Consider the following 55,684-nt stretch of genomic DNA (forward strand, 5'->3'; position numbering starts at 1 on the left):
CGGCGGTCACAGCCCAGGGGAGACGCCCGGTCCCATTCCGAACCCGGAAGCTAAGACCTGGCACGGCGATGGTACTGCACCCGACAGGGTGTGGGAGAGTAGCACGCCGCCGCACCCACACTTCACAAGAAGAGCCCACCACCACGGCGGGCTCTTCTGCTATCCAACCCAACTGAAGGCTATCACCTTCACGCTCAACCACCAATCACGGAACCAACGGCATACCGGGCCATTTGCCTTGACCGCCCAGTACCAAACGGATACCGGTCAGTTCCACAGACTCCACATGCATAGTCCGGCGGCGAACCATGGTATACCATATGAGGTCGGGTGCTCCCCGCAAGCGTGGTGTATGGATCTCTCGATTCTGAATCGGACAGTGAAGGATATCCGCGGACTGCTCGACTGCGACGGTCTGCAGCTGATCAAACATCCTAATGAGTCTGATGAGCAGGAGTCTCTCGAGACATTTGCCGGCAAACCGCGACGCGGTTGGAGCAATGCTGCGAAATACCGACGTGCGCGACGATATGGGAAGAGACCGGGAGAATGATAATGATATGGTGGAGGAGGAGATGTGAAGCGCGCCGTGAAAAGTGAATGAAAAATGCTTCTCGCTGATCAATGATATGTTGGAAACACAGGGATTTCTTAGCGTGCTCCCCGCAAGCGCGGGGATGATCCGGCGTCGGCCACACGTACGTGAAATTCTTCTGGTGCTCCCCGCAAGCGCGGGGATGATCCCCGGGCGCCGACCCCATCGACTGGTCGAGCCGAGTGCTCCCCGCAAGCGCGGGGATGATCCTCGACCGGTCCCAGATGCGTGCGCAGCATCATGGTGCTCCCCGCAAGCGCGGGGATGATCCCAGCTCGATGAACTTATGTGCCGTCGTTAAACGAATCGGCGCACCGTCATCGATCTGCACAACCACGGCACAGTTAACCGTAGTCACTGAGAGCGCGTGCTCGTTGACTTGTAAGCGTCCTTCAACCTTGATATGCTTAGCTATTGAAATACCTTTCAGGTAGGGCCTGAAAAGCAATACCCCCAAGGTGACACTTGGGGGTATTTTCATACCCTTCAGGCGGTTGGTGCATTACAGGCGCCGCGCGTGTCCACGCGACTTAACCACAAGCGGCAGAGCCGCCCATGATTCGCGCGCCAGTCCGGTTACGAGCCGGTAGAGCTAAACCCACTGGCGCTCGGACGATTGCTAATCGTCCAACAGTTTGCGCAAGTCCTTGACTTTGAGAGCGTCCGCGAGCTTGAGCGCCTTGCCAAGCGTCATGTTGGTGATTGGCCTATCGCCGCGCTCGTAATCCGCGTAGTAACCCTGAGACATGCCCGCTTGCGAGGCGAGCTCTGTCTGAGTTAGGTGCCTTGCTGTACGTAGCTCACGTAATCCCATCTCAGTTCCTTTCGGTCGTCTCTATGGTATATCGCGTGGCTGCGGGGGTGCTCGCGTTTTTCGCTACGGTATCGCGTCCGTCTGTGCTCCCCGCAAGCGCGGGGATGATCCCGGTTCGAGGGACGCGGCGTGCGCCTCGATTTCCTCCAGACTCGTGCCGCGCAGCACATCGGCCGGCACCCTAGTCTTCTTCGCAACCTGCGCACGCCATTGCTCTTGCTGTCGGGCGGCCTTGTATCCGGCGTTCTCCTGCTCGAGCTCGGCAATACGCTTGGGCGGTCTTCTCCGCGTCGCTCATCTGCGCCTCCTTGAGCTTCTTGAGCTCCTCGGAATCAGCGAAGCTGGCCTTGGCGCGGTCCTCCCATTTGCGTGACTGGGCGACCGCCTCCCTGTATTTCGCCTCCCAGTCCGTGGATGCGTCCTGTGTGCCCTGCGGCTCGTCGACGTTCTCGTTCTGGGTACCTGTCCATGTCGGCTCCTGTTCACTCGGGCCCATGCGGGCATGAAAAAGCCCGCCATGCGACGGGCTCCAGTGGACTGCACCGGAATCGAACCGATGGGGCAGCCCTTTCAGTCCTGGTATGCAAAAGGCCTCCAAGAGTGGAGGCCTTGCGTTGATTCACTGATTCGCGAGTGGATACTCTTCCTTTGATCTACCGTAGAAGATGCACCAGCAGAGCCATCGGTACAGCTCTTCATCAGAGACATCGATAGAGGTGTCCTCGATATTGAGAAACGGTTCATGAAACTTGCTGTGGTATACTATTGACGCGTTTCCGGTGGCATTTTGCAACGTATTCCAGTCAAGGCCATCGGCGAGAAACCGTTCAAAACTATCAGTGCGAGCAGCGTCAAGTCCAGAGTTTTTCATGCCAGCACCTCCTTCACCATGGTATTGAATATTGTAACCGATTGTGGGAAATACTGCTCTATCAGCTCATACGCCTTTGGGTTCGCGAGCTGGGCGTCCATGATTTCCGCCCATGGCTCGGCGCAGGCATGCGCGAAATCGGAAAAATACCCGTTGCCATGCCCAACAGATCGTGGATAGTCATCGCCTAGAGCGGCCTGCGGATATGTTTCGCGATGTTCCTCATGACTTCGTCGTCGTTGATTGACCTTACAACGCATATTCGTCATTACGCAAATCAGATTACGGAATACTGCACAAAAACAACACAGTGGTAGGGTATCGTTCCCTATATAAGGAAAATGGAAACAGAAGGGGACCATCATGTTCTTCATATGGCTTGGCTGCATCATATTCAGCATCTGCGCGCTCGTCGGCGAATACCTGCTGATACGGATCGCAGTCCGAGACGGCATCGACACATCCTCAACCGCCGACTGGCGAGAGATGTACGTTTTGGAACAAGATCGAGCCAAGGAGTCGATGCCATCTTTGGACAGCATGCTCAAGGACGCCGCCGAATCATCTCTCGTCAAGTCATTGCCTGTCGATCAACGTAACGCAGAGATCGAGCGCATCGTCTCCCGCCGGGCCCGCAAGGTCGTACACGAGGCAAGGAACAAGCGGTCCACGCTCACCATTGTCGGCATCGTCGCCGGTGCGGCAGTATCCGCCCTCATGGTGTTCGGTGGCCTGTCCGCCCAAGCGCATAGCAAGAAGTCCGAATACAATTACACCCCATATCCCTCGCACTCGTCCACATACGATCCGACGGACAGCACATACGAGGACTATCTCGATGCGTTGAGCCGTTCCAACTAGTGCTTAGTGCTATGCTATTCTGTGATAAAACTGGGCATGGTCCAGTTCAGTGAAGGCCACTCCCCTTGTATGGGTGGGTGGCCTTCACCGCATGTAGATTAGCCCTCCGGTTTGTGCGTGCCGAAACGGTAGTGGCCTAGAGAGCTATATATTTGCCATCGTAGTGTGCCATATAGAGGCGGTGTGGCTCCAACAGGCATTAATCATAGCATATGGTATAATCCCGCCAGCACATCGACCTCGACCGGCATGTGCTGGTGTTCCCCGCAAGCGCGAGGATGATCCCAAGGGAACATTCTTCAGTGTCCCCATCGCTCGTACTGGCTGCGCGCGCTCAAGCTGCCCGCGTCGGACGGCTCACAGGCGGTGGACGAATCAGATGGTCTATATCATGAAGGCCTCGGACATATCCTGTCCGAGGCCTTCATGATATAGACCGCACGCCGGTTGTACGCGTCAGCCCTGGGGGAGGACGGCGGCGTCGCAGGAGATGTAGCGGCGCTGCCATTCAAGGCACTGGTAGGTTTGCGTCGCATCCGAAAGCGCGCGGTGCTCTTCGACGTCGGCGATGCCGTAACGCTGGATCAGATCGACGAGACGATGCCGTTCCGAGGGGAACAGATGCTTGTCGATCGTCATCGTGTCCAATGTCGGACGCATGAAATGGTTTGTGAAACCCAATACGCGGTGCTCGGCCTCGGCGAGGAAGCCCATGTCGAAGCGGATGTTATGGCCGATGACGACGTCGTCATCGAGGAAATCGATGAACGGGCCGAGCACGGCCTCGAGCGACGGCATACCCTCGACCATCTCGTTGGTGATGCCGGTCAGTCGTGTGATGTTGGGTGTGATGAGCGTGCCTGGATCGACGAGCTGCTCGAAGGTGTCGACAATCCTGCCGTTGCGGATCTTCACCGCACCGATCTCGGTGATGCGATCACGCTGCGCGCTCAGACCGGTCGTCTCCAGATCGAGCGCCGTGTAATCCTTCGGTATGCGTTCGGCTGGCCGGATGACTACGGACATCGTGATTCCTCTCTGATATCCAACGCATCGGCGACCCTCCGTCGGCTGCCTTGTACGGGTATCGGCCGTGCGCTGCTCCCATGTTGTTTCCAGTGCCGAGTCTAATGTACAACCGCCGGGAACGCGGCGTGAGTTCCAGTTTATGCGCAAGGTGTTCGCAAATCGCAGACGGCAGGGACTCAGCCGTCCCGTTTCCCTGTCCGGTATCCGGCCGCCCGGTCGGCAACGGTTATCTGAGCACCGGGAACTGCGCCGTGATGGTGTGTCCGTGGTCCATGTACGACGTCGTCTCCTCCATCGCCTTGCGGATGTTGCTCGCCGTGATGTCATAGGCCTCGTCGATCTCGTCGCCGTCGGCCTGCCGGCCAAGCCGCAGCCGCATCTGGTACCATATCGCGTTGCCGTGCGTCGAGGCGCTCGGGCCTTCGTCTACGAAACCGAAGCCCTGATAGAAGCCGATGAGCCGCTCCTTGCAGGCAAGCACGATGCCGGCGCGGTGGGCGATCGCCGAATCGAGGATGACGCGGCGCATCAGATAGGCCGCGCAGCCACGATGCTGGTAGACCGGCGCCGTGTCGACGCCGAGGATCATCTGCCAGGAACCGTCCTCGTCATGCAGGTCGGCCTGCTCGTACATCGCGTCGGTCAGATCGGCGACGTTGGTCGTCATGCCGTTGATGAAGCTGACGAGCATGCCGTCGGCGAGACGCGCCGGGAAACAGGCGTCCGATGCGTCGGCGTCCGGGTTGACGAGCAGCCAGAAATGCTCCGGATACGTCTCGATGCGATTCGCGAGCCTTTCGATGTCCGCGGCCTCCTTGGGAGGGAAACACGCTGATTCAATACTGGAAAGAGCATCGAGGTCGTCCAAAGTTGCATGACGCACAAACATAGGCATCATCGTCTCTCAAGGCATAGTCAAAAGCGCAGGGCGGACCGCCTGTGTGCCGCATGGACGAACACGGCGCCGGGTAGCGCGATATGGACGCCGGCGTTTTCGACGCTGTGAGGAAAACCCCGGCGTGAGGGGAACCGGCGCCGGGCCGGTGAGCTATATTACACGTAGAACGGTCAGGCCCCGCCACGGGAGGACCGACACGCCATACGCATCCGCCGCGCATGGCGCACGTCGTCGTCGCGGCGCGCGGGCATGACGCCGCAAGCGTGGGAACGCCACCAATATGTATGAAGGAGCGAGGAATCATGTCCGGGAACGTACAAGGCACAGGGCAATCCGCCGTCAGGACGGGGACGACGGGCAAGATCGACGGCTCCCAGGCGACCGCGACGAAATCGGTCGTCAAACGAACGCTGACGACGAAGGACCTCATCGTCTTCGGCATGATCTTCATGGTGCCGATCGCGCCGTTCTCGATCATCGCATCGGTCGCCTCCGTATCCCACGGCATGCCGGCGGTCGCCTATCTCATCGCGATGGTCGCGATGCTGTTCACGGCATTGTCCTTCGGCATGATGGTGCCGTTGTTCCCTTCGAGCGGCAGCATCTACATCTACGCGTCGCATGAGATGAACGGATCGGTCGGCTTCGTCGTCGGATGGCTGATGATCCTGCAGTATCTGATCACGCCGGCGATCATGCTGCTCATGGCGGCGAACGCGCTGCACGAGTATCTGCCGCATATCCCGGTATGGGTGTGGTGCGTAGGCTTCCTCGTCGTCATCACGGCGATCGCGATGCGCGGCATGGGCGCCACCGTCCTCGTCGACAAGCTCGCGCTCGCGGCCGAGCTCATCGTGCTGGCGCTGTTCTTCGTATTCGGCGTCATCTACGTCTGCAAGCATCCGCAGACCGCGCACTTCTCCGGCACCGCGTTCTTCAACCCCGGCAAGTTCGACATGGGCGCGATGATGAGCGCCGTCTCGCTGTGCGCGCTGTCCTATGTGGGATTCGGCTCGATCGTGACGCTCGACGACCAATGCGTGCGTCCGAAGAAGGCGCCGGGCAAGGCGATGATCATCATCGTCCTCATCCTCGGCTTCCTGTACATGTCGATGAGCTTCCTGACGATGTGCATGGATCCCTCCGGCAACATCCTGCAGGCGAACCAGAACAGCGGCTTCTACGAGGTGGCCGGACTCGCCGGCAAGTGGCTCGGCGTCGTCTGCGCCGTCGCAAACGCGCTCGCGCTTGGCCTGTTCACGTCGCTGTCCGGCATGACGGCGATCTCGAGCCTCATGTACACGATGGCCGTCGACGGCGGCCTGCCGAAGTTCCTCGCCAAGTACGACAAGAAGACGAACGTGCCGGTCGGCGCCACGCTGTTCACGGCGGCCGTGAACCTCGTGCTCATCTTCGTGTTCATCCTCCTGGGCCAGAACACGGCGGCGAAGGTGAGCAACTTCGGCGCGCTGTCCACCTATTGCATGCTCAACATCGTCGTCATCTGGGGCTTGGGGGTCAAGGCGCGCGGCTACCGCGGCCGTTCGTTCTGGCGTACGATCCTGTGCCCGCTCATCGGCGCGGTCGTGACCTTCGTCATCTTCATCTCCCTGGGCTGGACCGTGTGGATCATCGGGCTGATCTGGACGGCGCTCGGCATCATCTATTACCTTGTGTGGACGAAGGGCATGCATCGCACGATGGACCTCGAACGCAAGGTCGCCTGACCATATCCCTCCATATTCGGCAAGTGCCGCCACGATATTTCCGTCGTGGCGGCACTTGTTTTTCTGGTTGATTGGCGCGTTCGCACGCATGTTGAGCATCGTATCGATTTTTGCTATAGCGCCGCCGCCGTTTCGGCTTGTGAAGTGCCGTACAGTGTGTCACGCAGGCACGGCAGAGGGTCTGCGCACGACGGACAATACGTTCGGATAAGCGACATATGCAAGGAGGAACGGCACATGAAATACGCGATCCTCGGGGCCGGCGGCATGGGCATCCAGTACGGTGTGCTGTTGCAGGAGCATGCGCACGCCGACGTCGACTTCATCGACGCGTGGACGCCGAACGTCGAACGGATACGCGCACAGGGAGGCGCGTATGTGTCGCAGGACGGCGAAGGTCGCCGCCTTGTGCCGATTGACGTGTACTACCCGGAGGAGTACGACGGCGACCCCGACGTGTGGATCGTCTTCGTCAAGCAGCATCAGCTCCCGGAGCTCCTCGAGCGCGTCGGCGGACGCATCCGCCCGCGCCACCATGTGTTCTCGGCGATGAACGGCTACGGCCACTTCGAACATCTCGCGGAATACTTCGCGAAGGACCATATCTATGGCGGCACGGCGCTCATCGGCGCGTACGTCTACGGTCCCGGCGATTTCAACTTCACCGGGGGCGCCCATGCGAAGGCGATGCACATGTGCGCGTACGACGGCCACGATGCCGCCGACGACCCCGTCGAACTCGCGTTGTACCGCGATTTCCAGGCGGCGACGCTCAATCCGACGATCGTGTCGCATTTCCTCGGCATGTGCTTCGCGAAGATCGTGTTCAACTCGGTGCTCAACACGTTGTGCACGATGTACGAGATCCGCTTCGGCGAATTCGCCGAACACCCAAGCGCCCCGGTCCTGACGCGCCGGCTCGTCGACGAGGCGTACACGGCGGCGGAACGCGCCGGCATCACGCTTCTCGGCACGAGGGAAAGCGAGGTGGAGACGATAATGCATACGGCCGCGGTCGCGCACCCCTTGCATTATCCGTCGATGTACCAGGACCTCACGAGGTGCCGTCCGACCGAAGTCGACTACATCAACGGCTACATCGCACGCCTCGGGCGCGAACACGGCGCGCCGTGCCCGCTCCATGAGTTCGTGACGCACGAAGTGCATCTCGCCGAGCATGCGTTCGCGATCCACCATCCCGACATCGCCGCGCAGCAGGAGGCGGACGGGCGCTGAGAGGCGGCGGGGTCCGAAAACCGGCGACGGACGGCCGCTGCGTGGCCCACGGCACGCGGCGGCTTGGGCGAACACACCCGAAACCAAACGTGAAACATAACGTGGAACAAAACGACGCATACAGGAACACCACCATCCGAGCAAGCATCAAGGAGACGACAACCATCATGACGACGAAGCAGCGCATCCACACGCTCATCCGCACGGCGGCCGCCGTGCTCGCCGGCGCGGTCATCATCGCGAACAGCGCATGCGGCGGCGCGAGCAGCGCATCGGCCGAGCAGATCCCGACGCCGAAGGACGGCGAGACGACGGCGATCACGGTCGGCGTATGCCCCGGGCCGTACGGGGAGATGATCGACGAGGTCATCGCGCCGCTCCTCAAGGACGACGGCTACGTGCTGACGACGAAGACCTTCAACGACTACGTGCAGCCGGACAAGGCGCTCGCAAGCGGCAAAATCGACGCGAACCTCATGCAGCACGGCAACTACCTGAAGAAGTTCAGCGCCGACAACGACCTCGACCTCGTCTCGCTCGGACAGACGCCGACGCTCGGCCTCGGCGTCTACTCGAAGAAGTTCACGTCAATCGACGACATCGCCGACGGCGCGAGCATCGCGGTCGCGAACGACGGATCGAACCTCGCGCGCAGCCTCGGCGTCCTCGAGCAGAACAAGCTCGTGACGCTCAAGGACGGCGTCGACGCGACGAAGGCGTCGGTCAACGACATCGCCAACAACCCCAAGCACCTCGACATCAAACCGATCGACGCGGCACAGCTCGCGCGGTCGCTCGATACCGTCGACGTCGCGCTCGTGCCCGGCAACTACTCGTGGGCGGCGGGGCTCGACCCGAAGGACGCGCTCGCGCTCGAACGGCAGGACGACGGCGTCATCGAGGTGTTCGCGGTCGCGGGGACGAACAAGGACACGCATTTCGCGAAGACCGTCAGCGAACTGCTCGGCAGCGACGAATTCAAGAGCGCGATCGCTGCGAGCCGCTTCAAGGACTTCGGCAAGCCGGCGAGCTGGAACGAGTAGGGGGAGACGATGGCGGACATCATCACCTTGGACGACGTCTCGGTCGTCTTCGAAAGCGACGGACTCCCCGTCGAGGCGGTCAGCCACGCGAGCGTGCACGTCGAGGAAGGCGAGATCTTCGGGATCGTCGGCTTCTCGGGCGCCGGCAAATCGACGCTCGTGCGCACGATCAACCTCCTCGAACGTCCGACGTCGGGCCGTGTCCTCATCGACGGGCGCGACGTGACGGCGTTGCGCGGGGCGGCGCTGCGTGAACTGCGCAGCCGCATCGGCTTCGTCTTCCAGAGCTTCAACCTCATCGACAACGTGACCGTCGCGCAGAACATCGCGTTCGCGCTCAAGGCGGCGCATGTGCCGAAGGCGCGGCGCCGGCCGCGCATCGAGGAGCTGCTCAGGCTCGTCGGGCTTGAGGAGAAGATCGACAGCTACCCGTCGCAGCTTTCCGGAGGGCAGAAGCAGCGCGTGTCGATCGCGCGCGCCCTCGCGAACCATCCGCGCATCCTGCTGTGCGACGAGGCGACGAGCGCGCTCGACCTGGAGACGACCGAGGAGATCCTCGCGCTGCTCAAGCGCATCAACGCCGATCTCGGAGTCACGATCGTCTTCATCACGCACCAGTTCGACGTCGCGAAGGCGATCTTCGACCACGTCGCCGTCATGGAACACGGCGTCATCGTCGAACAAGGCACGACCTTCGACGTGTTCGGCTCACCGCGCCACGAGACGACGCGCGCGCTCGTCGAACGCTACCTCGGCGTCGCGATCCCGAAGCGGCTCGTGCCGCAGCTGCCGTCGGGGCGCCTCATCGAACTGCGGTACAAGGACGAAGGCGCCTTCGAACCGCTCATCAGCGACGTCTCGCGGCGTTTCGAGGTGTCGATCAACGTCCTGCACGGCAATGTCGGTTACTTCGGCACACAGGCGATCGGCACGCTCATCGTGCTAGTGAGCGCACGGCAGGAAGGGCAGCGGGGCGCGTTCATCGTGCAGGCGGCGATCGACGAGCTCACATCGCGCGTCGCCGATGCGCGCGAACTGAGCGTCGCGCTCAACGACGACATCGGCGCGAGCGTCGACGAGATCTTCGCGGACGATGCATACGGCACGGAGCCGTCGGCGCATGCCGCTGACGCGTACGACGGCGACGCGCATAAGGAGGTGCTCGCATGAACGACACGATTGAGATCCTCAGGGAGAACCTGGGACAGGCGCTGTGGGACACGTTCACGATGGTCGGCATCGCGACTCTCGTCGGCGTCGTGTTCGGCACGGCGCTCGCGATCCTGCTGTTCCTCACGCAACACCGGCTGTTCACGCCGAACAGGATCGTCAACGAAGCCGTCGGATTCATCGTCAACGCGATCCGTTCGATGCCGTTCCTCATCCTGCTCGTCGTGCTGATCCCGCTCATCCAGCTGATCATCGGCGACCCGTACACGCCGGCGGGAGGCGCGATCGCACTGTCGATCGCGGCGATTCCGTTCTTCGCGCGCGTCGCCGAAAGCGCGTTCCAGGAAGTGGACGACGGCCTGCTCGAAGCGGCGATCTCGACCGGTGCGCCGGTGCGGCAGATCATCTTCGGCGCCGTGTTCCCGCAGGCGCTGCCCGGCTTCATCCGCGGCATCGTGCTGACGATCATCTCGTTGCTCGGCTATTCAGCGATGGTCGGCACGATCGGCGCCGGAGGCATAGGCGACCTTGCGATCCAATACGGCTACAACCGCTATGAGACCGGCGTCCTCGTCGCCGTCGTGCTGCTGCTCGTCGCCGTCGTGCAGCTCATCCAATGGGTCGGCGACCGCATCGCGCTCAAGGTCACGCATTAAGCGGCGCGCGGGGCATATGCCCCGCGGACGGCGGTGGCGACGGACAAGCAAACGGACAACAGGAAAGGAGCGGCGTCATGGGCGTGCGGTTCTCGACGGTCACGGCGAACATGCCGGCGAACGTCTTCGAAAGGATGGACAGGAAGGTGGCGGCCGCGCGCGCCGCAGGCTCCGACGTCATCGACCTGTCGAAAGGCAATCCGGACGGATTCCCCGAAGCCTTCATCCGCGAGGCGGCGCGCGCGGGCGTCGACGAGCCGCTCAACGCGCGCTACACGCCGTTCGACGGCAAACGGCGGTTCCTCGACGCCGCCGCCGGATGGTACGCGCGTGAACACGGGGTGACGCTCGACGCGTCACATGAGCTGTTCGCCGTCGAAGGCGCCGTCGACGGGCTTGCGACGCTTTTCAGCGTCCTGCTTGACGCGGGGGACACGGTCGCGTTCGCCGATCCGTACTACCCGTCCTACCATTGCATGGCCGCGCTGCGTGGCGCGCACGAGCTGGCTCTGCCCGCGTGCGCCGAACTCGGCTGGCTGCCGGACCTCGACGCCGTGCCCGCGCACGAATGGGACGACGTGCGCGTCCTTGTGCTCAACTATCCGAACAATCCGACCGGCGCGCAGGCGCCCGCCTCGTTCTTCCGTCGCGCGGTCGAACTCGCGCACATCCACGATTTCGTCGTGCTGCACGACTTCGCGTACGCGGGACTCGGCGTCGACGCCCAACAGGTGAGCCTGCTCGCCGCGGTCGGCGTCGACGAACGCGCGGTCGAGGTGTGCTCGCTTTCGAAGATGTATGCGATGGCCGGGTGGCGTGCCGGGTTTATCGCCGGTAGTGAACGCATAGTTGACGTCGCGAAGGAATTCCATTATCAAATGGGTTCCATGATCACTTCATTCGTACAGGACGCCGGCGCGTCGGCTCTGGAAAGCGACCAGAGCTGCGTGGCGCGGCTCGCGGCGCGTTATGCGGCGCGCCGCGCCGTCGTCGCCGGCGGCCTGCGCGCATTGGGGTACGATCTGTTTGATTCCCCGGGCGGACTGTATGTATGGATGCATGCGCCGCAAGGGCTTGACGGCGACCGCTTCGCCGATATGCTCCTCGAACGCGCCGGCGTCGCCGTGCTGCCAGGATCGTGCTTCGGGCATGCGGGCGCCGATTATGCGCGACTGAGCCTGCTGCAGCCGGGCGAACGCCTCGAGGAGGCCGTGCGCCGCATCGGCCGGTGTTGTTGACGGACGTTCCGTCGGCGTGAAACCGTCCCTGGGGGGGATGCCCGAAGCCGGGCACATGCGTGGGGACGTCCATCATTGATAGCCACATAGTGGAATATCATGTCAAACAGCAATAATCATCGGTCACACTCTCGGGAGGTCCACGCGACCTGACCCGACGGCAGCGAAGGAGGTCTCGGCGGATGCTCGACTGGTCGTTCATCGGGCGTTATGCTTCGTTCTTCGTGAACGGCGCGTGGATGACGCTGTTCATCTCCGTGTTCGGCATCGCGCTCGCCATCGTCACCGGCGCCGCATGCGCGGCGATACAGACGGCGCACGTCCCGGTGCTGCGCCAGATCGTCGCCGTGTACATCGAGGTCAGCCGCAACACGCCGTTGCTCGTGCAGCTGTATTTCCTGTATTTCGGCCTGCCGAAGCTCGGCTTCGTCTGGTCGGCGGAGATGTGCGCGATCATCGGCCTGGGGTTCCTCGGCGGCTCGTACATGGCCGAATCGATGCGCGCGGGGCTGCAGGCGGTGCCGCAGATCCAACGCGAGAACGCGTACATGCTCGGCTTCAACCGCAGGCAGACGCTCATGCGCGTCGTCATCCCGCAGGCGATCAGCGTCTCGACGCCGGGTCTCGTCGCGAACGTCATCTTCCTGATCAAGGAATCGTCGGTCGTTTCGGCGATCGCGCTCGCCGACGTCATGTACATGGCGAAGGACCTGATGGGCATCACCTACGACACCTACGAGGCGCTGTTCATGCTCATCGTGACCTATCTGGTCATCCTGCTGCCGATCTCGATCCTCGGCACATGGCTCGAGAGGAGGTTCGACTATGCAAGGCGCTAACATCCTGCTCGAACCGGGCGTCTTCCCGCGTCTGCTGCAGGGCCTGTGGGTGACGATCTGGATCGCCGTCGTCTCGGTGGCGCTGAGCGTGCCGGTCGGGCTCGTCTGCGGATGGCTGATGACGCTGCGCAACCCGGCCATCCGGTTCGTCATGCGCGTCTACCTCGATTTCATCCGCATCATGCCGCAGCTCGCGCTGCTGTTCATCGCGTACTACGGCATCGCGCGCGCATGGAACTGGAACCTCGACGCGACCGGCGCCTGCGTGCTCGTCTTCATCCTGTGGGGTGGCGCCGAACTCGGCGATCTGACGCGCGGCGCGCTGCAGTCGATCCCCGAGGTGCAGCACGAGACCGCGTACATGCTGGGGCTGAGCAACTGGCAGGCCTTCATCCATGTGATCCTGCCGCAGGCCGTGCGCAGGCTGCTGCCGGGATCGGTCAACCTCGCGACGCGCATCGTCAAGACGACGTCATTGGCCGTGCTGCTCGGCGTCGTCGAGGTGATCAAGGTCGGCCAGCAGATCATCGACGCGAACCGCTTCCAATATCCGACGGGCACGCTGTGGGTCTACGGCGTGATCTTCCTGATGTACTTCATCGTGTGCTGGCCGCTGTCGCTCGTGGCGCATGCACTGGAGAAAAGGTGGGCGAATGACTGAAACGACTGAGCGTACCGGACGCGACGAAACGATCGCGCTCAAGGTGACCGATCTGAGGAAGCATTACGCGGACGCCGAGAGGAACGTGTTCGACGGCATCTCCTTCGAGGTGCCGAAAGGCAAGGTCCTCGTCATCGTCGGCCCCTCTGGCTCGGGAAAATCGACGCTGCTGCGCACGATCGCCGGCCTCGAGCCGATCCAGGGCGGCACGATCGCGCTCGACGGCGACGTCATCGAGACCGGCCGCCCCGGCAACGAGAAGAGCGGCCGCGTCAAGCGCAGCGAGGAACTGCGCACGAAGTTCGGCATGGTGTTCCAAAGCTACGACCTGTTCCCGAACAAGGACGTGCTCGGCAACATCACGATGGCGCCGCTGCTCGTGCAGAAACGCAAGAAGGACGAGGTGGAGCGCGAGGCGCTCGAGCTTCTCGAACGCGTCCATCTGGCCGACCGTGCGCATGCGAAACCGCATGAGCTATCGGGCGGCCAACGCCAGCGCGTCGCGATCTGCCGCGCGCTGATCCTGCATCCGGAGATCCTGCTGCTCGACGAGATCACGGCGGCGCTCGACCCCGAGATGGTCCACGAGGTGCTCGAAGTCGTCGTCGAACTCGCCGACGCCGGCCAGACGATGCTCATCGTCACGCACGAGATGAGCTTCGCGCGCGCGATCGCCGACCGCGTCATCCTGCTCGCGGACGGCAGGATCGAGGAACGCTCGACCGACGCCGAGGAGTTCTTCACGCACCCGAAGACCGAGCGGGCCAGGGAGTTCCTGCACTCCTTCGACTTCGTCCGTCACCGCAGCCAGAAGGCGGAGCGCGACCTGCAGGAGTTCGACGCCTCGTGAACGCGCGGCGGCGTCGCGATCAGGATTTGTGGCCACACGGAACACAGAACACGTAAAGAACACGGAGAAAGGAACTCAGATGAGCTCATCCACTTTCAAACAGCTGGGCAAGGCGATCGCGGCGGCCGGCGCCGCCGTCATGATGGTGACGGCGGTCGCGGCCTGCGGCCCGTCGGCGTCCACGCCGAGCGAAGCCGGCTCCTCCGACACGTCGAACACGACGACGGCGAAGGCGCGCACGCTCGACGAGATCAAGAAGTCGGGCGAACTGCGCGTCGCCGTCTTCTCGGACAAGGCCCCCTTCGGCTATGTGGACCAAGACGGCAAGTACGCCGGCTACGACATCGAATTCGCCGAGGCGCTAGCCGACGGGCTCGGCGTCAAGCCGGTCTACACGTCGGTCGACCCGGCGGCCCGCGTCGACGTGCTCGCGTCGAACAAGGTCGACGTGACGCTCGCGAACTTCACCGAGACGCCGGAGCGCGCCGAGAAGGTCGACTTCTCGAAGCCGTACATGAAGGTCTCGCTCGGCATCGTCTCGCCGGAGAGCAACGAGATCACTGACGTCAGCCAGCTCAAGGGCAAGACGCTCATCGTCGCGAAGGGCACGACCGCGGAGACCTACTTCGAGGAGAACCATCCGGAGATCAAGCTGCAGAAGTACGACCAGTACGCCGACGCCTACAACGCGCTGCTCGACGGACGCGGCGACGCGATGAGCACCGACAACACCGAGGTGCTCGCATGGGCGAAGGCCAACAAGGGCTTCAAGGTGGGCGTCACCGACATCGGCGACGTCGACGTCATCGCCGCCGCCGTGCAGAAGGGCAACACGCAGCTGCTCGACTACATCAACGACGAGATCGTCAAGCTCGGCAAGGAGAACTTCTTCCACAAGGACTTCGAGAAGACGCTCAAGCCGGTCTACGGCGACGAGGTCAACCCGGACGACATCGTCGTCGAAAGCGGCGAACTCGAGCAGTGACCCTGCGCCGCCGTGACGTCGGACCGTCGGCATGACGGCACTGCGGTTCGTGTGAACGGCCCCGCGCATCCGAACGACGGATGCGCGGGGCCGTTCACACGATATGGGCGGCCGTTTGCGCCGGACGGTTCCGGCTCCCGGAACCACCGGGCGCCGGCGGCCGCCGACACGGTACAGTGGAGGTGTTGTGCCCGCGCGGGCACAGGAAATGAGGTAACCACCATGAACCCAGGTACGATTGCCCTGATCGTCGTCGCCGTCCTGTTGCTCATCGTGCTGTTCTGCTCGTGCTACATCGTGCCGCAGCAGCAGGCGTACATCATCGAACGGTTCGGCAAGTTCAAGAAGGTGACCTTCGCCGGCATCCATGTGAAGATCCCCTTCGTCGACCAGATCGCGATGAAGACGAACATGCGCGTGAGCCAGCTCAACGTCAAGATCGAGACGAAGACGCTCGACAACGTGTTCGTCGAGATCGTCGCGAGCACGCAGTACCGCGTCAACGCCGCGGACGTGGCGAAGGCGTACTACGAGCTGCGCGACCCGGCCGGCCAGCTGCGCGCCTACATGGAGGACGCGCTCAGGAGCGCGATCCCGATGCTCACGCTCGACGACGCCTTCGCGAAGAAGGACTCGGTCGCCGCCGATGTGCAGCAGACCGTCGGCGCCGAGATGGCTCGCTTCGGCTTCACCGTCGTCAAGACGCTGATCACGTCGATCGACCCGAGTCCGGCCGTCAAGGCGGCGATGGACTCGATCAACGCCGCGCAGCGCGAGAAGGAGGCGACGCGTCAGCGCGCCGAGGCGCAGCGCATCCAGATCGAGACGCAGGCGGCGGCCGAGGCCGAGAAGGTCCGTCTGCAGGGCGAAGGCCAGGCGAACTACCGGCGCGAGATCGCGACGGGCATCGTCGACCAGATCAAGAGCCTGCAGGCCGTCGGCATGGACATCACCGAAGTGAACAACGTCGTGCTGTTCAACCAGTACCTCGACGTGCTGCGCTCGCTCTCCGACTCGCGCAACGGCAAGACCGTCGTGCTGCCGGCGTCGACGCCGGGCGGCTACCGCGACCTGTATGAGCAGATGACGAGCGCGATGCTTACCGCGCAGGAGGATGCGCCGGCGTCGCCATCGCCGGCTCCGCGCGTCTGACCGGCGTCTGCCGGACAAGCCGCGGGGTCCACGACCGAATCGATTGCGGACCCCGCACCGTTTTGCGTTTCGTCCGTTCGCACCCGTACCGGCGCGGATGCCTCAGGAGGCGAGGAACGCGGCGATCGGCCCGGCCGCCGCATAGCCGGCGCGGTACATGCGCTCCAGGCCTTCGTAGGTCTTCGACATCGTCGACAGCCCGTAGAGGTCCTCGGGGGCGAGGATCAGCACGCGCCCCTCCTCCTCGTAGCGTTTGGCGAGCGCGACCTCGTCGTTGTAGGTGCGGTAGCGGTTGAGCAGCGCCTCGGCTGCGGCCGGATAGGAGTGGGAGAGCAGCCTGGCCGGTGCGACGTCCTTGTGCTGTTCGCGCAGCACGTCCTTCAGGCGCGTCAGCACGACGACGATGCGGTCGTAGCCGGCGTCGACGGCGCGCTGCACGGGGATAGGGTCGGCGATGCCGCCGTCGAAGTACGGCACGCCGTCGATGACGACCGGCTTGCAGGCCACGGGCACCGCCGACGACGCCTTGAGGACCGTGTAGTCGTCGTAATGCATGTCGTGCTTCGTGAAATAGCGCGCCTCGCCGGTCAGGCCGTCCGCGGCGACGACGTCGAGGCCGGTCGGATTCGCGGCGAAGGCCTCGTAGTCGAGCGGATACTCGCCGTCATGGTTGCTCAATGTGCTGTAGACGTAGTCGAGGTCGCAGTAGTTGCCGGTGCGCACGTAGGCGTCCATGCTCGCGTATTCCTTGCGGAACGCGTATTCGGTGTAGAAACGGTGCGTGCGCGTGTTCTGCCCGGCGATGAACGACGTGAGGTTCGCGCTGCCGGCGGAGATGCCGTAGGCGTGGTCGAACGCGATGCCTTCATCGAGGCAGCGGTCGAGGACGCCGGCGCCGAAGATCGCGCGGAAACCGCCGCCGACGTCGATGATTGCTGTGCTGTTCGTCATTCGAGCATTGTACGTCACCGCTGCAGACCGGTTTCGCCGCCGGTGCGCAGCAGCTGTCCGGCGAGCGCGGCGACACGCGGCGACGGGTCGGAGTTCGCGAGCGCGACGCCGCCTTCGGCCGTTTCGGGGGCGAGCGCGCCGAGCGATTCGAGGATGACGTCGAGATGATGGACGGTGCCGGCGTTGCCGTCGACGATCGCGACGGTGTCGGGCAGCAGTTCGCGGAAGTAGTCGCGGTAGAAGATGAAGTGGGTGCAGCCGAGCACGACGGAGTCAATCGAGTCGAGGTCGTAGCGGTCGAAGTAGCCGTGGAGCGTGCGCATGACGAGGTCGTGGTCGGCGAGGCGGCCCTGTTCGACGATGCGGACGAGCTCGGGGCACGGCTGCGGGAGGATCGTGTGGTCGGATTCGAAACGGCGCATGAGCGCGGCGAACTTGCGTTCCCTCAACGTCAACGGCGTGGCGGCGACGATGACGCGCTGGCGGCGCCCATGGCCGCGCTCGCAGGCGACCTTGAGCGCGGGCTCCATGCCGATGATCGGCAGGTCGTAACGGTCGCGCAGCCCGGCGGCCGCGGCCGACGTGGCCGTGTTGCAGGCGATGACGATCGCCTTGGCGCCCTGCGCGACGAGCTCCTCGACGATATGCCCGGACAGTTCGCGCACCTGTTCGGGCGTCTTCGTGCCATAGGGCGCGTGCGCGGAGTCGCCGAAGAACACGATGCGCTCATGCGGCATCTCGCGGCGGATCTCGCGGACGACGGAGAGGCCGCCCAAGCCGGAATCGAACACGCCGATCGGAGCCGACGAAGCCATGGTGGTGCCTCCTGACAGAGCCGTTGCGCGCGTGAAGGGGGCGCGCCTGACATGCGTCATTATACGAAGCGCCGCGCATCGCCGCGAGCGGCGGTACGCGTATCGGTGAACCGACGGGAGGCTGTGCGGGTACAGTGGGGCGTATGAGCATTGCAACGACGGTATACAAGACGCAGGGCACCGGCAACGACTTCGTCATGTTCGAGGACATGGACGGCGACTACGATCCGCAGCCCAAGGAGATCGCGGCGATCTGCGACAGACGCTTCGGCATCGGCGCCGACGGGCTGATCCGCGTCACGAGGCCGCAGTACGTCAAGGACATCGGCGAGGAGGAGCTCAAGGCCTTGACGGACGGCGGCGTCGAATGGTTCATGGACTACCGCAACGCCGACGGTTCGATCGCGCAGATGTGCGGCAACGGTTCGCGCGCGACGGCGCTGTTCATCCGCACGATGCACGGCATCGACGGCGACGAGCCGCTCAGGCTCGGCACGCGCGCCGGCGTCAAGACGCTGATGCCGATGCCCGACGACGACGAACTGGGCGTGCATCTGTTCCGCGTCGACATGGGCGCGTGGAGGATCGGCGACGTCGACGCGCACGTCGTGACGGTGGAGGGCTCCGACGGCGCGGGCAAGGGCACCTTCGTCGACATGGGCAACCCGCACGTCGTGACCGTCGTCGAGGACGCGTTCAGCACGTTGCCGGTGCTCGAGGACATAGACCTGACGTCGGCGCCGGTCGTGACGCCGGCGATCGACGAGGGGCAGAACGTCGAGTTCGTGCGCATCGACGAGATCGACGCCGGCGCGGACCACGGCGAGGCGACGATGCGCGTGTTCGAACGCGGCTGCGGCGAGACGCTGTCCTGCGGCACCGGGCTGTGTGCGTCGGCCGTCGTGTTGCATGCGAAGACCGGCGTCAACCATTGGCGCATCACCGTGCGTGGCGGCAAGGTGGACGTCGACGTGACCGGCGATGACGTCATGCTCACCGGGCCGGCGGCGATCGTCGCGAAGGTCGAGATGCTGTGAGCGCGGCGCGCGGCGTCAAGACGGGGGACGGCCGCGCCCGCCATGCTTCGGCCTCGCGCGCGGGGAGGGCGCGGGCCGCTCACCCCGCGCGCAACTGCATGCTGTAGGGGACGAACATCAGGCCGAACCAGACGAAGTAGGCGATGACGGCGAGCGCGGCGAGCATGACGACGGTGCTGACGACGATGCCGGCGATCGCCAGGCTACGGCCGCGCAGCATCCGGTCGTCGGCGGTCCTGACGAGCGCGACGATCGAGCATGCGAGGCCGGCCGGCGCCAGCAGCCATGCGCAGACGAAGCCTATGACGGCGAAGACGCTCCAGCGTTCGGGCGCCCGCGTCGGCGCGGCGGATGCGGTGGCGGGCGCGGCGGCGCCGCGCGGCGGGGTCGGCGAGGACATCAGGCTCCTTTGGTCGAGGGGACGGGAAAACCGGGGTTCAGGTGAAGAGGTATGCGCCGTCCTTGACGAGGATGAGCGTGGCGAGCGCGACGATCCAGACGGCGTCGACCATCAGATCGAAGTTGAGCCGGTAGTAGGTGCGCAGGCCGTCCGCCCGCGCCGGCAGTCCCTGGACGGTGACGGTCGCGTGGCTGACGGCGATGAACTGGATCGTCGTGGCGAAGCACAGCGCGAGGCACCACGGGCACAGCGCGTTGATGACGAACAGCGACTGCGAGGTCAGCCAGTACGAGTAGGCGAGCGCGGCGAGGGAGCCGAACCATGTGCAGGCCGCGAACCAGCGCGACATGCGCATGCGCGCCAGGCCGATGACGGCGATCGTGCAGAACACCGATTCGGCGGCGATGCCGAAGAACGCGTTCGGATAGCTCAGGCCGGCGAACCTGACGATCTCCGACTGCCATGAGTCGGCGACGGCGGAGCATGAGAGCACGGCGTTGACGTCGCATGACAGCAGCCTGCCGGGTTCGCGCGCCATCTGCAGCGTCTCGGCGGACAGTACGAAGGAGACGACGAGGGCGAGCCCGGAGGCGGCGAGCATGACGAGATACAGCCATATGGGGCCGTGGCGCCAGCCGCGCGGCGTCGCGGGGGAGTCCGGCATGCCCTCGGCGCGCGACGGGGCCGAGGCGCCCCGTGCGTTCGCCCCGTGCGGTGGTTCGGATTGGTTGCGCTGCTGCCGGTTCCCGGGCATGATGGCCTCCTCGCTGCGTCGGACATGTCGTCGGCGCGGCCGATGGCCGCGCGCCGCTGTGGAACAGTGTACCGAACGCGGGATGCATGGGGCGAATCGGCGATTTCGACGAAAGCGCGCGTCCGGTGCGCGCCGAGCGTTTACGATGGGGGTATGGCGAAGGTAGCGATTGCGATGGCACCGCCGACGAGCGGATGGGATATGCATTGCCACACGGTGTTCTCCGACGGCACGGAGACGCCGTATGAGCTGGTGCGGCGCGCGAAGGGTGCCGGACTGCACGGCGTGGCGATCACCGACCATGACACGACGGCCGGCTGGCCGCAGGCGCAGGAGGCGTCGGGCGAACTGGGGCTGCCGCTCGTGCGCGGCACCGAGATCACGGCGCAGGACGGCGACGTCTCCGTGCATATGCTCGCCTACCAGTACGATCCTCGCAGCCGGCGCATCTGCGACCTGTTCCGCGCCACGCGCGCGGCGCGGCTCGCGCGGACGAAGAAGATGGTCGCGCTGCTGGCGAAGGATTTCCCGATCGGCTGGGATGACGTGCTCGCCCAGGTCAGGGAGGGCGACCGGACGACGATCGGACGCCCGCACATCGCCGACGCGCTCGTCGCGGCCGGCGTCTACCCGGACCGCTCCGCAGCCTTCGCCGACGCGGTCAGCTCCCGCAGCAAGTACTACATCCCGACGCCGTCGCCGAGCACGGACGAGGTCGTGCGGGCGGTGGCCGAGGCCGGCGGCGTCAGCGTCGTCGCGCACGCCGCCGATCCGAGCCGCAACAGGACGTTGCTGTCCGACGCGCAGATCGCGCATCTGGTCGACGAGGGGCTCGACGGGATCGAGGTGCGGCATCGCGGCAACCCTCCCGAACAGCGCGCGCGGCTGCTCGGGCTCGCCGAACGCTACGGGCTGCTCGTGACCGGCGGTTCGGACTGGCACGGCGCGGGCAAGCCGAACCGGCTCGGCGAATGCCTGACCGACGACGAGACGGTCGCCGAGATCGTGCGCCGCGGCGCGATCCCGCTGTGGCAATAGCCGCGGCGGCGCGGCATGCGCCCCGGCATGACGAAGGGCGGCGGATCGACGCGATCACCGCGTCGATCCGCCGCCCTTCATCGCTCCGAGGTCGCGGTCGGTCAGCCGAGCGCGCCGAAACCGACGGCGTGGCGCGTCTCGGAGCCGATGATCGCATAGCCGAGCGCGTCGGCCGGTACGATGAAGCGGCGGCTCTTGTTGTCCCTCAGTACGATCGGCGTATGCTGCTCGACCGCCTGCGCGATCGTATGCTCGATCTGCTCAGCCGGCTCGTCCGAGTTGAATGTGACCGGGCGCGTGACGTTCTGGACGCCGAGTTCGATTTCCATGTGAGACTCTCCTTAGGTCCTGATGGTCGCTGTCCTTGTGGTGTACAGCATTCTACGGCAGACGGCATGCGCCGCGCCATCGCGCTACGCGCACGGATGAGGCGCGGCGGTGGGGGAAAATCAGCCCTGCGTCCGGGCCGGTGAGGATCCGTCGCCGGTCGCAGGGCGCGTCTGGTCGAGGCCGGCCTGCGCGTCGCGCATCGCCTGCTCCTCGCGTTCGAGCAGCGGGATGAGCAGCGTCTGCGCCTCCGGTCCGTTCGACGGCCTTCCGGAGGGCGACGCGGCCCGTTGCGGGCGTGCGGCGACCGCATGCGCCTGTCCGGTCGGGTCCGAACGCTCCTCGACGCCGATGACGATCGTCTCGCTCGACGAGGCCGCGATCTGGCGGGACGCCGTGTCGTCGGCGTCGACGACGCCGATCGCGTCGATCGGATGGGAGTCGGTGCGGTCGTCGCCGGCCGTCTGCCGCACGGCCTGCGACGCGCCGCCGGTGATGTCGCGTTCGTCGGTCGCGTCGAGGATCGTCGAGGCCGAGGCCGCCTGCGTGCTCGACGGCGTCGTCGCGTGGCGTCGGCGCGCCTCGTCCTCGCGCAGCAGCGTGTTCACGGTGACGGTGCTCGGGTTCGCGCCGGGGGCCGCATCGTAGCCGCGCGTACGGTGCATCGTCGCGCCGAGCTGCTGGGCGAGATGGTCGACCTGCGCCTTGAACTGCATGATACGCCCGTTGTCGCCCTGGCTGAGCGCCTGGATGAAGTCGCCGACCTGCGCCATCTGCACCCACAGGTTCGCGCGCAGCATGATGAGGTCGTCGAGACGGTTGCCGAGGATGCGGCCGTAGGCGGAGATGACGGCGTTGCGGTGCGTTTCGTCGAGCTTCGAGAAGATCCAGGCGAGGTCGCGCGCCGGGTCGTTGATCTGCATCTCCTGCCAGTTCGTGATCGTCGTGATCGTCGATCCGGAGAAGATGAAGTCGCCGTCGGCGTAGCCTCCGTGCACCGGGCAGGTCATGAACGACCACAGCCCCTCGGTCTCGAGGATGCGCGTCCAGCTGTCGGTGATCTCGCCGGGCACATGGCCGGCCTGGCGCAGCCGCTTGATCCACGACGTCAGCTGCGCGCGGATCTGGCCGGTCGTGTACGAGGGATAGCCGGATTCGGTGAGGAAGGTCGGCCGCAGCCGGTGCACGGCGCCGATCGCCGTGCCCACCGACGCGCAGTCGTCGAGCGTGAGCAGTTCGAGCGAACGGGCGACGCCCTCGGGATGCGCGGTGACGAGCACCGACGCGCGCTGCGGGTCGTCGCCGCCCGCTTGGAACGCGACGACGCGGTCGGTGGAGAAGCCCAGACCGGCGAGCTCGCGCGCGCGTGCGACGACCTGCGCCGCGCGCACGCGGCCGGCGAGGCGGCGCCTGCCGCGCGCGTCGTCGGCCGCATAGACGTTGTAGAGATGGCCGCGCAGATCCTGCACGACGGCCTGGTCGATGCCGGCCCGCGCATCCGTGTCGTTCTCCTGTTCGCTGGCGCGCACGCCGACGACGGCCGCATCCGGCATCGCCGCCGAGGCCAGGGCCGCCAACATCAGATTGCTTCGTTCACTCACAGCGGCCATTTTTCCATGCGGAGCGTACAAGCCGCTGTGCAAACGCAAGCATTGCAACGTTCCGCGCATACCCGCCGGCGGGCCCGGGCGGGGTGGGCGGCGACCGCGTGGCACAATGGTCGGCATGCAGTCATCAGCGCAGGAGATTCTCGACGGACTCGACGACGCGCAGCGTCGCGCGGCGACGAGCGTGGAGGGGCCGGTGCGCATCATCGCATGCGCCGGCGCCGGCAAGACGCGCACGATCACGCGGCGCATCGCCTACGCATGCGCGAGCGGCGCATGGCGTCCCGGCGCGGCGCTCGCCGTGACCTTCTCGGTCAAGGCGGCGAACGAGATGCGCGAACGGCTCGCGGCGCTCGGCGTCGACGGCGTGCGCGTCGCGACCTTCCACTCGGCCGCCCTCGCGCAGCTGCGCGAGGTGTGGAACGAACTATGCGAGGGGCCGTTCCCGCAGGTCGCCGAGCGACGCGGCGACCTCGTCGCGCAGGCGTGCGTGCGCGCGCTCAACCATGAGCCGGAGCGCCGCGTCGCGCTCGACGTCGAGCGCGAGATCGACTGGTGCAAGGTCTCGCTGATCGCGCCGGACGATTACGAGCGCGTCTGCGCGGCGACGCGGCGCGAACCGCCCGCGCAGCTCGACGCGCGCCGCTTCGCCGACGTCTACCGCCAGTACGAGCTCGAGAAGACGGCGCGCCTGCAGATCGACTTCAACGACATCCTGCTCATGTGCGCTCATGTGCTCGACGCGTTCCCCGAGACGGCCGCGCACATCCGCGAGCGCATCGGATGGCTCACCGTCGACGAATACCAGGACGTCTCGCCGCTGCAGCACCGGCTGCTGCGCGGATGGCTCGGCGGCAACCGCGACATCTGCGTCGTCGGCGACCCGGCGCAGACGATCTACTCGTTCGCGGGGGCGACGAGCTACTATCTCGACGACTTCGCGCGCGAGTTCGCGCCGCTCGCCGCGAACATCGAGCTGAGCCGCGACTACCGCTCGACGCTGCCGGTCGTCGCGCTCGCGAACCGGGTGCTCTCGCGCTCGCCCGAGCGCGACGACTACCTGCGGCTGCGTGCGGTGCGTTCCGGCGGCCCGCGCGTGACGAGCGCGATCTACGGCACCGACGCCGAGGAGGCCCGCGCCGTGGCCGCGGCGATCCGTGGGATCGTCGACGGCGGCGGCCGCGCCGCCGACTGCGCGGTGCTCACGCGCATCAACGGGCAGCAGGGGCCGTTCGTGCGCGCGCTTCGCGAGGCCGGCGTGCCGTATCAGGTGCGCCGCGACGCCGGCTGGCAGCAGTCGGCGGTCGCGGACATGCCCCCGGCGGACGCGTCCGCGATCGACGACGCGGCCGGCGCGCGCAGCGGGCGGGCGACGGTCAGCACGATCCACGCATCGAAGGGCCTTGAATTCAAGCATGTGTTCCTCGTCGGGCTGTCCGACGGGCTGATGCCGTTCCACGCCTCCGATGATCCGACGACGCTCGAGGAGGAGCGGCGCGTGCTCTATGTGGGGGTGACTCGCGCCGAGGACGCGCTGCATCTGTCCTATGCGCGCCGCATGAACGAGGAAAGCGGCTTCGCCAGGGACGTAAGCCGCTTTCTTCGCTGATGCGCGCCGTCAGTTCGACCGCGCGTCGTCGTCCGGGTCGTTCGTGCCGTCGCCGCCGTTCGCATCGTCGTCGAGCAGACGGCTCAGCTCGGCGTCCCAGTCGATGCGTCCGCCCTTCGGTTCGGCCGCCTCGGTCCGGTCGGTCTCGTCGGGCAGGCTCGGCAGCAGGTCCGGGTGCCCCCACATCGCGTCGCGCGCCTCGACGCCCTGGTCGGCGGTGATGCGCTCCCACAGCTGCGCGGCCTCGCGTGTGCGCTTGGGGCGCAGCTGCAGGCCGAGCAGGTTCTCGAAGGTCAGCTCGGCGGGGCCGCCGACGGCGCGCTCGCGGCGCATCATCTCGCGCAGCTGCTCGAGATGCGGCAGGTGCGCCATGCCGGAACGCCACACGACGCAGTCGACCCAGCCCTCGACGAGCGCGAGCAGCGTCTCGATCGAATGCATCGTCTCCTTCTGCTCGTCGGTCGTCGTCAGTCCGACGTTCGACAGGTTGACGGCGCCGGACAGCGAGTCCGGGTCGAGCGACGAGGCACCGCGCAGCTGCTCCTCCATCGCGTCGAGGTCGATCGTGATGCCGCGCGCGTACTTGCCGATGAGCGCGGCGAAGCGCGGCATAAGCCACGGCACCGTCGCGTACAGGCGCGCATAGGCCTGTTCGCGCAGCGCGATGAACGCGGTGACCTCGGACGCGTCGATCTCGAGCTCGCCCGCGTATTCGTCGACGTTCTGCATGATGAGGCCGCCCGCCGGGTTCTTGAGCAGTTCGATGCCCTGGTCGTAGCTGCCGCGCACCTCCTTCGACATCGCGCCGGCCGCCTGGCCGAGCTGCATCGCGTAGGAGGTGTTGGCGAACAGCTTCATCAGCTGCCTGGGGTCCTTCATGCCTTCGGGGATCGGGATCGGCACCGGCCCGGCGAACATGCCGGTGATCTCGCCGTCGAAGGCGTCGCCGAGCCGTTCGGAGATGACGGCGCCGAGCGCGTCGTTCATCGACGCGGCGACCGGGGCGGCGAACTGGGCCCACTGCTCGATCGTGCCCTCGACCCAGGCGGCGCGCGTCAGCGCCTCGGCGTGGGACGGCGCCGGATCGAAGCCGGTCGTCGTGTCGAGCCACAGGTTGACCTCGCTCATCGCGCGCCGCATCGCGTTGCCCTCCTCGGCGGTGACGATCCGTCCGCCGTCGGCGTCGTTCGCCTGCTGCAGCGCGATCGATTTCGCGAGCTTGACGTTGATCGGACCTTCGGCGATCGTCTGCTGCATCTCGCCGAAGGAATTGAGTCCGCCTCCGGCGAATGCCTGCATCATGCCGCGGATCTGCGCCGGGTCGGGCAGGTCCTCGGGGCTCTGGCTCATCAGCTGCTCGCGGATCTGGTCGGGCAGCGACTCGAGCTGCCGCCACGCCATCTCGCCCTGCACGGCGCCGAAGCAGTCGATGAACCATTGGTGCAACGTGTTCTCATCCATCATGGGTTCCCTTCGCACTCGTATGTACGCTTCATTTTTTCCTACCTGTCTCAATACGCGACACGCCGAAATAATTCCGCCGCGGCCATAGTATGGGAGGCATGTCGCACACGCAGATACCCAACCCGGCGCAGGACGCCGCGCGTCCTGGTCCGCTCCGCCGTTTCGCCGCGCATTGGCGGGGCCGGCCCTTCGGCTTCGCGGTCGGCGCGCTCGCCGTGCTGCTCGGCGCCGTGATCCTGCTGATGCCGAGCGCCTACGTCGTCGAGACGCCCGGCCCGACGCAGGACGTGCTCGGCGACAGCGGCGGCAGGAAGGTCATCGACGTCTCCGGCGTGCGGACCTACAAGGACTCCGGCAGGCTGCTGCTCGTCACCGTCAACGCCGCCGGCGTGCCCGGATACCCGGTCTCGAACGCCGAGGCGCTGTGGGGCTGGGCCGATCCGCAGATGCTCGTCATGCCGCAGGAGGCCGTCTTCACTCCCGGCCAGACGAGCGAGGAGTACAAGCGCGAATCGCAGCAGGAGATGACCTCGTCGCAGGACGCGGCCGTCACCGCCGGCCTCGACTACGCCGCAAAGCTCGGCGTCGACGTCAAGGGGGCGAAGGTGACGATGCACGTCGACGACATCGGCGGCCCGTCGGCCGGCATGATGTACGCGCTCGGCCTCGTCGACATGCTGACGCCGGCCGAGGAGTCGGCGAAGACGACGGTGGCGGGCACCGGCACGATCGACGACAAGGGCGAGGTCGGCGCGATCGGCGGCATCGACTTGAAGATGCTCGGCGCGAAACGCGACGGCGCCACATGGTTCCTCGCGCCGTCCGCCAACTGCGACGAGGTCGTCGGCCATGTGCCCGAGGGCCTGCGCGACGTCAAGGTGTCCACGCTCGACGACGCGTACCGCGCGCTCGTCGCGATCGGCGAAGGGCGCGGGGACTCGCTGCCGAGCTGCACGGCCGGATGACGGGACCCTCGAACGGCTCCGCCGCGCCGATTGCGCGGGACGTGAGGCCCGCGGCCGCAGGCCGGGCGTGTTCGCCGGTGTTTGCTATATTGGCGAACGTGAATCAAACGGCATCTGAGAAAGCTGAGGAGTTCGGCTTCCGCACGGGGGACCTGGTCCAGGAATGGCTCTGGGACGACGATGTGGATGACACGATCCGCGAGAACATCGAGACGTTGACCGGTGAGGAGCTGGTGGACGAGGAATACGATTCCGCCGTGGACGGCGCGATCATCTGGTGGCGCGACGGCGATGACGAGGACGGCCTGTCGGACACGATCATGGACGCCTACGCCGTGCTCGGCCAGGACGGCCCGCTGTGGGTGCTCACGCCGAAACCGGGACGCGACGGGGCGCCGGGGGCGAACACCGTGCAGAACGCGTCGAAGACGGCCGGCATGAACGCGTCGACGCCGCTGACCGTCAGCGACGACTGGAACGGCATCCGCCTGCGGGCCTTCGGCAAGAGTTCGAACCGCTAGACGTCAGTCGCCGCCGGCGATCCCCCGCGAGAGGGGGCCGGCGGCGATGTCGTATCGGCGCCACGCTCACAGCAGACATGCGCACAGCTGCATCATGACGGCGCAGGCGAACACGACCGTCATCGCGAAGGTGCGGGGGAAACGTTCGCGCAGGATCGCAAAGGAGAGCGCGAACGCGAAAGCGAGCGCAACGAGACCGAAGGCCACCCAGCGGATGGCGGCATGCGCCGGGTCGATGACGCCGAACAGCGTGAGCATTACCGGGATGAGCATGCCGGCCGACAGCACGAGCATGACGAGCGCGACGATCATGTCGGCGCGCTTCGACGCGGGTTGGGGATGCGGCCGGCGCGCCCGTTCCTCCTCGAGCGCGCGCGTCAGCTCGGCGATGCGCCGGTCGTCGTCGACGGCGCGCCAATGCGCCTCATGTTCGAGCCGCCGCACTTCGAGGTCGAGCGCGTCGAGGCGCTCCTGGATCCCGGCCTCGCGCCGTGAGGGGCCGGGCAGCAGCGTCTGCAACGTCTTCAGCGGGTTCGACAATACGTCCAATGGGGTGTTCATGGCACACGATTATAAGGAGCGCGGCAGGGGAGGCGACGGCGTTCCCTCGCACAGCTGAGCGCGGGAACGGCTGATCGCAGGGGGCCGCCCGTGGACGACCCGCATGGCATCCAATGGATCGTGATGGACAACGAACTGACCGCCGACGTCAAGCGAGGCGGCCATCAGCTGCTACAAACACTCCTGCTCGTTCCTGACCATCGACTACGACCCGTATGACCCGAGCGGTGAGCGTATTCTCATCACTCCGCGCTCGGCCGACTCGTCGGCAGCCCTGTGGGACGCGCAACGCCGACGCATCGCCGCCGCCCTGACCATCACCGGCGCCGACCAGAACGGCGACATCACCGACTTCAACGTGTGGCTGCCCGGCCGCAACTACCAAGAATTATCAGGACAGTATCGAGAAGCTGACCGACGCGGCCGCCGACGAGATCGAGACCGCTCTCAGGCGCGGTGATATGGCGCTCAAGGAGATCATGCGTGAATACACCGACGCCGCCTCCCAACTGGCACGCGACTACTACCACACAGTGCGCCAGGCATGGGCCGAATACACCGGACAGGAATTCCCCGGATTCAACGACGGCGGCCTCATCGACACCGACCGCATCCTCTGGCAGATCCAACACGGCATGGCGAACACGGACTATCCAGGCCTGAAATACCGCGACGTGAAAACAGGATCCAACAAGGCCGGCCTGACCATGAACGACCTATGGCCCGACATGACCGACATCGACGACGCCCAACAGTTCATCGGCGACATGATCCGCACCGCGTTGCGCTCGCAGACACAACAATGCATGCGCCGCGACCCCACACAGCCACGCTGGGCACGCGTGCCACACGGCAAGACATGCGCGTTCTGCGTCATGCTCGCATCCCGCGGCTTCGCCTACCTGAGCGCCGAGACCGGCGGCAAGGGCGGCACCCGGTTCCACGACGACTGCGACTGCCGCGTCATCCCCAGCTGGGGCAGACAGACGCTCAAAGGCTACGATCCGGACGAATACCATAGGCTCTACCGGAACGCTCGAGACATAGCTTCCTCTACGGCGAAACGGACAGTGCTGAAAGCACTGAGGCGGATAGACCCGGAAAGCGTAACCGACGGCGTGTTCCCCGACGACAACAAGATGTCCAAGGACAACTCGCTCTCGTACCGAAAATGGCACGAACACGTTAATGGCGTGAAGGAGCGTAAAAGAAAGGACCGGACCCGTCTGTTTCAGCAGTATTCGGTATGCAAGATTCCTCCGCTCACTCCATTGGAACCGCCGGTCTGGGACGATGATACCCTGATTCGATTTACAGCAAAAACTTGGAACCATTCGCTGTTCGGGTACGACGCTGGAGGCGGGCATCTATTCGGCTATGGATGGATATACGGGAAACCGGAATTCCCCGAGGATTGAACGGCTGAAGACATCGCGAACGCGGCCAGAGTCATATTGGGCAGAACTCGCGAGAAATGGGATAGCGACGCGAAACTCGGACGTGTGAGCGGTATAATAGATGGACTGGAAATCTGCGTAACGTTCGGAACGAAAAAAGGCGTGAAGACAATCCGAAGCATATTCCCGAAAGAGGTGACGGATGTCCGACAGCGTGCAACTGATGCGTGACACAACGCTTCATCTCATCAATGAAATACGAGAATGCGGATTCCGCGAGTATGCGGATACGCTTCGCGATCTCCTTCAGTATGATGTGGGCGCCAGTTACGGCATGGCCGTCGATCTGATATGCGATGAGGGGGCCGTCACAATCACTCCGGAATCCATCGACTTGGCCAAGAAGGTCTACGAACACGAACCCGACTCATATGACGAGTTGCACGAACTGGAGGAAGCCTTCACACGCCAGAGCCAATGATTGATAACGCTGACGGAAGGTGAACCCTCCAGATGGCGTACTGCCGTATTCGGCACTCAGTAGCTAGCTCATGGCGTTCAACATCGCGAAAGGCCGCCCACACGGAGGCGGCCTTTCGCATACCTGGGCTGGCCATCCCGGTGATGGGTATTTCAATCCCACACGTCAATGCGCCGAGGCTTGGGCTGAGATGATGAGCTCGCAGATCGCGGATCCTGATGCATGGTCGTTGATAGAGCGTTGCTTCCCGCAATCAGTTACAATGTTCAATACTATGGTGAAGGAGGTGATATGCCGATGAAAGACGCAGATTTCGAAGCTTTCTGCAAGGAAGCCAAAGATATTCCGCTCAGTGATTTGTCGACAGCGTATTTCAGGTCCCAAGGTGTCGGTTTCTTCAACATTGAGGACAATTCCATCAACGTCACCGGTAAAGAGCTACAGCGTTGGATGCTATGGTGCGTCTATTACGGCAGGCCGAAGGAAGAGTATCCACTCGCCATGAACCAATGATGCGTGAAGGGTCCCATCGGGGGGCTCTTTGCATATCCGGGGCTGGATGGCTTGCACCGCTGGTTCGATTCCGGCGCAGCCCACGATACGAAGCACCCGCACGGGTGCTTTTTTATTGCCCGAAACGTGCCAACACGAAAGGAACATCATGGCCACGAACGATGACGTGCAGCAGCAGCTCGACGAAGCCCTCGCAAGGAACAAGGAGCTGCAGGACAAGCTCGACCAGGCCACCAAGCATTCGCGCCAATGGGAGGAACGCGCCAAGGCGAACAAGAGCGCCGCCGACGAGCTGGAACAGCTCAAAGCGGAGCACGACAAAAACCGTCAAGGAAGCGGATGAGCTACGCGCATGGAAGAAGAGCACAGAGGACGCTCAGGAACGTACTCGCATCGCCCAGCAGGTGAGCGAGAAGACCGGTGTGCCGGCCGACCTGCTCGTCGGCGACGACGAGGAAAGCATGAGCGCCTACGCGCACAAGCTCGACCAGTTCGCGCACCCCAAGCCGCAGGGCCTGCCCAACCAGGGCATGCAGCCGTTCGGCGCAGCTGGAGCCAACCCGATGGGTGACGTGGTCCACCAGATGTTCGACAACCTCAACTAGCACTATCGAAAGGAATCCATCATGGTGATGGACACCAGCAAAATCAAACTGCCCGCCGAAGTGACGCGGGCGATCATCAACAAGGTCGGCAATACCAGCACGATCGCGGCGCTCAGCCCCAGCACGCCACAGCTGTTCCTCAACGAGGACTACATGGTGTTCAACGGTGCCGCCGAGGCCGAGGCCGAGGTCGTGGCCGAGGGCCAGAAGAAAAGCTCCTACGAGCAGGAAGTGAGCTACATCACCGGCAAGAAGTTCAAGGTGCAGTGCACCACGCGCGTCACCGAGGAACTCAAATGGGCCGACGAGGACAACCGCCTCGAGATCATCAGCTCCATTCAGGAGGACCAGACCAAGGCCATCGCGCGCGCCCTCGACTACGTCATCTACCACGCCATCGACCCCAAGGCCGGCACCAAACTCACCGGCTATGACGCGCTCACCGCGAACGCGGTCGCGGTCACCGATTCCGGCGACGACATCGCGAACGTGGACGCGCTCGCCGACGCGGTCAACGAATACGATATCAACGGCGTGGCGTTGTCTCGCACGTGGGCGTCCCGCCTGTGCAAGCTGCGTGTGCCCGCGACCGGTATGCGCTTCTATCCGGAGATCAATCTCAACCTCAATGTGGGTGCGTCCGACGGCATCCCGGCGGCCACGTCCACCACGGTCGACGGCAAGAAGGTGAAGACCGCGACGAACGTGCTGGCCATCATGGGAGACTACAGCCTCATCAAGTGGGGCATGATCCGTGACATCTGGGCCGAGGTCATCCAGTACGGCAACCCGGAGACCAGACCGGCGTAGACCTCAAGGCCCACAACCAGACCGCCTACCGCACCGAGGCGATGTTCTCCTATGCGGTCCTCGACCCGCGCATGCGTCTCGTCAACGTAGATATCATAGGCACGCGCGGGCTCATCGCGGCGGGACTCCTGCCAAGCCCGGACACCCGTCGATGACCACGCGTTTTGGACGCGAAAACCAGCAAACCGCACCCAAAACGGGCAATCTCCATCAAACATCATCAAAACATCGCGGGTAGCATGCGAACCTTGCTTCCTCAACGGAAAAGCCCCGCCTCGAGCCGATCTCGAGGCGGGGCGTTGAAGTGGGCGATGAGGGATTCGAACCCCCGACATCCACCGTGTAAAGGTGGCGCTCTAACCGACTGAGCTAATCGCCCATAGGAAACTATCGTACAACGACGGGTGAAGAAAACGGCGCCCCGACGGGTGTCGCGGGCGGCGCGGGGCGGCCGGTGCCATGCGCGCGTCTCAAACATCACGTAATCTAGCACTGGTACGAAATCGCGAGGAGGACAGACGATGGCGCAGGAACGCGAAGCGACGGGTGGCACGGCGAATATCGAACGCGTGAGCAAACGCAAGAAGGGCTACGATGTGCGTCAGGTGGACGCCTTCCTCGAGCAGGCGCACGCCCTGTACGAGCAGGACGGCGTCGAACTCAAACGCAGCGATATCCAGGACGCGTCCTTCGACATCGTCAAAGGCGGCTATGCGATCCCGCAGGTCGATGCGACGCTCGAACGGCTCGCGAAGGCCGTCAGCGACAAGGACACCTCCTATGAGATCGCAGAACTGGGCCGCGTCGCGTGGAAGGCGCAGGTCGAGGCGCTCTACCATCAGCTCGAGGCGCATGCCGAGCGCGTCGAGGGTGAACGCTTCGCGCCGGGGGAGGCGAAGAAGCCCTCATACGACCGCAAGCAGGTGGACCGCCTCATCGACCGCATCATGGATCAGGCCGGCGGCGAGCTCGACCGCATCAGCTCCGACGCAGAGGCCGGCGACGACGGCGCGAGGCTGACGGCGCAGTCCGTCTCCGACGTCATGTTCACGCAGCGCAAGGGCAGGCGCGGCTACGACGAACGTCAGGTCGACTACTACCTCAACGCCTGCGCCGACCTGCTCGGGCGCCTTGAGTCCTACGCGCGCGTCTCCACCTACGCCGCGCGACGACCGGCCGCCGCGCCGGCCATCGCGCCGCTCATCCCCGAACACGCGGGCGCGGCGCGCACGGCGGCGTCGGCCGCGCAACCGGCGGCCGACCCCGTGCCGGCGGCCGTGACGGAGCCGCGCGCGTCCGAACAGTCCTTCGACGAGCTGCACAAGGCCGAACAGGCAATCTTCATGTCGGCGGCGCCGGCCGTCTCGCCGGTGACGCCGGCGTCGGCCGCGGCCGCCTCGACCATCCCGGTCAGCGACGCCGTCGCGGCCGCCGCCGCGGCCGCGGGCGCGAGCGTGGCCACCGGCCAGCCGGATGACGACGGTCGCGATCTGACGCAGACGCAGCCCTTCGGCGCGCCACTCGCCGCGACCGAGCCCAGGCATGCGCCGTCGCCGGTCGCGCGCGCCCATACGCTGTCCGACATCAAGCCGATCACGCCGGCGCCGCGCACGATCCCCGAGCGCGAACGCGTGACGCCGACGCCGCCGGCCGTGTCCGACGACCTCAATGCGGTGCCGACGGTGACGGCCGTGTCCGACGAGACGACGATCACCTTCGGCGACACGCGCCAGCCGTCGCTCGATTCGCCGTCTCTCGCCGCGCTCGCGTCGCTCGCGAAGAGCACCGAGACGCTGCCCGAGCAGCCGCAGCAGCCGTCGGCGTCGACGACGTCGAGCGGACTGTCGGTGCCGACGCTGACGAACGTGACGATCCCCGACCTGCCGGTGCGCCGTCCGATGGACGCGTCCGCAGCCTCCGAGGACGCCGCGCCCGCATCCTCCGCCGCCTCCGGCGACGGCCACGACACGCGCTTCGTGCCGCCGGACACGATGAACGTCGAGATCCCGGACCTCGAATTCCCGACCTTCTCGACCGACGGTCCGCTCGTCGCCGGCGACGCGGACGAGGACGGGCGCTGACATGACGCTGGAACGGCACATCGCGGCACCGCAGGACGGCCCGCATCGCGACGTCGTCATCCTCGGCTCGACCGGCTCGATCGGCACGCAGGGACTCGACGTCATCGCCCGCCACCCCGAGCGGTTCACCGTCACCGGGCTGGCCGCGGGCGGCTCCCACGTCGAGCTGCTCGCCGACCAGGCCGTGCGCTTCGCCGTGCCCGACGTCGTCGTCGCCGACCCGTCCGCTGCGCGTCCGCTGCGTGAGGCGCTCGATGCGCGGGGCGCGCGCAGCGTGCGGGTGCGCGCCGGCCTCGACGAGGTCGACGCCATCGCCGCAAGCGGCGCCGACGTCGTGCTCAACGGCATCACCGGCTCGATCGGGCTGACGCCGTCGATCGCGGCGCTCAGGGCCGGCTCGCAGCTCGCGCTCGCGAACAAGGAGTCGGTCGTCGCCGGCGGCCATCTGCTCTTCGACGCGCAGACGCGCCCCGACCAGATCAACCCGGTCGACTCCGAGCATTCGGCGATCTGGCAGTCGCTGCGCTCCGGCGCGCACGACGAGGTCTCCCGGCTCGTCGTGACCGCATCGGGCGGCCCGTTCCGCGGCTGGACGCGCGAGCGGATGCGCGGCATCACGCCCGAACAGGCGCTCAACCACCCCACCTGGCATATGGGGCCGGTCGTCACGATCAACTCGTCGACGCTGATGAACAAGGGGCTCGAGGTCATCGAGGCGAGCCGCCTGTTCGCCATCGCGCCCGAACGCATCGTCGTCACCGTGCACCCGCAGTCGATCGTCCATTCGATGGTCGAGTTCCGTGACGGCGCGACGATCGCGCAGGCCTCACCGCCCGACATGAGGCTGCCGATCGCGTTGGGGCTGTCCGCGCCCGAACGGCTCGGCGACGTCGCCGCGGCCTGCGACTGGAGCACGGCCGCCTCCTGGACCTTCGAACCGCTCGACGACGAGGCGTTCCCTGCCGTCGACCTCGCGCGCCGGTGCCTGAACGCCTCCGAGAAGCACACGGCCGTGCTCAACGCGGCAAACGAGCAGGCCGTGCACGCGTTCCTCGAGGGGCGCCTGCCGTATCTGGGCATCGTCGACACCGTCGAACACGTGCTCGACGCGATGGACGGCGAGCTTCGCGACGCGCCGCGCTTCACGTCGGTCGACGACATGCTCGGCTGTGAGCACGAGGCGCGCGCCCGGGCCGATGCGATCATCGCCGCCCGCTGAGGACCTGCGCGTTCCCGCACGCCGTCACCGGCGAGGGGCCGCACCGGTGACGGCGTTGACGCGCTGGTGTATCCTGTGATGGATTCCGCCGCCCCATACGGGCGGCGCAGCCATAGCGATGGTTGTCCGACGAACGAATGGATGGATGGATTGACGATGGACAAACCGTTCCGCAAGACCGGAGAACAGGCGATCAGCGAAAGCCCGCTGCACCCGAGGCGCACATCGCGCCGCATCATGGTCGGGCCGGTTGCGGTCGGCGGCGGGGCACCGATCTCGGTGCAGTCGATGACGAACACGAGGACCGCTGACGTCGGTGCGACGCTGCAGCAGATCGCCGAGCTGACGGCCGCCGGATGCGACATCGTGCGCGTCGCCGTGCCGACGCAGGAGGACGCCGACGCGTTGCCGAGGATCGTTGCCAAATCGCCGATCCCGGTCATCGCCGACATCCACTTCCAGAGCAACTACGTGTTCGAGGCGATCGACGCCGGCTGCGCGGCGGTGCGCGTCAACCCCGGCAACATCCGCAAGTTCAACGAGGTCGGCCCGGCGATCTGCAGGGCGGCGACCGACGCGGGCATCTCGCTGCGCATCGGCGTCAATGCCGGCTCGCTCGACAAGGCGCTCTACGAACGCTACGGCGGTCCGACCCCCGAGGCGCTCGTCGCCTCCGCGCTCAAGGAGGCGCGCATGTTCGAGGACGTCGGCTTCCATGACTTCAAGATCTCGGTCAAGCACCACGACCCGGTCACGATGGTCGAGACCTACCGGCTGCTCGCCCGGCAGGGCGACTGGCCGCTGCATCTGGGCGTCACCGAGGCCGGACCGGCCTGGCAGGGCACGATCAAGTCGTGCGTGGCCTTCGGTGCGTTGCTCGCCGAGGGCATCGGCGACACGATCCGCGTCTCGCTGTCCGCGCCTCCGGTCGAGGAGGTCAAGGTCGGCTGCAAGATCCTCGAATACCTGGGCCTGCGGGCGCGCAAGTTCGATATCATCAGCTGCCCGAGCTGCGGACGCGCGCAGGTCGACGTCATCCAGCTCGCGAACGCCGTCACCGACGGCCTCAAGGACGTCACGGCGCCGATTCGCGTCGCCGTCATGGGCTGCATCGTCAACGGTCCCGGCGAGGCGCGCGAGGCCGACCTCGGCGTCGCCTCCGGCAACGGCAAGGGGCAGATCTTCATCAAGGGAAAGGTCGTCGAGACGGTCCCCGAGGACCGCATCGTCGAGACGTTGCTCAAGCACGCGGACGCCATCGCCGAGCAGATGCGGGCCGATGGCGTGGACACGGCGGCGGGGACGGGCCCCGTCGTCATCCCGGTCGTCGATGAGGGACACGGCGAGAGGGACGAGTGAGCGGAAAGGACGGTGACGTGACGGACAGCATCCAACACGTCGACGAGAACCAGGCGGCGCGCCCGATGGGCTTCAGCCGCACGAAGCGGCTCATGGTCACGTTGCCGATCTTCATCATCCTGCTCGGCATCCTTGTGACCGTCTCGACGAACACGAGGATCGAGGTCGAGGACACGCCGCGCGCGATGAGCTTCGCGACGCTCACGCCGGACACGGCCGTCACCTTCGACACGGAGGACGAGCTGCCCGGCAACGGCACCTACAAGGTGCGCAAGCAGTATCTGACGATCGACGCGAAGCGGCCGTCGACCGGCGAGATCCAGAAGGTCCGCGTGCTCATACGCACACCCGAGGGGGCGCCGTCGAAGGGACTGCCCGGCATGGTGTTCATGCACGGCGCCGGCTACGGTACCTGCGACAACTCCTTCGGCGACATCGCCACGAGCATGGCGTCGGCCGGCTTCGTCACCGCCGTCCTCGACAAGCCGGTGTGGTCGACGAGCGACCTCGACCGCGACTACGAGGGATCCGCCGTCGTCTACGACCAGGTCATCGGCATCCTGCGGTCCATGGACGCCGTCGACGAGCACAAGGTCGGCATCTACGCGACGAGCGAGGCGACATGGATTTCGTCGTATCTGCTCGACATCGACGACGACGTCGCCTTCCAGATCCTGCTGTCCCCGATGGTGTTCTCGCCGCGCCACGCGCTCGCCTTCCTCGCCGTGCAGAACTTCGCGCTCGCCGGCGCGAACGACGGCTACCAGTCGATCGTGCGGCGCGTGTTCTCGTTCGACCTGGCGATGTTCCACCTCGACAACATCGACATCCGCACGTCGACGCCGAAGGCGTTCTCGATACCGACGATGGTCGCCTACGGCTCGAAGGACGTCATGACGGCGCAGGTGGAGGGGTTCAAGGAGATCCTCGCGCTCGCGCACAGGGCCGGCAACTGGGACGTCTCGCTGCGCAGCTACCCGATTGCGAACCATGTGCTGCGCCTGGGCGACGAATCGATGAGCGGCACGCCCTTCGCCGACGACTACGTCGACGACATGGTCTCGTGGGCCGTCGGCACGTCGCGCGGCCTTGAGCAGACGAGCGAACGCATCGCCGGCACGCCGCTCTACCAGTCGATCCCGGTGCCACGCGGACTGCACGCCCACCGCGTCATGACCGTCTACGGCACGATCGTGCTCGCGCTGATGGCCGTCATGATGCTCGTCTCGCTCATCGTCTCGCTCATCGCGCTCGTCGCGCACATCCGCAACCGCCGCAGGGGGCGCGGCCCGGCGCTCGGCATGCGTGAACGCTTCGGCGGCGCGCTGCTCATGCTCACGATCGTGACGCTCGTCGCGCTGTTCGTGTTCCTCGGCGGCTTCGGCGAGGTCGTCCTCGCCGTCGTGCATATGGCATGGGGCAGCGCCCCACCGGACGACAGCGGCATGATGTACTGGAGCTGGCCGTTCATCCAGGTCGTGTGCATCGTGCTGTTGTGGGCGTGGTCGCGCGTGTTCGCCGGCATCATCGAGTCGCTGTCCGTGCGCGGCGTGCTGCAATGGCCGATGCGCCGCGGTGCGCTCAAGCAGATCGCGAGTGGCGCGCAGCCGGTCGTCGCGACGACGAGGCTCGGACGCGTGCTGTTCTGGACCGTCGCCTTCACGATGCTGCTGATCCTGCTGAGCTTCTCGTTCTGGGGCCTGTTCCTGTTCTGACGGCCCCGATGCGCGACGCACGGCGATGTGATCGCGTGATACCCGTGACGATGTGAGAAAGGAGCGGCGCATGGCGCTCTACCGTGACGAAGGCGTCGTGCTCAGGACGGCGAAGCTCGGCGAGGCCGACCGCATCATCACCGTGTTCACGCGCGGCCATGGCAAGGTGCGCGCCGTGGCGAAGGGCGTGCGCCGCACGAAGTCGCGCTTCGGCGGGCGCGTCGAGCCGTTCATGCGCATCGACCTGCTGCTGGGCGAGGGGCGCACCTTCGACACGATCAGCCAGGCCGAGTCGATCGCCGCCTACGCCGGGCCGATCGGCGCCGACTATGAGGCGTACCGCGCCGCGAACGTCGTCGTCGAGACGCTCAACGACCTGATCACAAGCGAGCACGAGCCGGCGCCGGCGCAGTACCGGCTGCTCGTCGGCGCGCTCAACGCGCTCGCGCAGGGACGGCACGGCGCGCAGATGATCGCTGAATCCTATGTGCTGCGCGCGCTCGCACTCGCCGGATGGCGCCAGCGGCTCGACTCGTGCGTCGTGTGCGGGCGCGCCGACCGGCTCACCCATCTGTCGGCCGCCGCCGGCGGCGTCATGTGCGAGGCCGACCATACGCCCGAGGCGAAACCGGTCGACCCGTTCACGTTGCGCAGGCTGAGGGCGCTCGCCGACGGCGACTGGGCGGCGCTCGACGGCGAGCGACCCGACCCGCGCACCGTGCGCGCCGTCGAGGAATGGGCGCAGTACTATCTCGAACGGCCGATACGTTCGATGCGCTTGCTAGATTGAACGTATGGCTTTTGACTGCGTCGATTACACATCCCTCAACGTCCCGGCAGCGCCGTTCTCCGATCCGACGATCGTGCCGGACTTCCCGAAGAGCAAAGTGCCGCGCCATGTGGGCGTCATCATGGACGGCAACGGGCGGTGGGCGCAGCAGCGCGGCCTGATCCGCACCGAGGGCCATCAGGCCGCCGAACCGGTCGTCTTCGACACGATCGCCGGCGCGATCGAGGCCGGCGTGCGCTATCTGAGCTTGTACACGTTCTCGACCGAGAACTGGAAGCGCTCGCCGCAGGAGGTGCGCTTCCTGATGGGCTTCTCTCGCGACATCATCCGCCGCCGCGTCGCGCAGATGGATGAGTGGGGCGTGCGCGTACGCTGGTCGGGGCGCCGCCCGAAGCTGTGGAAGTCGGTCATCGACGAACTCGAGACGGCGATGGAACGCACCAAGCGCAACAAGGTCATCGACGTCGTCTTCTGCATCAACTACGGCGGCCGCGCCGAGATCGCCGACGCCGCGGCCGCGATTGCGCGCGAGGTGCGCGAGGGGCGCATCAAGGGCGACCGCGTCACCGAGAAGATGGTCGCCGAGCATCTGTACAACCCGGACATCCCGGACTGCGACCTCGTCATCCGCACCTCCGGCGAGCAGCGCACAAGCAACTTCCTGCCGTGGGAGGCGGCCTACGCCGAACTCGACTTCGTGCCCGAGCTGTTCCCCGACTGCGGCCGCGAGGTGCTGTGGGGCTCGATCGACCGCTACATCCACCGCGACCGCCGCTTCGGCGGCGTCAGGCAGTCGTGAGCGTCGCCCGCTAGCCGAGCGAGGCGAGGAAACCTGCGATCGCATCGGTGAAGCGGCGTACGAAGCCCGCGCCGTCGACGCCGAGCGCGACATGCGTATCCGTCGCATCGTCGAGCGCCGCGCGCGGGTCGCCGATCGTGCGGCCGCGCACACCGACGCCGTCGCCGGTGCGCGTCTCGACGATCATCGGCAGGTCGAAGGTCGTCACGAGCGACGGATCGAGCGCGACGGCCGCGGCGAGCGGGTCGTGCAGCGGCATGCCGGCGGCGAAGATCGGGTCGCTCGCGCGGTTTGCGCGGATCGAGAAGTTCGCGAGGCTCGCGAGCAGGAACGCGACATGGCGGCGCTTGCATGCGCCGGCCTCGCCTTCGCCGGCGAGCCATCGCGCGACGTCAGCCGGCCCGAGCAGGCAGCGGTGCGTGACGTCGAGGCCGATCATCGTCGTGTCGGCGTGCGCGCGCAGCACGCGGTCGGCCGCCTCGGGATCCTGCAGCACGTTCGTCTCGCACACCAGGTCGTAGCAGTTGCCCTCCTGCGTGAGCGTGCCGCCCATGAACACGATGCGTGCGCGGCGCACGGCGTCCGGGTCGGCGCGCAGCGCGACGTCGACGTCGGTGAGCGGACCGGTCGCGACGATCGTCAGCGCGTCGCCGTAGCGTCGCGCGGCGTCGACGATGAGCCGCGCGCCGTCGGTCATCGGCGAGCAGTCCTCATCGGGGAAACCGAGCTTTTCCGGCGTCGCGAGGCCGGCGCGCGTGAAGAACTCGGGGATCGTCGGCAGTTCGGCGTGCGGGTCGCCGACCGGGTAGCCGCCGACCGAGATCGCATGGCCCTGCCGGATGAGGGCGCCGACGTCCGCCGCGGACAAGGTGACGACGCCGTCGTCGTCCGAGGCGATGACGAGCCCCGGCCGCTCCTTGGGCGTCGCGCACACGCCGATGCGCAGGTCGGCCAGCCCGTTGCGCCCGTGGAAGCGCGCGCAGCCGGCGTCGGCGACGAACATCGGCGCCCACGACGGATGGCGCGCGCCGTCGGACACCGGCACGTCGGCGCGGCCGAGCATGGCGAGTACGGTGCGTGTGTTGCGCGCGGCCTGCTGCTGCAGCACGTTGCCGTAGGTGGCGCTGACGCCGACGATGTGCGCGTCGGAGGCGACGAGGTAGGCGAGTGCGAGCGCGTCGTCGACGCCGGTGTCCATGCTCAGGACGAGATGCTGGGGAACGGTCATACGCCCATTGTTCCACGGATGGTTCCGCCATGCGCGGTTTCACTGCGCGCTATGCGCCTCGAAGACCCGATCGGCCCTATTGCTTGTCCGTCGTGTCCGTGGCGAGGAACTCGTCGGTCGCGAGGTCGCGCGACTGCGGCGCCTGATGCACGACCTGCCCGTTCTCATCGGCATAGGCGTCCGATTCGGCGAGGAAGTCGAAGTAGCTCTGCGTGCCGTTGTAGTCGATCGCGCCGAAGACGAGGTCGCCGTCGTCGATGCGCTTGCGCTCGCCCCAGTACTGGCCGTCGACGATCGTCTGCATCGACTCCTTGACGAAGGCCTCGTCGAGGTTCGCCTCGGGTGCGTCGTGCACGAGGATCGACGCGGCCTCGTCGCCGTGTTCGTAGGCGTACAGGTAGCCGCGCTGCGTCGCTTGGACGAAGCGGCGCACGAGGTCGGGGTCGTCGTCGATGAGCCGGTCGCTTGTGATGACGCCGATCGAGTCGGCGTTGCCGGGCACGCCGTAGTCGGGTTCGGTGAAGCAGCGCAGCTCGGGGCCGTTCATCTTCGCCTGCACGCCCTCCCAGGTGGAGTAGAAGCCGCCGAAGTCGGCGCGGCCCGACGTGAGCGTCGCGAAGGTCGACGTGCCGACGGTGACCTTGTCGAAGTCGCCTTTGCCGCCGTCGGTCTCGATCATGCGGCGCACGACGGCGTCCGATTCGCTTGATCCGAAGGTTGCGAAGGTCCTGCCGTCGAAGTCCCGTGGGCTTTGGATCGCCGTGTTCGACGCAAGCGCGCACCAGATCGCGCTCGTCTTCTGCTGCACCTGCATGACCTGCTTGAGCTTCGCGCCCTTCGTCGCGTAGATGCCGACGTTCGTCAGGTTCGACAGCGCGAAGTCGGCGACGCCGTTGTTGACGGCCTGCTCGGCGCCGGACTGGGCGACGGCGACGACGTCGACGTCGAGCCCGGCGTCGCGGTAGTAGCCTTTGTTGCTGGCGACGTAGACGCCGATGTGGTTCGTGTCGGGCGCCCACGACAGCATGAAGGTGACGCGGCGCAGCCCGTCGGCGTCGGCGGAGTGCGCGCCGCCGCATGCGGCGACGGCGAGGACGGAGCACAGCGCGGCCGCGGCGGCGGCGATGCGCGTGAGGGAGCGGCGGAAGGTCATATGGGTCCTCCTGATGATGGTTGGGTGGGGGGGAAAAAGGTCGGCGGATGCGTCCGGCCGCGGGTCGTCGGACGGACGCGCGGATGCGGCGGAGGGACGCGCGGACTACTGCGCGTCCGGGTCCTCGTCGTCGCCGGGCGCGCCGATCGTGAGCCGTTCGGTGATGTGCACGGCGAGCAGCAGCAGCGCGGTCATGACGATGATGACGAAGGTCGCCGCGAAGATGAGCGGCGTCTGGAACGAGTTGTAGGCGGCCTGCAGCCAGATGCCGAGGCCGCGGCGCGCGCCGAGGTATTCGGCGGTCGCCGCCGTCGCGAAAACGTAGGCGGCGGCGACGCGCACGCCGCCGAAGATCTGGCGCGCCGCGACGCGCAGGTCGACGTGGAACAGCGTCCAGGCGCGCGACGCGCCGCAGGTCGTCGCGACGTCGCCGTAGAAGGCGGGCACCGCCTCGAGGCCGCGCATCGTCTGCACGACGATCGGGAAGAGCGCAAACACGGCTACGATGACGACCTTGCCGACCGGCTCGAAGCCGAACCAGATGAGGAACAGCGGCGCGATCGAGATGAGCGGCAGCGTCTGCGCGGCCGCGAGCAGCGGGAACAACGCCGCGTAGGCCGTGCGCGAGCAGTGGATGCCGACGCCGAGCAGCACGCCGACGACGCAGGCGATCAGGAAGCCGCACACGCCTTCGGCGAAGGTGACGGCGGCCGCCGGCCACAGCGTCGGCCATGCGCGCGCCGTCGCGACGACGATCTGGCCCGGCGAGGCGATCATCGTGACCGGGGGATGGGCGGCGTCGACCCAGATCTGCCAGAGCGCGAGGATCGCCAGCACGACGGCCGCGGTCGGCCAGTGCCGGCGCAGCGCGCGCGAGATCGGGGAGCCGTGTCGGACGGGTTCATGCAGACGACCGCAGGAGGTCATGTGCACCTTGCTTTCTGCGCGCCGCGCGCGCTGGAAGGCCGACGGCTTGCAGTGGCAAGGTGAGGAGTCCACCGCCGCACGACCAGAAAAGGTATCGGGATCGTCGCATGCCATGTAACAGACGATCATGCCATGCGACAGATGATTCAGTGTAGTACCCGGTGTGGGCATCGGCGTGGACGCGCGCCTTCGCGCCTCTGATCCGGCGTTGCGGCGCGCAGGGAATTATCCGCGCCGCAATTATCGTGGAGGTATGACGACGATGAAGCAGATCGCACAGTGCGTCGGGGTCTCGGTCTCCACGGTCTCGCTTGTGCTCAACGGCAGGGACGGCGGCCGCGTCAAGCCGCAGATCGCGCAGCGCGTGCGCGAGGCGGCCGACGAGATGGGCTACCAGCCGAACGCGCTTGCGCGCTCGCTGCGAACAAGCCGCACGCATATCGTCGGCTTCATCAGCGTCGAGGTCGCGACGACGCCTTACGCGGGCGGCATGATCCAGGGTGCGCAGGACGCGCTCAGCGCGCTCGGCTACGTGCTGCTCACCGTCAACGGCGACGACGCGCAGGCGGTCGACGCCGAGGTTGGCGCGCTGCGCCGCTACGGAGTCGACGGCTTCCTTTATTCGGCGATGTCGAACCGTGTCGTCGACGTGCCGAAGTCGCTCACGCGTTTCCCGCTCGTGCTCGTCGACGCGACCGATGCCGACGGCCGTTTCCCGTCGATCGAACCGGACGAATTCCGCATCGGCTACGACGCGACGACGCGGCTCATCGACGCCGGCTGCAGGCGCATCGCCTACGTCGGCTGCGCCGAGCCGATGGTCGCGCAGACCGGACGTTTCGAAGGCTACCGGCAGGCGCTCGTCGACCACGGCATGGACGTCGACGAGCGCCTGCGGCGCGACGTGCTCAACAACGGTCCGGCGCTGCGCGCCGTCGAGGGGCTGTTCGACGCCGAGAGGCCCGACGGCTTCTTCTGCTTCAACGACGCACGCGCCTGGTACGTCTACGAGGCCGCCGCGCGCAGGGGACTGACGATCGGCGGCGACGTGTCGGTCGTCGGCGTCGACAACCACCGTGTCTTCGCCGAGACGCTCGAGCCGCAGCTGACGACGATCGAGCTGCCGCACTACGAGATGGGCTACTGGGCCGCGAACCGGCTCGTCGCGCGGATCGAGGGACGCGCGATCAACGAATCGGCATGGCCGCGCACGACGGCCGTCATGCCGCTGCTCGACACGCCGTCGCCGGCGAAGGTGCACTGCACGCTCATCGAGAAGTCGTCGGTGCGCGCATCGCGCTGAACGGCGGCGACACGCCGGCGGTCGCCGCGTCGCCGCGCCCATAGTCGCACCGAGAATCCGTCAAACGATTGACGTTATGCGTTTCAGTGCTCGGCCGATGTTGCGGTGGTAGTTGTCAATCGTTTGACGTTAAACGATTGACGCAGTATGATGAAGCCACCCGGACATCACGAACGACACAGCCGACGGGACTGATGCCCAAGACGACGGATCCGCGCACATGCGGGCCGCCCGGACGCCCGCCGCCGCACGGGGCGGGCCCGACCGTCATGCATCCGGCTTTTCGCAAAAAGCCCTGACAACGAGGTTCATCATGGCAACATCAACAACCGCGAAGGTGTGGAGGAACCCCTCCTATCTGCAAAGCTCGACCGGCATCTTCCTGTTCTTCTGCTCGTGGGGCATCTGGTGGTCGTTCTTCCAGCGCTGGCTCAACTCGATGGGGCTCAACGGCGCCGAGGTCGGCACGATCTACTCGATCAACTCGCTCGCCACGCTCGTGCTCATGTTCTGCTACGGGCTCATCCAGGACAACCTCGGACTCAAGCGCAGGCTCGTCCTCGGCATCTCGGTCATCGCCGCGCTCGTCGGCCCCTTCGTGCAGTTCATCTACGCGCCGTTGATGAAGACGAACATGATGGCGGCCGCGTTCATCGGCTCGATCGTGCTGTCCGCCGGATTCATGGCCGGCTGCTCGCTCATCGAGGCGGTGACCGAACGCTACAGCCGCCGCTTCGGCTTCGAATACGGCCAGTCGCGCGCCTGGGGCTCCTTCGGCTACGCGATCGTCGCGCTCGTCGCCGGCTTCGTGTTCAACATCAACCCGATGATCAACTTCTGGATCGGCTCCGCCTTCGGCGTCGGCATGCTCATCGTGTATCTGACGTGGTACCCGGCCGAGCAGCGCGAGGCGCTCAAGGAGGCCGCCGACCCGGCCGCGGCGCCGTCGAACCCGACGCTCAAGGAGATGGCGCACGTCCTGAAGATGCCGGCGCTGTGGGTGCTCATCGTCTTCATGCTGCTGACGAACACGTTCTACACGGTCTTCGACCAGCAGATGTTCCCGACCTACTACGCGTCTCTGTTCCCGAGCGAGGCCACCGGCAACGCCGTCTACGGCACGCTCAACTCGGTGCAGGTGTTCTGCGAGTCCGCGATGATGGGCGTCGTGCCGATCATCATGCGCAAGATCGGCGTGCGCAACGCGCTGCTGCTCGGCTCGACCGTCATGTTCCTGCGCATCGGGCTGTGCGGCGTCTTCCACGATCCGGTCGCGATCTCGATCGTCAAGATGTTCCACGCGATCGAGGTGCCGCTGTTCTGCCTGCCGGCCTTCCGCTACTTCACGCTCCACTTCAATCCGAAGCTCTCGGCGACGCTGTACATGGTCGGCTTCCAGATCGCCTCGCAGATCGGCCAGGTCGTCTTCTCGACGCCGCTGGGCATGCTGCACGACCGCATGGGCGACCGCGCGACCTTCCTGACGATCTCCGGCATCGTTCTCGCCGCGACGGTCTACGGCTTCTTCGTCATCAAGCGCGACGACGAGCAGGTCGACGGCGACCCGTTCATCCGTGACTCGCAGAAGACGCCGTCGCTGGCCGCCGACGAGGCCGTGCTGTCCGCCGACTCCGAGGACATGTGATCCCCGCCCCCCCCCTCCATCCCATCCGACCGACCACACAGAAGGAACCGTCATGACTTCCGCAACCTTCACGCCGCAGACCAACCCCACGCCCGATCCGAGCATCGAGCCGGTGCTCACGCCGATCGCCGACCACGCCGAGCAGCTCAGGCTCGCCGAAGCCGGCGTCGCCGCGCTCGCCGAGACGCGCGACGACCGCTGGTACCCGAAGTTCCACATCGCCTCGAACGGCGGCTGGATCAACGACCCGAACGGCCTGTGCCGCTACAACGGACGCTGGCACGTGTTCTACCAGCTGCACCCCTACGGCACGCAGTGGGGGCCGATGCACTGGGGCCACGTCTCCTCGCCGGACATGCTGCACTGGCGCCGCGAGCCGATAGCCTTCGCGCCGAGCCTCGAGCAGGAACGCCACGGCGTCTTCTCCGGCTCCGCCGTCATCGGCGACGACGGCAGGCCGTGGATCTACTACACCGGCCACCGCTGGGCCAACGGCAAGGACAACACCGGCGGCGACTGGCAGGTGCAGATGCTCGCCAGACCGGACGACGACATGACGACGTTCACGAAGCAGGGCATGATCATCGACTGCCCGACCGACGAGGTCGACCACCACTTCCGCGACCCGAAGGTGTGGAAGACCGGGGACGTCTGGTACATGACCTTCGGCGTCTCGTCGAAGGAGCGCCGCGGCCAGATGTGGCTGTACGCCTCCGACGACATGGTCCACTGGAGCTTCGAGCGCGTGCTGTTCGAGCACCCCGATCCGGACGTCTTCATGCTCGAATGCCCCGACTTCTTCCCGATCCGTGACGCCGAGGGCAACGAGAAATGGGTCATCGGCTTCTCGGCGATGGGCGCGAAGCCGTCCGGCTTCATGAACCGCAACGTCAACAACGCCGGCTACATCATCGGCACCTGGCGGCCGGGGGAGGCCTTCGAGCCCGAGACCGGCTTCCGTCTGTGGGACGAGGGGCACAACTTCTACGCGCCGCAGTCCTTCCACGCCGACGGACGGCAGATCATGCTCGGCTGGATGAGCCCCTTCGTCGCGCCGATCCCGATGGAGGAGGACGGCTGGTGCGGCAACCTCACGCTGCCGCGCGAGATCACGATGGACGCCGCCGGCGACCTCGTCACCGCGCCGGCCGGCGAGATGCGGGGCCTGCGCACCGGCACCATCGGCCTCGGCCCGCTCGACCTGGGCGTCAACGAGCGCGCGACGGTCGTCGAGAACGACGGCGGCGCCGTCGAGATCGAGATGAGCCTCGACCTGGCGCACACCGACGCCGAACGCGCCGGACTGCACGTGCACATGACCGACGACGGCCGCTACACGGCGATCGTCTTCGACGCGCAGATCGGCGGCGTCGTCATCGACCGTCAGAACGTCGCCAACGGCGACCGCGGCTACCGCGTCGCGCGGCTGTCCGAGGCCGAGCTTGCCTCGGACACGCTCGACCTGCGCGTCTTCGTCGACCGCGGCTGCGTCGAGGTCTACGTCAACGGCGGCAAGCACGCGATGAGCTCGTATTCGTTCCCGTCCGAAGGCCCCCGCGCTATCGGGCTCGTCAGCGAATCCGGCACCGCGCATCTGCACGACCTGACGATGCACACGCTCGCGTCGATCGGACTCGACTGAGGGCGTACGGCGTGCATAGTCGCCCGCGCGTCAGCGGTCCTGGCCGCCCGCGATGATCTCGTCGACGAGCGCCGGCTTCTGCGCCATCTGGCCGCTGAAGCCGGGGCGGATGTCGAGCTTGAGGCTCACGCCGGTGCGGTAGCCCTGCGCGGCGAGCTTCATCGTCGCGTCGCGCACGACGCGCAGCACGTCGTCGAGATCGCCCTCGATGTTCGTGAACATCGCGTTCGTCTCGTTCGGCAGCCCCGAATCGCGGATGATGGCGATGGCCTGCGCGACGTATTCGCTCAGTTCGGCGCCGACGCCGCTCGGCGCGATCGCGACGGCGGCGACGGTGTTGATGACCGGCCTGCCGTCCTCGTTGGTTGGCACCTGCTGGCGGACGGCGTTGCGGTCCGGCGTCTGTGACATGGCTGTTCCTCCTGTCGATGTTCGGTCGAAATGTCGGCGTCCGTCGCGTTCAGTGGCGCGCCCATCCGTGGTCCATCGGCCCGGAGCCGGCGCCGAGGTCGAGCTGCGCGCGCAGCGCGCCGCCCAGATACGACTTCGCGTGCGCCACGGCGTCGCCGAGCGTGTCGCCGAGCGCGAGCCTCGAGGCGATCGCCGACGACAACGTGCAGCCGGTGCCGTGCGTGTTCGTGTTCGCGATGCGCGTCCCCTCGAACCAGCGGACGTCGCCGCCGGGCCAGGCGAGCACGTCGCTTGCGTCGTTCGTGCCGTGGCCGCCCTTGACGAGCGCCGCGCAGCCGTAGCGCGACGCGAGGGTGCGCGCGGCGCGCTCCATTGCAGCGCGGCCGTCGATCGTCTCGCCGACGAGCACGGACGCCTCCGGGATGTTCGGCGTGATGACCTCGGCGAGGGAGAACAGCTCGCGCGTCATCGTGACGACCGATTCGTCGTCGGAGAGCTCCGAGCCGCTCGTCGCGACCATGACCGGGTCGACGACGACGTGCTTCGCGCCGTGCGCGCGCAGCCTCGCGGCGACCGTCTCGATCGCCTCGCGGCCGACGACGACGCCGATCTTGACGGCCGCCGGGCGGATGTCGTCGAAGACCGAGTCGATCTGTTGGCCGATGAGCGCCGCGTCGACCGACGCGATCGCCTGCACGCCGGTTGTGTTCTGCGCGGTGATGCCGGCGATGACGCATTCGCCGTAGACGTCGTTGGCGAGCATCGTCTTGAGGTCGGCGGCGATGCCGGCGCCGCCGGAGGAATCGGTCGTCGCGACCGTGAGCACGGCGGGCAGCCTCACCGGCGTGCCGACCGTTTCCTCGTAGCCGTGGCGCGCGTCGCCGCGCACGGCCGTCCATGCGTCGACGAGCCGCTGCGTGGCGGCTTCCGGATCGTCGGCCGCGGCGATCGCGGAGACGACGAACCAGCCGTCGGCGTAGGTGTCGGCGAGCATCGGCACGTCCTCGACGTGCACGCCGCCGCCGACGACGAGCGGGTGGAGGCTCGCGTCGCACAACGCGTCGATCCGTTCGGCGTCGAGCGTCCCGGCGCCGCCGGCGACGCCCGCCTCGGGCTTCGTCGCCGTCGTGTGCAGCGGGCCTGCGCCGATGTAGTCGATCGTGCCGGCCGGCAGCGCGTTCGCGGCCTCGACCTGCTCGGGCGTGTTCGCCGACAGTCCGACGATCGCGTCGTTGCCGAGCAGGCGGCGCGCCTCGAGAGGGGAGAGGTCGTCCTGACCGATATGGACGCCGTCGACCTTGATGCCGCGGTGGCGCGCCTCGAGCGCGGCGTCGACTCGGTCGTCGATGACGAAGGCGACGCGGCCGTCGAGATGGTGGCCGCGGATCTCCTCGGCGATGTCGGCGGCCATCGACACGATGTCGCGCACGTCGGCGCGCTTCGCGCGCAGCTGGATGAAGCTCGCGCCGCCGTCGAGCGCCTTCGAGACGACGTCGAGGAGCGTGCGCCCCTTGCAATCGTCCGGGCCGACGACGAAGTAGAACCGCAGGTCGAAGGACCTGCGCATGGACGGATACGGGAACGGTGCGCTCATCGCTTCGCCTCCAGGATCGTGGACGTCGACACGGTGTCGGCGTCGATCGCCCATAGGGCGTCGAGGAACTCGGTCTGGAACGAGCCGGGTCCGTGGGATTCTGCCGCCGCGCGCTCCCCGGCTCGGTCGAACAGCAACGACGCGGCGAGCGCGGCGACGAGCGGGTCGGCGACGCACAGGTAGGTGGCGGCCACGCCGCCGAGCGCGCAGCCGGCGCCGGTGATCTTCGTCATCATCATGTCGCCGCCCGGAAGGCGGAACACACGCTCGCCGTCGGTGACGAGGTCGACCTCGCCGGAGACGGCGACGGCGCCGAGTCCGTCTCCGCCATGCGCGCGCAGATGCCTCGCGACGCGCTTGGCGGCGGCGAGCGCGGAGTCGACGTCGTCGGTCGACTCGACGCCGGCCGGGCCGCCGCCCACGTCGGAGCCGTCGGACAGTCCCCACAGCGCGTCGAGCGCGATGATCTCGGACGCGTTCGCGCGCACGAGCGACGGCGGCACGTCGCGCATCGCCTCGAGGATCGCCGTGCGCGTCGCGCCGAGGCCGGCGGCGACCGGGTCGAGGACCCAGCGGTGGCCGGCCTCGTGCAGCGCGGCCGTGATCTCGCCGAGCGCGTCCTTGTAGAACGGCAGCAGCGTGCCGACGTTGATGTAGGTGGCGCCGCACATGGCCGCGATGTCGATGACGTCGTCGGGCAGGTAGCTCATCGCAGCGGTGCCGCCGGCGGCGAGCTGCGCGTTCGCGACGAGGTTGATCGTGACGAAGTTCGTGAAGGACTGCGCGAGCGGCGTGCGTGCGCGCACGTCGAGCATGGCCTGGCGGATCGATGCGCGCAGCGCGTCGTCGGCTGCGAGATCGTGATGGTCGGCGTTCGTTGCCTTGGACATATGTTGACTCCCTACGATGGCGTTACCCAAACAGGTTCAAAGGGTCAGGCGCGCGGCCTCTCTCAACTTCCCCGATGGAAGTTCCCCTGCACCCCACGAACGTATCGGCGGCTTGGGACAGCCCCGGGACGGCCGCGGCGTGTCACGATATGACGGTAGGATGCGGACGTTGACATAAGACCCCAAACCGTTCAAACCAGAAGGTGCATTGTGGCTAATTCCAAACTTGATGAAGTCGTCTCCCTCGCAAAGCGTCGCGGCTTCGTGTTCCCGGCAGGCGAGATCTACGGCGGCACCCGCTCCGCATGGGACTACGGCCCGCTCGGCGTGGCGCTCAAGGACAACATCAAGCGCGAATGGTGGCGCGCGATGGTCGTCACGCGCCCGGACGTCGTCGGCGTCGACACGTCGATCATCCTGCCGTCGGCCGTCTGGGTCGCCTCCGGCCACGTCTCGGTCTTCAACGACCCGCTCATCGAATGCCTCACCTGCCACAAGCGCCACCGCGCCGACAAGCTCGAGGAGTCCTACGCCGAGAAGCACGACGACCAGATGCCGCCGAACGGCCTCAAGGACATCGTGTGCCCCGACTGCGGCACCCGCGGCAACTGGACCGAGCCGCGCGACTTCAACATGATGCTGCGCACGCATCTGGGACCGGTCGAGGACGACAACTCGCTGCACTACCTGCGCCCGGAGACCGCGCAGGGCATCTTCGTCGACTTCAAGAACGTCATGACGAGCTCGCGCTCCAAGCCGCCGTTCGGCATCGCGAACACCGGCAAGAGCTTCCGCAACGAGATCACGCCGGGCAACTTCATCTTCCGCACGCGCGAGTTCGAGCAGATGGAGATGGAGTTCTTCGTCGAGCCGGGCACCGACGAGGCGTGGCAGCAGTACTGGATCGACGCGCGCACGCAGTGGTACCTCGACCTCGGCGTCAAGCCGGAGAACCTGCGCCACTACGAGCATCCGAAGGAGAAGCTCGCGCACTATTCGAAGCGCACCGTCGACATCGAATACCGCTTCGGCTTCCAGGGCTCCGACTGGGGCGAGCTCGAGGGCATCGCGAACCGCACCGACTTCGACCTCGGCGCGCACTCCGAGCATTCGGGCGAGGACCTGAGCTACTTCAACCAGGCGACCGGCGAGAAGTACGTCCCGTACGTCATCGAGCCAGCTGCCGGCCTGTCGCGCTCGCTGATGGCCTTCCTCGTCGACGCCTACGACGTCGACGAGGCGCCGAACACGAAGGGCGGCGTCGACAAGCGCACCGTGCTGCGCCTGGACCCGAGGCTCGCGCCGATGAAGGCCGCCGTGCTGCCGCTGAGCAAGAAGCCCGAGCTGCAGAAGGTCGCGCAGGATCTGGCCGGCGACCTGCGGCTCAACGACTGGATGATCGACTACGACGAGTCCGGCGCGATCGGACGCCGCTACCGCCGTCAGGACGAGATCGGCACGCCGCTGTGTATCACCGTCGACTTCGACACGCTCGACGACCAGGCCGTGACGATCCGCGAACGCGATTCGATGCAGCAGGAGCGCGTCGCGCTGACGCAGGTCGCCGACTACGTGGCCGCGCGCATCAACGACAAACGCACGCGCGTGCCGATGAAGCCGGTCGAGATGGGCGGCGAGGCATGGCCCGACAGCGTGCATATCGCCCAGGCCGGAGGCCTGTACTGACGATACGGCCCGAAGGCCCCCGCCATGACCGATGCCTGCCGGACTTCAGGTCCGGCAGGCATTTTGTCAGGAATCTTTCAGCGCGCTGCCATATAGTGTCCGCTGTCATCCGATATCCATCCGTCGATGTCCGAACAAGGAACCATGACCGCTTCGCAGGAACCACCCATGTCGGCCTTCGAGGCCGACGCGCCGACGGCCGACCCGGCCGCCGACCCGACGCCCGCACGGCTCGACCACGCCCTTGAACCGCTGCGGCTCGGGCCGATCGATGTGCCGACGCCCGTCATGCTTTCGCCGATGGCCGGCGTGACGAACTGGCCGTTCCGCGTGCTGTGCGAGGAATACGGCCCCGACGGGCTGTACGTCGCCGAGATGATCACGGCCCGCGCGCTCGTGGCGCGCAACCCGAAGGCGCTGCGGCTGTGCCGCTTCGCGCCGCAGGAGCGGCCGCGCTCGCTGCAGCTGTACGGCGTCAACCCGTCGATCGTCGAACAGGCGGCGCGCATCGTCGTCGACGAGCATATGGCCGACCACGTCGACCTCAACTTCGGCTGTCCGGTCCCGAAGGTCACGCGCCGCGGCGGCGGCTCCGCGCTGCCGTGGAAGACCGACCTGTTCGCCGACATCATCCGCCGCGTCGTGGGCGTCTGCGCACCGGCCGGCGTCCCGGTCACCGCGAAGTTCCGCGTCGGCATCGACGACGGGCACGTGACCTTCCACGAGGCGGGCCGCATCGCGCAGGAGGAGGGCTGCGCGGCAGTCACGCTGCATGCGCGCACGACCGCCGAATACTACGGCGGCCACTCCGACTGGTCGAGGATCGCCGAACTCGTCGACGAGCTCGACATCCCGGTCTTCGGCAACGGCGACATCTGGGGCGCTGACGACGCCGTGCGCATGGTCAACGAGACCGGCTGCGCCGGCGTCGCAATCGGTCGTGGATGCCAGGGGCGCCCGTGGATCTTCGCCGACATCCGCCACGCCTTCGCCGGCGACGACGAACGCGCCGATCCGACGCTCGGCGAGGTCGGCGCGATCATCGTGCGGCACGCCGAACTGCTCACGCGCTTCTACGACGGGGACGAACGCATGGCCGTGCACGACCTGCGCAAGCACGTGGCCTGGTATCTCAAGGGATTCCCGGTCGGCGGCCGGATGCGCCGCGCGTTCATGGAGTGCGAGGGCCTCGACGACGTGCGCCGTCTCGTCGCGACGCTCGACCCGCAGGCGCGGATCCCGTCGCGCGTCGTCGACAAGCCGCGCGGCCGTGTTCGCTTTGCGAAGAAAGTGCATCTTCCTTACGGCTGGCTGGATTCGCGGCATACGACGCATGAGGAGCGCGAGCGGCTGTTCGGCGACGACCCGATGGATGCCGGATATTAGTCGTCTGCCCGGCACGGAAAACGGATGGCGGCAATGCAATAAAGAAATCGTGGCGCAATCGCGGGGTATTCCATGAAGCGTTTCACATGGCGACTTGTGGGGCGCGGAATATCGAGCGGTCTGCGATACAGTAGAGACCAGTATCGTGAGTGACAGGAGAATATCGTGAGCGAGATTGCCCAGAATGACAATTTCAACGACAAAACCAACATCAAAGTCGTCGGCGTGGGTGGAGCCGGCGGCAACGCCGTCAACCGCATGATCGCCGAGGGTCTGCAGAACGTCGAGTTCGTCGCGATCAACACCGACGCGAAGGATCTGCTGCGCTCGGACGCCGACGTCAAGATCTCGCTCTCCGACGCCTCGAGCCGCGGACTCGGCGCCGGCGCCGACCCCGAGAAGGGCGCGAAGGCGGCGCAGGACCACCAGTCCGACATCGAGGAGGCCGTCAAGGGCGCCGACATGGTCTTCGTCACCGCGGGTGAGGGCGGCGGCACCGGCACCGGCGCGAGCCCGCTCGTCGCGCGCGCCGCGCGCCAGCAGGGCGCGCTGACGATCGCCGTCGTCACCCGCCCGTTCTCCTTCGAGGGCCCGCAGCGCGCCGCCTCGGCCGCGCTCGGCATCGACAACCTGCGCAAGGAGGTCGACGCGCTCATCGTCATCCCGAACGACCGTCTGCTCGAGCTCGCCGACCGTTCGATCGGCATCGTCGACGCGTTCAAGACCGCCGACACGGCGCTGCTCGCCGGCGTGCAGGGCATCACCGACCTCATCACGATGAACTCGTACATCCACGTCGACTTCTCGGACGTGACGTCGATCCTGCGCGACTCGGGCACCGCGATGTTCGGCATCGGCTCGGCGCGGGGCGACGACCGCGCGACGCAGGCCGCCGAGATCGCGATCAGCTCGCCGCTGCTCGAGGAGAGCATCGACGGCGCGAACGGCGTGCTCATCAACATCGCCGCGTCGACCGACCTCAAGCTGCAGGAGGCCTACGCCGCGACCGAGCTCGTGCGTCGTTCCGCGCATCCGGAGGCACAGATCATCTGGGGCCTGGCGCTCGACGACGCCTACGGCGACGAGATCCGCGTCACCGTCATCGCCGCCGGCTTCGACGCGAAGCACGAGAGCGGCGCCAACGCCGTTGCCGCCGCCAACGCCGCGCCGGCCATCAGCGTCCCCCCGACCCGCCATGACGAGACGGTCACGCCGACCGAACACACGGGCGGCCTGCCGACGATGATGACGTCGCCGGCGCCGAACGCGACGCCGATCTTCCAGACGAAGGTCGAGCCGGAACAGCCGGTCACGCCCGTCGTGCCGGCCACTCCCGCGACGCCGATCTTCGATCCGAGCGTTGAGCCGGACCATTA

Annotated in this window: 55 protein-coding genes, 1 tRNA gene, 1 rRNA gene, 1 pseudogene and 1 riboswitch (1 of these 59 cut by a window edge); of the genes and pseudogenes, 36 read left to right on the top strand and 22 right to left on the bottom strand. The window is 66.4% G+C overall.

Annotated features, from left to right (window positions below):
* Positions 1-115 (top strand): 5S ribosomal RNA (gene rrf, locus D2E22_RS05545); the annotation flags it as partial.
* 1,099 nt (positions 116-1,214) lie between these two features.
* Here the strand turns inward: rrf and D2E22_RS05550 are convergent.
* From D2E22_RS05550 to D2E22_RS05565, 4 genes are all read right to left on the bottom strand, one after another.
* Positions 1,215-1,409: a helix-turn-helix domain-containing protein gene (locus D2E22_RS05550; protein ID WP_126032125.1), complete on the bottom strand. Its 195-nt coding sequence runs from the start codon at positions 1,407-1,409 to the stop codon at positions 1,215-1,217.
* A gap of 181 nt (positions 1,410-1,590) precedes the next feature.
* Entirely contained in the window at positions 1,591-1,905 is a 315-nt protein-coding gene (locus D2E22_RS05555) for a hypothetical protein (RefSeq protein WP_126032126.1), read from the bottom strand.
* A 123-nt stretch (positions 1,906-2,028) separates the two neighbouring features.
* Entirely contained in the window at positions 2,029-2,280 is a 252-nt protein-coding gene (locus D2E22_RS05560; RefSeq protein ID WP_126032127.1) for a hypothetical protein, read from the bottom strand.
* Entirely contained in the window at positions 2,277-2,549 is a 273-nt protein-coding gene (locus D2E22_RS05565; protein ID WP_126032128.1) for a hypothetical protein, read from the bottom strand. Before D2E22_RS05565 ends, D2E22_RS05560 begins: the two co-directional genes overlap by 4 nt.
* Before the next feature lie 94 nt (positions 2,550-2,643).
* On the opposite strand from D2E22_RS05565, the gene D2E22_RS05570 reads away from it, so the two are divergent.
* Positions 2,644-3,141, top strand: a complete 498-nt coding sequence (locus tag D2E22_RS05570) for a hypothetical protein (protein WP_126032129.1) — start codon at positions 2,644-2,646, stop codon at positions 3,139-3,141.
* A 456-nt stretch (positions 3,142-3,597) separates the two neighbouring features.
* Here the strand turns inward: D2E22_RS05570 and D2E22_RS05575 are convergent, their stop codons facing one another.
* Together D2E22_RS05575 and D2E22_RS05580 are read right to left on the bottom strand one after the other, a co-directional pair.
* The gene (locus D2E22_RS05575) at positions 3,598-4,155 is read right to left on the bottom strand and encodes a 3'-5' exonuclease (protein ID WP_126032287.1); all 558 of its coding nucleotides are present in this window, start codon (positions 4,153-4,155) and stop codon (positions 3,598-3,600) included.
* 241 nt (positions 4,156-4,396) lie between these two features.
* Positions 4,397-5,059: a GNAT family N-acetyltransferase gene (locus tag D2E22_RS05580; RefSeq protein ID WP_126032130.1), complete on the bottom strand. Its 663-nt coding sequence runs from the start codon at positions 5,057-5,059 to the stop codon at positions 4,397-4,399.
* 311 nt (positions 5,060-5,370) lie between these two features.
* On the opposite strand from D2E22_RS05580, the gene D2E22_RS05585 reads away from it, so the two are divergent.
* The 11 genes from D2E22_RS05585 to D2E22_RS05635 all read left to right on the top strand — a co-directional run bounded on the left by D2E22_RS05585 (position 5,371) and on the right by D2E22_RS05635 (position 16,625).
* Positions 5,371-6,795 (top strand): APC family permease, encoded by a 1,425-nt coding sequence (locus D2E22_RS05585; protein WP_126032131.1) that lies wholly within the window; start codon positions 5,371-5,373, stop codon positions 6,793-6,795.
* A gap of 237 nt (positions 6,796-7,032) precedes the next feature.
* Positions 7,033-8,031, top strand: a complete 999-nt coding sequence (locus D2E22_RS05590) for a ketopantoate reductase family protein (protein WP_126032132.1) — start codon at positions 7,033-7,035, stop codon at positions 8,029-8,031.
* Positions 8,032-8,198: 167 nt separating this feature from the next.
* Complete coding sequence (locus D2E22_RS05595) at positions 8,199-9,074, top strand: MetQ/NlpA family ABC transporter substrate-binding protein (RefSeq protein WP_126032133.1); 876 nt, start codon at positions 8,199-8,201, stop codon at positions 9,072-9,074.
* A gap of 9 nt (positions 9,075-9,083) precedes the next feature.
* The gene (locus tag D2E22_RS05600) at positions 9,084-10,244 is read left to right on the top strand and encodes a methionine ABC transporter ATP-binding protein (RefSeq protein ID WP_126032134.1); all 1,161 of its coding nucleotides are present in this window, start codon (positions 9,084-9,086) and stop codon (positions 10,242-10,244) included.
* A complete protein-coding gene (locus D2E22_RS05605) occupies positions 10,241-10,900 on the top strand; it encodes a methionine ABC transporter permease (RefSeq protein WP_126032135.1) in 660 nt (219 codons plus the stop codon). Before D2E22_RS05600 ends, D2E22_RS05605 begins: the two co-directional genes overlap by 4 nt.
* A 77-nt stretch (positions 10,901-10,977) precedes the next feature.
* On the top strand, positions 10,978-12,138 hold the full coding sequence (locus tag D2E22_RS05610; RefSeq protein WP_126032136.1) for a pyridoxal phosphate-dependent aminotransferase: 1,161 nt from the start codon (positions 10,978-10,980) through the stop codon (positions 12,136-12,138).
* Positions 12,139-12,320: 182 nt separating this feature from the next.
* Positions 12,321-12,977: an amino acid ABC transporter permease gene (locus tag D2E22_RS05615; RefSeq protein ID WP_126032137.1), complete on the top strand. Its 657-nt coding sequence runs from the start codon at positions 12,321-12,323 to the stop codon at positions 12,975-12,977.
* The gene (locus tag D2E22_RS05620) at positions 12,964-13,638 is read left to right on the top strand and encodes an amino acid ABC transporter permease (protein WP_126032138.1); all 675 of its coding nucleotides are present in this window, start codon (positions 12,964-12,966) and stop codon (positions 13,636-13,638) included. The genes D2E22_RS05615 and D2E22_RS05620 overlap by 14 nt, the downstream gene beginning before the upstream one ends.
* Positions 13,631-14,488, top strand: coding sequence for an amino acid ABC transporter ATP-binding protein (locus D2E22_RS05625; protein ID WP_126032139.1), 858 nt, complete (start codon positions 13,631-13,633; stop codon positions 14,486-14,488). The genes D2E22_RS05620 and D2E22_RS05625 overlap by 8 nt, the downstream gene beginning before the upstream one ends.
* A gap of 79 nt (positions 14,489-14,567) precedes the next feature.
* On the top strand, positions 14,568-15,473 hold the full coding sequence (locus D2E22_RS05630; protein WP_126032140.1) for a cysteine ABC transporter substrate-binding protein: 906 nt from the start codon (positions 14,568-14,570) through the stop codon (positions 15,471-15,473).
* 222 nt (positions 15,474-15,695) lie between these two features.
* Positions 15,696-16,625 carry an SPFH domain-containing protein gene (locus tag D2E22_RS05635; protein WP_126032141.1) on the top strand — a complete coding sequence of 310 codons (930 nt, stop codon included), beginning with the start codon at positions 15,696-15,698 and terminating at the stop codon, positions 16,623-16,625.
* 102 nt (positions 16,626-16,727) lie between these two features.
* On the opposite strand, the gene D2E22_RS05640 is transcribed toward D2E22_RS05635, so the two are convergent.
* Complete coding sequence (locus tag D2E22_RS05640) at positions 16,728-17,576, bottom strand: patatin-like phospholipase family protein (protein ID WP_126032142.1); 849 nt, start codon at positions 17,574-17,576, stop codon at positions 16,728-16,730.
* Positions 17,577-17,590: 14 nt separating this feature from the next.
* Positions 17,591-18,391, bottom strand: a complete 801-nt coding sequence (gene murI, locus D2E22_RS05645) for a glutamate racemase (RefSeq protein WP_126032143.1) — start codon at positions 18,389-18,391, stop codon at positions 17,591-17,593.
* A 143-nt stretch (positions 18,392-18,534) separates the two neighbouring features.
* Between murI and dapF the strand changes: the two genes are divergently transcribed.
* Positions 18,535-19,428 carry a diaminopimelate epimerase gene (dapF, locus tag D2E22_RS05650; RefSeq protein ID WP_126032144.1) on the top strand — a complete coding sequence of 298 codons (894 nt, stop codon included), beginning with the start codon at positions 18,535-18,537 and terminating at the stop codon, positions 19,426-19,428.
* A gap of 79 nt (positions 19,429-19,507) precedes the next feature.
* Here dapF and D2E22_RS05655 read toward each other — a convergent pair whose 3' ends face one another.
* Both D2E22_RS05655 and D2E22_RS05660 read right to left on the bottom strand, forming a co-directional pair.
* The gene (locus D2E22_RS05655) at positions 19,508-19,828 is read right to left on the bottom strand and encodes a DUF4190 domain-containing protein (protein ID WP_126032145.1); all 321 of its coding nucleotides are present in this window, start codon (positions 19,826-19,828) and stop codon (positions 19,508-19,510) included.
* A 37-nt stretch (positions 19,829-19,865) separates the two neighbouring features.
* Positions 19,866-20,492: a vitamin K epoxide reductase family protein gene (locus tag D2E22_RS05660; RefSeq protein ID WP_126032288.1), complete on the bottom strand. Its 627-nt coding sequence runs from the start codon at positions 20,490-20,492 to the stop codon at positions 19,866-19,868.
* A gap of 243 nt (positions 20,493-20,735) precedes the next feature.
* Between D2E22_RS05660 and D2E22_RS05665 the strand changes: the two genes are divergently transcribed.
* Complete coding sequence (locus tag D2E22_RS05665) at positions 20,736-21,620, top strand: PHP domain-containing protein (protein WP_126032146.1); 885 nt, start codon at positions 20,736-20,738, stop codon at positions 21,618-21,620.
* A 101-nt stretch (positions 21,621-21,721) separates the two neighbouring features.
* Here the strand turns inward: D2E22_RS05665 and D2E22_RS05670 are convergent, their stop codons facing one another.
* Together D2E22_RS05670 and D2E22_RS05675 are read right to left on the bottom strand one after the other, a co-directional pair.
* Positions 21,722-21,949, bottom strand: a complete 228-nt coding sequence (locus tag D2E22_RS05670; protein ID WP_126032147.1) for a DUF3107 domain-containing protein — start codon at positions 21,947-21,949, stop codon at positions 21,722-21,724.
* A 120-nt stretch (positions 21,950-22,069) separates the two neighbouring features.
* A complete protein-coding gene (locus D2E22_RS05675; protein WP_420897241.1) occupies positions 22,070-23,557 on the bottom strand; it encodes a phosphotransferase in 1,488 nt (495 codons plus the stop codon).
* A 115-nt stretch (positions 23,558-23,672) separates the two neighbouring features.
* Between D2E22_RS05675 and D2E22_RS05680 the strand changes: the two genes are divergently transcribed.
* Positions 23,673-25,163, top strand: a complete 1,491-nt coding sequence (locus D2E22_RS05680) for an ATP-dependent helicase (protein WP_206431365.1) — start codon at positions 23,673-23,675, stop codon at positions 25,161-25,163.
* A 9-nt stretch (positions 25,164-25,172) separates the two neighbouring features.
* On the opposite strand, the gene D2E22_RS05685 is transcribed toward D2E22_RS05680, so the two are convergent.
* Positions 25,173-26,624 carry a zinc-dependent metalloprotease gene (locus D2E22_RS05685; protein WP_126032290.1) on the bottom strand — a complete coding sequence of 484 codons (1,452 nt, stop codon included), beginning with the start codon at positions 26,622-26,624 and terminating at the stop codon, positions 25,173-25,175.
* A 101-nt stretch (positions 26,625-26,725) separates the two neighbouring features.
* On the opposite strand from D2E22_RS05685, the gene D2E22_RS05690 reads away from it, so the two are divergent.
* Both D2E22_RS05690 and D2E22_RS05695 read left to right on the top strand, forming a co-directional pair.
* Entirely contained in the window at positions 26,726-27,592 is an 867-nt protein-coding gene (locus tag D2E22_RS05690) for a YlbL family protein (protein WP_164518435.1), read from the top strand.
* Positions 27,593-27,690: 98 nt separating this feature from the next.
* Positions 27,691-28,113: a DUF3052 domain-containing protein gene (locus D2E22_RS05695; RefSeq protein WP_126032150.1), complete on the top strand. Its 423-nt coding sequence runs from the start codon at positions 27,691-27,693 to the stop codon at positions 28,111-28,113.
* Between the two features lie 66 nt (positions 28,114-28,179).
* Here D2E22_RS05695 and D2E22_RS05700 read toward each other — a convergent pair whose 3' ends face one another.
* Complete coding sequence (locus tag D2E22_RS05700) at positions 28,180-28,674, bottom strand: hypothetical protein (RefSeq protein ID WP_126032151.1); 495 nt, start codon at positions 28,672-28,674, stop codon at positions 28,180-28,182.
* A gap of 479 nt (positions 28,675-29,153) precedes the next feature.
* Between D2E22_RS05700 and D2E22_RS05710 the strand changes: the two genes are divergently transcribed.
* The 6 genes from D2E22_RS05710 to D2E22_RS05735 all read left to right on the top strand — a co-directional run bounded on the left by D2E22_RS05710 (position 29,154) and on the right by D2E22_RS05735 (position 32,480).
* Positions 29,154-30,092 carry a VG15 protein gene (locus D2E22_RS05710; RefSeq protein ID WP_126032152.1) on the top strand — a complete coding sequence of 313 codons (939 nt, stop codon included), beginning with the start codon at positions 29,154-29,156 and terminating at the stop codon, positions 30,090-30,092.
* 181 nt (positions 30,093-30,273) lie between these two features.
* A complete protein-coding gene (locus D2E22_RS05715; protein WP_126032153.1) occupies positions 30,274-30,552 on the top strand; it encodes a hypothetical protein in 279 nt (92 codons plus the stop codon).
* Positions 30,553-30,843: 291 nt separating this feature from the next.
* Positions 30,844-31,065 carry a hypothetical protein gene (locus D2E22_RS05720; protein ID WP_126032154.1) on the top strand — a complete coding sequence of 74 codons (222 nt, stop codon included), beginning with the start codon at positions 30,844-30,846 and terminating at the stop codon, positions 31,063-31,065.
* Between the two features lie 148 nt (positions 31,066-31,213).
* Entirely contained in the window at positions 31,214-31,408 is a 195-nt protein-coding gene (locus D2E22_RS05725) for a hypothetical protein (protein ID WP_126032155.1), read from the top strand.
* A 61-nt stretch (positions 31,409-31,469) separates the two neighbouring features.
* A complete protein-coding gene (locus D2E22_RS05730) occupies positions 31,470-31,670 on the top strand; it encodes a hypothetical protein (protein ID WP_126032156.1) in 201 nt (66 codons plus the stop codon).
* 21 nt (positions 31,671-31,691) lie between these two features.
* Entirely contained in the window at positions 31,692-32,480 is a 789-nt protein-coding gene (locus tag D2E22_RS05735) for a phage major capsid family protein (protein ID WP_241218233.1), read from the top strand.
* A gap of 305 nt (positions 32,481-32,785) precedes the next feature.
* Here D2E22_RS05735 and D2E22_RS05740 read toward each other — a convergent pair.
* Positions 32,786-32,859, bottom strand: a tRNA-Val gene (locus D2E22_RS05740).
* 142 nt (positions 32,860-33,001) lie between these two features.
* Between D2E22_RS05740 and D2E22_RS05745 the strand changes: the two genes are divergently transcribed.
* The 6 genes from D2E22_RS05745 (at position 33,002) to D2E22_RS05770 (ending at position 40,443) form a co-directional block, all read left to right on the top strand.
* Positions 33,002-34,561, top strand: a complete 1,560-nt coding sequence (locus D2E22_RS05745) for a DivIVA domain-containing protein (protein ID WP_126032157.1) — start codon at positions 33,002-33,004, stop codon at positions 34,559-34,561.
* A 1-nt stretch (position 34,562) separates the two neighbouring features.
* On the top strand, positions 34,563-35,780 hold the full coding sequence (gene dxr, locus D2E22_RS05750; protein WP_126032158.1) for a 1-deoxy-D-xylulose-5-phosphate reductoisomerase: 1,218 nt from the start codon (positions 34,563-34,565) through the stop codon (positions 35,778-35,780).
* A gap of 156 nt (positions 35,781-35,936) precedes the next feature.
* On the top strand, positions 35,937-37,139 hold the full coding sequence (ispG, locus tag D2E22_RS05755) for a flavodoxin-dependent (E)-4-hydroxy-3-methylbut-2-enyl-diphosphate synthase (RefSeq protein WP_126032159.1): 1,203 nt from the start codon (positions 35,937-35,939) through the stop codon (positions 37,137-37,139).
* A 92-nt stretch (positions 37,140-37,231) separates the two neighbouring features.
* On the top strand, positions 37,232-38,854 hold the full coding sequence (locus D2E22_RS05760; RefSeq protein ID WP_241218267.1) for an alpha/beta hydrolase family protein: 1,623 nt from the start codon (positions 37,232-37,234) through the stop codon (positions 38,852-38,854).
* 70 nt (positions 38,855-38,924) lie between these two features.
* Positions 38,925-39,644 carry a DNA repair protein RecO gene (gene recO, locus D2E22_RS05765; RefSeq protein WP_126032160.1) on the top strand — a complete coding sequence of 240 codons (720 nt, stop codon included), beginning with the start codon at positions 38,925-38,927 and terminating at the stop codon, positions 39,642-39,644.
* 4 nt (positions 39,645-39,648) lie between these two features.
* Positions 39,649-40,443: an isoprenyl transferase gene (locus tag D2E22_RS05770; RefSeq protein WP_126032161.1), complete on the top strand. Its 795-nt coding sequence runs from the start codon at positions 39,649-39,651 to the stop codon at positions 40,441-40,443.
* A gap of 10 nt (positions 40,444-40,453) precedes the next feature.
* Here the strand turns inward: D2E22_RS05770 and D2E22_RS05775 are convergent, their stop codons facing one another.
* From D2E22_RS05775 to D2E22_RS05785, 3 genes are all read right to left on the bottom strand, one after another.
* On the bottom strand, positions 40,454-41,671 hold the full coding sequence (locus tag D2E22_RS05775; RefSeq protein ID WP_126032162.1) for a nucleoside hydrolase: 1,218 nt from the start codon (positions 41,669-41,671) through the stop codon (positions 40,454-40,456).
* 76 nt (positions 41,672-41,747) lie between these two features.
* Complete coding sequence (locus D2E22_RS05780) at positions 41,748-42,824, bottom strand: ABC transporter substrate-binding protein (RefSeq protein ID WP_126032163.1); 1,077 nt, start codon at positions 42,822-42,824, stop codon at positions 41,748-41,750.
* Between the two features lie 105 nt (positions 42,825-42,929).
* Positions 42,930-43,751, bottom strand: a complete 822-nt coding sequence (locus tag D2E22_RS05785; RefSeq protein ID WP_126032164.1) for an ABC transporter permease — start codon at positions 43,749-43,751, stop codon at positions 42,930-42,932.
* Positions 43,752-44,004: 253 nt separating this feature from the next.
* On the opposite strand from D2E22_RS05785, the gene D2E22_RS05790 reads away from it, so the two are divergent.
* The 3 genes from D2E22_RS05790 to D2E22_RS05800 all read left to right on the top strand — a co-directional run bounded on the left by D2E22_RS05790 (position 44,005) and on the right by D2E22_RS05800 (position 48,341).
* Complete coding sequence (locus D2E22_RS05790; RefSeq protein WP_126032165.1) at positions 44,005-45,054, top strand: LacI family DNA-binding transcriptional regulator; 1,050 nt, start codon at positions 44,005-44,007, stop codon at positions 45,052-45,054.
* A 313-nt stretch (positions 45,055-45,367) separates the two neighbouring features.
* Positions 45,368-46,699: an MFS transporter gene (locus tag D2E22_RS05795; protein WP_126032166.1), complete on the top strand. Its 1,332-nt coding sequence runs from the start codon at positions 45,368-45,370 to the stop codon at positions 46,697-46,699.
* Positions 46,700-46,751: 52 nt separating this feature from the next.
* Complete coding sequence (locus D2E22_RS05800; protein WP_126032167.1) at positions 46,752-48,341, top strand: glycoside hydrolase family 32 protein; 1,590 nt, start codon at positions 46,752-46,754, stop codon at positions 48,339-48,341.
* A gap of 30 nt (positions 48,342-48,371) precedes the next feature.
* Here D2E22_RS05800 and D2E22_RS05805 read toward each other — a convergent pair whose 3' ends face one another.
* The 4 genes and pseudogenes from D2E22_RS05805 to thiM form a co-directional block, all read right to left on the bottom strand.
* Positions 48,372-48,752 carry a thiamine-binding protein gene (locus D2E22_RS05805; protein WP_126032168.1) on the bottom strand — a complete coding sequence of 127 codons (381 nt, stop codon included), beginning with the start codon at positions 48,750-48,752 and terminating at the stop codon, positions 48,372-48,374.
* Between the two features lie 49 nt (positions 48,753-48,801).
* Positions 48,802-49,593 (bottom strand): bifunctional hydroxymethylpyrimidine kinase/phosphomethylpyrimidine kinase, encoded by a 792-nt coding sequence (gene thiD, locus D2E22_RS10995; protein WP_420897245.1) that lies wholly within the window; start codon positions 49,591-49,593, stop codon positions 48,802-48,804.
* A gap of 117 nt (positions 49,594-49,710) precedes the next feature.
* Positions 49,711-50,400: pseudogene (locus D2E22_RS11000) on the bottom strand (thiamine phosphate synthase); the annotation flags it as partial.
* Positions 50,343-51,236 (bottom strand): hydroxyethylthiazole kinase, encoded by an 894-nt coding sequence (thiM, locus tag D2E22_RS05815; protein ID WP_126032169.1) that lies wholly within the window; start codon positions 51,234-51,236, stop codon positions 50,343-50,345. The pseudogene D2E22_RS11000 and the gene thiM, both read right to left, overlap by 58 nt.
* A riboswitch (TPP riboswitch) is annotated at positions 51,227-51,334 on the bottom strand. It overlaps the preceding gene by 10 nt.
* 112 nt (positions 51,335-51,446) lie before the next feature.
* On the opposite strand from thiM, the gene D2E22_RS05820 reads away from it, so the two are divergent.
* The 3 genes from D2E22_RS05820 to ftsZ all read left to right on the top strand — a co-directional run.
* A complete protein-coding gene (locus D2E22_RS05820; protein WP_126032170.1) occupies positions 51,447-52,922 on the top strand; it encodes a glycine--tRNA ligase in 1,476 nt (491 codons plus the stop codon).
* 144 nt (positions 52,923-53,066) lie between these two features.
* Positions 53,067-54,308, top strand: a complete 1,242-nt coding sequence (gene dusB, locus D2E22_RS05825) for a tRNA dihydrouridine synthase DusB (RefSeq protein WP_126032171.1) — start codon at positions 53,067-53,069, stop codon at positions 54,306-54,308.
* Between the two features lie 165 nt (positions 54,309-54,473).
* Positions 54,474-55,684 carry the 5' portion of a cell division protein FtsZ gene (gene ftsZ / locus D2E22_RS05830; protein WP_126032172.1) on the top strand. The gene runs 49 nt beyond the window's last position, so the window shows 1,211 of its 1,260 coding nt (coding positions 1-1,211); the start codon lies at positions 54,474-54,476; its stop codon lies beyond the right edge, outside the window.

This window comes from Bifidobacterium castoris, from assembly GCF_003952025.1.
GTDB classification, from domain to species: domain Bacteria; phylum Actinomycetota; class Actinomycetes; order Actinomycetales; family Bifidobacteriaceae; genus Bifidobacterium; species Bifidobacterium castoris.

Bases quoted from the DNA above. Each gene is read 5' to 3' on its own strand.
- D2E22_RS05780 (WP_126032163.1), bottom strand. From the start codon at position 42,824: ATGACCTTCCGCCGCTCCCTCACGCGCATCGCCGCCGCCGCGGCCGCG.
- D2E22_RS05690 (WP_164518435.1), top strand. From the start codon at position 26,726: ATGTCGCACACGCAGATACCCAACCCGGCGCAGGACGCCGCGCGTCCT.
- D2E22_RS05550 (WP_126032125.1), bottom strand. From the start codon at position 1,409: ATGGGATTACGTGAGCTACGTACAGCAAGGCACCTAACTCAGACAGAG.
- D2E22_RS05580 (WP_126032130.1), bottom strand. From the start codon at position 5,059: ATGTTTGTGCGTCATGCAACTTTGGACGACCTCGATGCTCTTTCCAGT.
- D2E22_RS05735 (WP_241218233.1), top strand. From the start codon at position 31,692: ATGGTGATGGACACCAGCAAAATCAAACTGCCCGCCGAAGTGACGCGG.
- D2E22_RS05625 (WP_126032139.1), top strand. From the start codon at position 13,631: ATGACTGAAACGACTGAGCGTACCGGACGCGACGAAACGATCGCGCTC.
- D2E22_RS05630 (WP_126032140.1), top strand. From the start codon at position 14,568: ATGAGCTCATCCACTTTCAAACAGCTGGGCAAGGCGATCGCGGCGGCC.
- D2E22_RS05670 (WP_126032147.1), bottom strand. From the start codon at position 21,949: ATGGAAATCGAACTCGGCGTCCAGAACGTCACGCGCCCGGTCACATTC.
- D2E22_RS05685 (WP_126032290.1), bottom strand. From the start codon at position 26,624: ATGGATGAGAACACGTTGCACCAATGGTTCATCGACTGCTTCGGCGCC.
- D2E22_RS05560 (WP_126032127.1), bottom strand. From the start codon at position 2,280: ATGAAAAACTCTGGACTTGACGCTGCTCGCACTGATAGTTTTGAACGG.
- murI (WP_126032143.1), bottom strand. From the start codon at position 18,391: ATGGCTTCGTCGGCTCCGATCGGCGTGTTCGATTCCGGCTTGGGCGGC.
- D2E22_RS05785 (WP_126032164.1), bottom strand. From the start codon at position 43,751: ATGACCTCCTGCGGTCGTCTGCATGAACCCGTCCGACACGGCTCCCCG.
- D2E22_RS05715 (WP_126032153.1), top strand. From the start codon at position 30,274: ATGTCCGACAGCGTGCAACTGATGCGTGACACAACGCTTCATCTCATC.
- thiM (WP_126032169.1), bottom strand. From the start codon at position 51,236: ATGTCCAAGGCAACGAACGCCGACCATCACGATCTCGCAGCCGACGAC.
- D2E22_RS05570 (WP_126032129.1), top strand. From the start codon at position 2,644: ATGTTCTTCATATGGCTTGGCTGCATCATATTCAGCATCTGCGCGCTC.
- D2E22_RS05725 (WP_126032155.1), top strand. From the start codon at position 31,214: ATGGCCACGAACGATGACGTGCAGCAGCAGCTCGACGAAGCCCTCGCA.
- dusB (WP_126032171.1), top strand. From the start codon at position 53,067: ATGACCGCTTCGCAGGAACCACCCATGTCGGCCTTCGAGGCCGACGCG.
- D2E22_RS05680 (WP_206431365.1), top strand. From the start codon at position 23,673: ATGCAGTCATCAGCGCAGGAGATTCTCGACGGACTCGACGACGCGCAG.
- D2E22_RS05610 (WP_126032136.1), top strand. From the start codon at position 10,978: ATGGGCGTGCGGTTCTCGACGGTCACGGCGAACATGCCGGCGAACGTC.
- D2E22_RS05595 (WP_126032133.1), top strand. From the start codon at position 8,199: ATGACGACGAAGCAGCGCATCCACACGCTCATCCGCACGGCGGCCGCC.
- D2E22_RS05655 (WP_126032145.1), bottom strand. From the start codon at position 19,828: ATGTCCTCGCCGACCCCGCCGCGCGGCGCCGCCGCGCCCGCCACCGCA.
- recO (WP_126032160.1), top strand. From the start codon at position 38,925: ATGGCGCTCTACCGTGACGAAGGCGTCGTGCTCAGGACGGCGAAGCTC.
- dapF (WP_126032144.1), top strand. From the start codon at position 18,535: ATGAGCATTGCAACGACGGTATACAAGACGCAGGGCACCGGCAACGAC.
- D2E22_RS05795 (WP_126032166.1), top strand. From the start codon at position 45,368: ATGGCAACATCAACAACCGCGAAGGTGTGGAGGAACCCCTCCTATCTG.
- D2E22_RS05790 (WP_126032165.1), top strand. From the start codon at position 44,005: ATGACGACGATGAAGCAGATCGCACAGTGCGTCGGGGTCTCGGTCTCC.
- D2E22_RS05710 (WP_126032152.1), top strand. From the start codon at position 29,154: ATGCGTGAATACACCGACGCCGCCTCCCAACTGGCACGCGACTACTAC.
- D2E22_RS05660 (WP_126032288.1), bottom strand. From the start codon at position 20,492: ATGCCGGACTCCCCCGCGACGCCGCGCGGCTGGCGCCACGGCCCCATA.
- D2E22_RS05600 (WP_126032134.1), top strand. From the start codon at position 9,084: ATGGCGGACATCATCACCTTGGACGACGTCTCGGTCGTCTTCGAAAGC.
- D2E22_RS05585 (WP_126032131.1), top strand. From the start codon at position 5,371: ATGTCCGGGAACGTACAAGGCACAGGGCAATCCGCCGTCAGGACGGGG.
- D2E22_RS05665 (WP_126032146.1), top strand. From the start codon at position 20,736: ATGGCGAAGGTAGCGATTGCGATGGCACCGCCGACGAGCGGATGGGAT.
- D2E22_RS05590 (WP_126032132.1), top strand. From the start codon at position 7,033: ATGAAATACGCGATCCTCGGGGCCGGCGGCATGGGCATCCAGTACGGT.
- D2E22_RS05605 (WP_126032135.1), top strand. From the start codon at position 10,241: ATGAACGACACGATTGAGATCCTCAGGGAGAACCTGGGACAGGCGCTG.
- D2E22_RS05700 (WP_126032151.1), bottom strand. From the start codon at position 28,674: ATGAACACCCCATTGGACGTATTGTCGAACCCGCTGAAGACGTTGCAG.
- D2E22_RS05635 (WP_126032141.1), top strand. From the start codon at position 15,696: ATGAACCCAGGTACGATTGCCCTGATCGTCGTCGCCGTCCTGTTGCTC.
- D2E22_RS05620 (WP_126032138.1), top strand. From the start codon at position 12,964: ATGCAAGGCGCTAACATCCTGCTCGAACCGGGCGTCTTCCCGCGTCTG.
- D2E22_RS05745 (WP_126032157.1), top strand. From the start codon at position 33,002: ATGGCGCAGGAACGCGAAGCGACGGGTGGCACGGCGAATATCGAACGC.
- D2E22_RS05775 (WP_126032162.1), bottom strand. From the start codon at position 41,671: ATGACCGTTCCCCAGCATCTCGTCCTGAGCATGGACACCGGCGTCGAC.
- D2E22_RS05640 (WP_126032142.1), bottom strand. From the start codon at position 17,576: ATGACGAACAGCACAGCAATCATCGACGTCGGCGGCGGTTTCCGCGCG.
- D2E22_RS05805 (WP_126032168.1), bottom strand. From the start codon at position 48,752: ATGTCACAGACGCCGGACCGCAACGCCGTCCGCCAGCAGGTGCCAACC.
- D2E22_RS05760 (WP_241218267.1), top strand. From the start codon at position 37,232: ATGGTCACGTTGCCGATCTTCATCATCCTGCTCGGCATCCTTGTGACC.
- D2E22_RS05675 (WP_420897241.1), bottom strand. From the start codon at position 23,557: ATGGCCGCTGTGAGTGAACGAAGCAATCTGATGTTGGCGGCCCTGGCC.
- D2E22_RS05615 (WP_126032137.1), top strand. From the start codon at position 12,321: ATGCTCGACTGGTCGTTCATCGGGCGTTATGCTTCGTTCTTCGTGAAC.
- dxr (WP_126032158.1), top strand. From the start codon at position 34,563: ATGACGCTGGAACGGCACATCGCGGCACCGCAGGACGGCCCGCATCGC.
- D2E22_RS05565 (WP_126032128.1), bottom strand. From the start codon at position 2,549: ATGACGAATATGCGTTGTAAGGTCAATCAACGACGACGAAGTCATGAG.
- D2E22_RS05770 (WP_126032161.1), top strand. From the start codon at position 39,649: ATGGCTTTTGACTGCGTCGATTACACATCCCTCAACGTCCCGGCAGCG.
- D2E22_RS05800 (WP_126032167.1), top strand. From the start codon at position 46,752: ATGACTTCCGCAACCTTCACGCCGCAGACCAACCCCACGCCCGATCCG.
- D2E22_RS05555 (WP_126032126.1), bottom strand. From the start codon at position 1,905: ATGGGCCCGAGTGAACAGGAGCCGACATGGACAGGTACCCAGAACGAG.
- D2E22_RS05720 (WP_126032154.1), top strand. From the start codon at position 30,844: ATGCCGATGAAAGACGCAGATTTCGAAGCTTTCTGCAAGGAAGCCAAA.
- ispG (WP_126032159.1), top strand. From the start codon at position 35,937: ATGGACAAACCGTTCCGCAAGACCGGAGAACAGGCGATCAGCGAAAGC.